A 57,671-nucleotide genomic window follows, 5' to 3' on the forward strand; every position below is an offset into this window, starting at 1 on the left:
AGGGCGACCCGCAAGGGAAGGCTTGAAAAACGGGCCCGTTAACCCATCCGTGTTTTTCAAAGCGGCTGCAAAGAAAGGGACATTAATCCGCAATTCCTAGCCTTGATTTAATCTTTTTTTTGCGCGAACTTGCCGGACATGCCTTAAACGGGTTCTTGTCAACGGGTTAACCTCGATAAATATTTTTAGATTATTTTCCCGAAGCCACGCCCGGGGTTTTCCCACAGCCGGGGAACGCCCTGCACGGGCAAAAGGTTACGGATTGGCCGGACCGGGCCATGCCTCCCGGGTATTTTTTCGCAACAGGCTGACAGGATGCGCCTTGTGGCCTCCGCAAGGGGAATGCCCCTGGGAGCGGAACGGTGGAAAAAAGAAATTTGGATACTGAAAGATCGCTGTTTTAATTTTCGGAAATTAGAAGAGCCCCTATTTGCTTTGTGACTCTATCTTCTACATTCACCTTGTTTTTTAAATATTCTTCAACAGATCTTCTCCAGGCTTTTACCGTGTTCTTGGATTCTATATAATAATCGAAGGCTTCATTGGCAATATCCTCGGTATGTACGCCAAAACACCGGAACACATTCCGAAAATCTTTTACTGAAATATTAGTATGCTTGTACTGATCGTATATTAAATCGATGAAGTCAATTAGCTCTCCTTCGCTATAGGAATGCCCCAACTTATCTTTTAAATAGGCGGTTGTTGAATTTAATGCAGGTTTTTCCGGATTTTGACGCTGACGATTTTCCTCCAAATGAATTAGTAATTGCAGTATTAAACTTAAATTTTCGCATGCATATGAATCCAGCACTATTTCATTTGTGGAAGTGATGCTGAATTTTATTCCTGCCCATTTCAGTTTTATGCTATTAACAAATGTCGCCTTATACTTTGTAGTTATTTTAATTGGAACGAACAAAGCGGGGAAAAGCGATTTCCAATATTTTTGAAATTTCAACTCTGTTTTTAGTTCTGAAACTTTTAAAGTAACCGGATAAACTAATTCAATACGCTCAATTGCTCGGACATCACCCAGAAATTGCTTTAAATATGTCTGGCATTCGTTTGGTGAAGCGCCTAACATATTTAAAAGATGATGAACCTCGATTTTAATTGAATGAACAGGTTTTTCCATAGGCCACCAATCATTAACAGCAGTTATGAATTTTCTTTGATTCGTTTAAATAGCTCCGACGCAAAAACAAAATCGTTTAATTGCTCTTCCTTGGCTACCAGAATATCATCTTTATTTCCCTCCCAAAGTTTCTGGCCTTGATATATATAGATTATTTTTTCGCCAATAGCCATCACGGAATTCATATCGTGTGTATTTACGATGGTTGTAATGCCATACTCTTTGGTGATTTCATAAATAAGTTCGTCAATAACAATAGCAGTCTTGGGATCCAGTCCCGAGTTGGGTTCGTCACAAAACAGGTATTTGGGATTTAAGGCTATGGCTCTGGCTATGGCCACACGCTTTTGCATTCCCCCGCTAATTTCAGATGGATAAAGATGGTTCACATTTTCGAGATTCACTCTATTTAAGCAGAAATTTACTCTGTCCAGCTTTTCTTCCGGGGAATCATTGGAAAACATATCCAACGGGAACTGCACATTTTCTTCCACAGTTAAAGAATCGAAGAGTGCTGAACCCTGAAAAAGCATCCCAATTTTTTTTCGAATTGACTTTTGTTCGCTTAGCGACATTTGGGAAAATACCTCGTCGCCATAAATAATCTGGCCCGAATCAATTTGATGCAGTCCGACAATTGATTTTAGCAATACTGTTTTTCCGTGACCACTCTGTCCGATAATCAGATTTGTCTGCCCTGCTTCGAACCTGGCCGAAATATCGAACAGTACCTGTTTTCCATTAAAGGCTTTATTTACATTCTTAACTTCTATCATGCCAATAGCAATTGTGTTAATAAAAGGTTGAATAATAAGATCTGGATACTACTAACAACAACAGCCCTTGTACTGGCTACCCCAACTTCAAGAGAACCGCCCTCGACATGATACCCTTGATAGGCAGAGATCGATGAAATTAAAAAAGCAAAAACAACTGATTTGATCATCGCATACACTACATGAAACGGAACAAAATCGAGCCTTGCTCCATAAATAAAATCTGCTGAAATAATTTCACCTGACAAAACGCCAGATAGCCATCCGCCTATGATTCCGACCCCCATACTAATGATGGTGATAAAGGGTATCATAATTACCATCCCTATTATTTTGGGAAGCACCAAATGACAGGAAGAATTAATGCCCATGATTTCAATGGCATCAATTTGCTCGGTTACCCGCATACTGCCAATCTCCGATGCTATATTGGAACCCACCTTTCCGGCTAGTATAAGACCCACAATGGTAGATGAGAATTCCAATACCACCGATTGTCGAGCAGCATAACCTATGGTATATTTAGGAATAAAAGCCGAATCTAAATTATAAGCCGTTTGCAGTGTAATTACAGCGCCCATAAATACAGAAATAATGGACACAATGCCCAGCGAGTTAACGCCCAAACTTTCCGCCTCTTTTATTGTCTGTTTCAGAAAAATACCAATTTTTTCGGGTCTGGCGAATACTCTTTTTAAAAATACGATATACCTTCCGAAATGAAATAGAAATCCCATATATTTTGATTTGCGATAAAAATACTAACTTAATTCAGGGTAAAAAAATTTTTAATTCTAAACCACAATGGTTTTTATTGTGGCGCTTTTTAGGTATTTTCACCAACATAATATAAATGCTATTGAAATATTAATAATAATATACGATGACTAACAACACCTACTGTGTAATTATGGCAGGCGGGATCGGCAGCCGTTTTTGGCCGATCAGCAGAGAGGAAACCCCTAAACAATTTCTTGACATTCTTGGAACCGGGAAAACCCTGATTCAGCAAACTTTTGACAGGTTTACCCCGATTTGTCCGGCAGAAAACTTTTTGGTGGTTACCAGTATTGAATATAAGAAAATTGTGCTTGAACAGCTGCCTGAACTCACGCCTGACCAAGTACTCACGGAACCTTACCGGAGAAACACTGCTCCTTGTATTGCCTACGCCAACGCATGGATAAAAAAACGCAACCCGGAAGCTTCTATCGTAGTGACTCCAGCCGATCATCTTATTCTAAAACCGGAAGAGTTTGTAAGGGTTATTTCAAAAGGCGTAGACTTTGTTCAGAATTTTGATGCACTGCTAACATTGGGCATTAAGCCTCACCGACCAGAAACCGGTTACGGATATATTCAAGTTAGTGATGATTCGCCTAGTGAACTTGGTGTTATTGAGCCCGTGAAGACTTTTACGGAAAAACCAAACTTGGAGTTGGCCAAAGTGTTTTTTGAAAGTGGGGAATTTTTCTGGAACTCGGGCATTTTTATTTGGACATTGAAAGCAATTGAGGTTGCTTTCAACACACATTTACCTGATGTAAAAATATTGTTTGATAGTATAGAGGACAAAATAGGCACTCAACATCAAGAGGAAGCCATTAAAGATATTTACCACGATTGCGATAACATTTCTATTGACTACGGTATTATGGAAAAAGCGAGCAATGTATTTGTACTTACAGCGGATTTCGGATGGAGTGATTTAGGTACATGGTCGTCGCTATATGAGCACTCGGCTAAAGATGACAACCTAAATGCGATAAACACGGGTAAAGTGCTTGCTTACAACTCTAAAAACTGCGTAGTAAACCTACCTGCCCATAAGATGGCAGTTATTCAAGGATTAGACAATTATATTATTGCCGAGTCACACGATTGCCTTTTGATATGCCCAAAATCAAACGAACAACAGATACGTCAGTTTTCGGCGGATATCATTGCCGAATACGGGCAAGAAAAAAAATAATCCCAGTAATATCAAAATATTATTAAACAAAAAAAGGAGTGCAATAGCACTCCTTTTTTATATGGTTCATTTTTTTGTTCTTCTTCATCCAAATTATTTACAACAAATATTACTTTTTGCTACCCTTCCGCGCCACATCCAATTATAATCCTTTACAATTGGGTCACACTAAACCGGGCATCGCCTGCGGCAACCGGGCGATTAACCCACATGAACATTCGTTATAAATCAATATATGAACATTGTAGGCTTTAAAACTCCCACAAGTCGTGTTCGAAATTGAAGATATCCATCTTAATTCTTTCCGATTCCAACATGGCTTCCATGCCAACCGCATACTGGTCGATTGTTCGGTTATTGTACACGTTTGACTCGCGAACAATGTAACTACCGAAATACCTTTTCATAAAAATATCGTCAAAAGTTCTGCGTTGGGCATCATTTTTTGTATTAAACACCTCGTTTCGAGCAAACAAATCTCTCGCTTGCGGGAAATAAATCCAGAACGTTTGTTTTTTGGCTATTTGCTCTTCCCCTCCACCGGAACTTTTTGAATACTCACGGATCGGACAAAGCCCAATGATACGAACATCCAACCTGGAATAATTTCTGTCGAAGAACCATACCTCTTTAACCAATATTTGTTTTACTTCTTCAGGTCTTAATTCACCAGCCACTACTTTTTCAACAAAGGTACCGTCATCCTGGCGTACTTCCATTGTATCACCTACAGCTCCCATTTCATACATTACCTGGTCTAGTGTCATTTCAACTTTAAACTCATCTTCATATTTAGTTGAGTATGCTGATAATCCCTCATACTGTATGCCGTGCATCAATAACTGAATTAAACTAAACCTGTTGTCCATGGTATTGATTGGATAGTACAGCGGCAAGTTAATTTTTTCTCTTAAATCCACAATCCTCCACACTTTTTTGGCCCACATTACATCGGCTTCTCTCACATGTGGATAAGGAATTGGTTTACGGTTTTGAACATGCTCCGGTGGATATATTCCATCCAGCACATTTTGGGCTTTCACAGCAGAATTACCTACCAAGGCCACCAACATAATTAATAAGAAGAACAACTTTTTCATTATCGTATTTTTATTTTATCTAACTCGTATCCGAATATTTTTTTAATCTAACACAAATGTTATTGTACCTAAATCGCGCGTTCCACTGGGCCCTTTGGCACGTATGCCTTCGATTGACACCTTAGAACCCCTGGCCATTCCCTTTATTAGTTCTAATTGCTGCGGAGTGAACTTGCTACTCTTAGAGGGTTCGTCCACAATATAACCACCTTTCAATACAGAAACGGTAAATCGTGTGACCTTATACTCCAATTCAAAATCGAAATCTTTCATTTCGGCAAAAACACCTGACTGAGCAAGCAATACGTTCTTGCGTATTTTACCACTTGATTTTCCCGCAACTTCCGGAACCGGGTCTGGCACCCTTTTTATCCTGAATTCCTGTTTGCCAATGAATTTTGTTTTCCCTTCAATTTCTGCACTTACACTAACCACAGACTCTTTACCGGCGGTACCCGGTTTCGGTTTCACAATATAATTGGTCCCATCACCTCGGCGTGTCACATTAGTCATGGTTATTCTTAACGCATTACTGGCAACTCCTGGTACAGAAATGGCTACCGGGTTATCCACTCCCTCATAAAAAACGTTCATTTTTGTGGGGGATATGACCGCACTTGGTTTTACCACCTGAAATTCTCCTTTTACAGGGTAAGGTATTTCTGTTGAACCATCCGGTGAAGGCATTTTTATAAAACCGGACCACTCATGCTCACCAACCGGTTTTTTAAGTTCAAGTATTCCTTTTCCTTTTTTGATATTACCCAGCTTATTACCGTTAATTTCAATCTTAGGAACAATGGTGGGGTCATATGCTGCCATGAAAAGCTCGGCCCTGTAGGTCTCGCCTTCCAGAATAGTTGTTTTGAAAGGTTTAACTACTTGCATCAATTGGTCAAACTTGTATGAATCTTTATCAATATCACTCATTAAATTTGCCACCATATCGGCTTCCGCATTTCTAATATCCCCTTGTATTTTACTTAGCATGGCCATAGAGGCTGCCAAAGGCACGTGCTCAAACTTGGTGGATTCCCAAGGTTTTTTTACGTCTTCTTCTTTTACATCTTCCGTATTAAAAACTTCTTTGTAGGCTTGGATATAAGTGGTATCCTTTTCGTCATTTTCGTCAAGCATACCCAGCAACAGATCCTTAAATTCACCCATTCTTTTTTTAAGCTCTTTACTCTTGGCACCTGCCTTCTCCACAATCATAACCTGAGCCGCAATGTCCTGGTTATCGATTCCGGTGTAATTCTCCGGTGTCGCTTCCGGGCCTGACACTTTTTGTGCCAAAATAACCTTAAGGCCCTGAATATGATTTACCAACGAATCGGAAGCTCCCTGTATTTCCCGTGCTTTATCCCATTCATCCTGCGCTTTGACTGGATTATTACTCCACGCTGACTCAAATTGGTTATAAAGCGCTTCGTTTTTACGCTCTACTGTTTCTCTTGTTTGGTTAAAACCTTCGTCCAGCGAAACAAATGCTAACAGTAACTCTCCAGACACGTTCAATGCGAGCATTGCTGTCAAAAAGAGGTACATCATACCTATCATTTTCTGCCGGGGGGTTTCGGGACAATTTCCGCCACTCATACTTTATTCTTCTAAAGATTAATATAAAAAGTAAATTAACGGCCTCCAACATTCATGGCACTCAACATATTTCCGTAGATCGTATTTAACTCCCCAACGGTTTTATTTAAGTTAGCCACCTGGTCCCTATAATTTTTAGCGCCCTCAACAGACTGCTTTAAATACTCGCTTATTTCGCCCAATCCGCTGTTCACATTATCGGTAGCTTCAACTTGGGCTTTAGATCCTTTTAACTGCATCTCATAAATTGAATTAATCGAAGCCAGGTTTCCGTTTAATGCCGATAACTGATCGTTATATTTTTTGTTGTTATCAGCGATTCCCCCCATTTCCTGTTCAATGCTATTTGACATCTTAGCATAGGTATCGATCAACTGCTTACCTGAATTTGACATGTCATTGGCTACTTTATTACCGGCTTCGGAAATGGCACTTGCAGTAGCACTATACGATTGTGTTAATGCTTTTGTTGACTCTTCGATGGCCTTTGCTGTTTTATCTTGTACGTTCCCGAACTTACCCACCGACTCTGATGCATTTTGTATATTTTGCAAGTAGCTTTGTGTTGCCAATGATGCATCACTTAAATCGGCTAGCTGAGATGAGGTAGAACTTAACTTTTTAATACCCTCCGATAGTTCTGTGACCGTCTTTTCATCAATGTTTCCTGTTTGGATAAGTGCCTGAAGCTCTCCCCCTCCACCACTTCCACCTTTGCCATGGTGAGTTGCATTAGGTTCAAGACCTACCAACTCGGGATATACCAGGCTCCAGTCCGGCATTTCATGAGGAGGTTCAAAAGCTGATAGCGAAAAAATTATAATCTCAGTACCCATACCAACCAGCAACATAAGCTCTGCTCCCGGGTAGTGCATTATTTTAAACAAAGCTCCTGCCAGAACGATTGCAGCACCAAAACCGTATACCTTGGCCATGATCTTTTTGTACGCCGGGCTTTCAACAAATTCGGTAATAGTCATAATTCAATTGTGTTAATCTGTTATTTTACTCAATAGTTTAAGGACATTTGTTTTCATCTTATATACTTAGTCCCCAATATAATCTCTAACGCAACGGAACCCGATAAACGATTTTGCCGAATCCTGGTATTCGTACGTCCTGGTACCGCACTGTAGGAAATAACCTACATCCTTCCATGATCCACCACGAATCACTTTTCTTTTCATTACGTGCGGATCGTCCGGTAAGGCGTTGTACTTGTAAGTTGGGTTAAAATCGTGAGTGAAACTATAAGCTGACTCATCAAAAGCGCTTGAGGTCCACTCTGCCACATTACCTGACATGTCGTATAAACCAAAATCGTTTGGCGCATACGAAGCAACCGCCATAGCTGTGTTACCACCATCATCGGCATAACGACCTCTTAAAGGTTTAAAGTTAGCCAGAAAACATCCTTTATCGTTACGCGTATACATTCCACCCCAAGGATACATTTGATTTTCCAATCCACCTCTTGAAGCGTATTCCCACTCCGTTTCTGTTGGAAGTCTGTATTCCATTACTTCCGGTTCTCCCTTACTCACAAGATAATTGTTCATAAAACGAGATCTCCAAATAGTAAATGCTGTAGCTTGTTGGTGCGTTATACCTACAACTGGATATTCAAAGAAACCAACATGCCAGAAATACTTCTCGGTCCAGGGTTCGTTGAATGAATAGGTAAAGTCGGCTATCCAACATAATGTATCCGGATAAACATTCACATTATCTTTCATTATAAACGCAGAACGGTCCCTAATATTTTCCTCTTCGCCAAGCTGATTATAAACCGAGCCTTCATATTGCTTTGTTTCAAAGTTATAACGGTTGGTTTTTTTTGCGGCCTGTTGCATATCCACCCACTCGTACTCGTAGATTAATTTTCTTGAATCGATTTCCTTTCTACGGAAGAATCTTTCGTTTTCAGGCAAGAACATCTCGTCAAGAATCTCGGCATACTCTTCGTTATCCCACTCAATAGGTTCGTCCCAGTTTAAGAAAGGCGGGTCTATTTCGTTTCCGTACTCATCCTCCGCAATCACAAACTCATCGAACTGATCCCCCAAAAGCATTCTTGCTATCGAATCCCTGACCCAATTGATATACTGACGGTATTCGGTATTGGTAATTTCAGTTTCGTCCATCCAGAAAGAACGGATAGACACGGTTTTTGACTGCGCTGTTAACGACCAGGCAGCATCCTGATCGTTCGGGCCCATGTTAAAACTTCCCTGCGGAATAAATAACATTCCATACGGGTCCGGTTCATAAAAGGTACCCTTTTGAGCTACTCCGGTAAGTTCGCCTCCTCCGGAGTTACTGCATCCGCTTAAGATAGCGACTATAACGACACTAAGAGCTAGTACTTTCTTCATAATATTTAAGACTATCGGTATTTTAAATTTTTATTTGCCTACTATAAATATCTAACGCTTTTATAGCGTTTTGTTCGTTTGTCAAAATCAATATCCAAATTATATCCCACCATCAGCTCATGCGTTCCTCCGTAGCCCGTTGAAGCTATGGCCGATGTAGTTATGTCATAACTGTAACCAAACCTTACTCCGTTTTTCATTTCAATCCCCGCTAACAATACAATTGCATCTTGAAAACGATAGGTGATTCCTCCCCAATATCTTCTTTTATATCTCACCAATGTGTTTACATCTACCTGAAAACTTTTGCCATCCGTTTTGTAAAAAAGTGAAGGCAGCAATTCATACGATGTATCCTCAATTTTATGGTTATACCCTCCTAAGAGGTAAAATGTTCCAGTTGTTTTAAAATTAAATTCTTCCTTAAAGTTGGCTTCCGGGCTATTAAGGTGTGATAATGAGGCTCCCAGATAATATTTATTTTCTTTATAATATACGCCAATTCCCATATCAAAAGCCGAACCGCTAACATCTGCGGCCGGAACATTAGGATCACTCGGGTTATAGTAGTCACCTTCAATAGCATCCAGTGTCCACAACGCTTTTAGACTTTGATTTAACAAACCAAAATTTAAGCCGACCGACAATGTTCCTTTATCCAATTCAAACTTTAAGGCATAATTCAAATTCATGGTCAGGTTGGTGAAATTTCCGATTTCATCGTTGATGAAATTTAAACCTATCCCGGAATTTAAATTAAAAAACTTGACCGGCATGTCACCGCTAAAAACCGTTGTTTTTATGGCTAGGTTTCCGGTCCACTGATTCCTGTTTAATGCTATCAGATTCATACTTTCGCTAGTTCCTGCAAATCCCGGGTTAACGGCCAGTTTATTAAACATATTCTGGCTAAACTGCGGATCATATTGCGCATGAACATTTTTTGCAATTGCACAAAATATAACAAAAATCAGAATTCTCCTAAACATTTATTCCAGTTATAAAAAACTCAAAGAACTCCTGTTTTCACCGCCTCCTATATCTTACTATAAAACTGAAGTTTACCTTTTAAACCCCATGCATTTTGCGATTAAAAACCGAGTTCGTATACTTTATTTCAATTATAAAGGTTTCGTTTTTATGCGTTAATCATGTTATTTTTTTGTATAGCCAACTTATTGCTAAATATCATTTTGAAAGAATCTCCACCATTTATCGGGCAATTCTCCATTCTTAGCCAAAAGGTATTCTTTTTCATCGCAAGCCAACATTTTAACCCCGTTCTTCCATGGCACTTCAATCCACCATCGGTTATTAACTCTGTTTGAATAGAAACGTATGTCTATGTCAAAATCTTGTAAATGAACCACAGAAATTTTACACCCGCCTACTCCTTCCATAGTCAAACCGCTCATATTCTGCGATATACCGTCTAATAAATGCCAAATTATTTCTGCACAAAGCATGGCTCCTTTGCCCGATTTGTCCAATTTTGGGTTATATTCCTGAAGGCAAAACACCTTTAAGCTGTCTCCAACACCAGCATACCATGCCAATCGACAAGCATCATACCCCGTAAGGCCGTTGACGTTTATATTTGAAAAGTACGGCATATATTCTTTTTGTATAGCCCCAACATCAAAGCTAACCAAATCAGCATCCCTCAATAATGGCTCCGCCGCAGCCATATTTTCATTCCTGATATCCCTAAGGCGTGTACATTCCCAATGTAGATCTGCTAGCTTCGCGTCCTGACTTTCACCTATCAGATATTTTTGTCCGCCAATCAGGTTTAACTCGTAAATATTTTCATTATAGTCTTTGGCCAGTTTTGTCAGAAAAGTTTGGCCGCTAAAGTCGGAACCTGTTATATTAAAATCTAACCTGGCATCAATAATAGAAATGGCCAGCTCCTTTTGATGCGCAACTATACCTTTCACCAAAGGCAAAACATAATCCTGACCTCCTCCTACAGTCACCACTACAATGCCTAACGAAGAAAGTATTTCAAGCACTTCGCAAATGGCAAAGTACCGGTCGTTTATCGTTTTTCCTTTTATATTGCCCAGATCAATTATCCGCAACGATTTTGGAATACTCCTTAATCCTACCAGATTACCCCGAATTACGCTGCCGGCATCTTCACCTCCCTTGTTCCCGGAAGGCCTTTTCCCGTCTTGAATCCCTATTATGGCAACTTCGAAATTTAAAAGCACTTCCTCGCAATAATCCCCGACAACACCATATTTAATTTGATGTTTCAGACTATCTTCTTCGGGCATATATATATTATGTGCCTGTGGTTCAGGAATTGGGTCAAAAAAATCGCTCAGCTGCACTTCTATGTTTTTTCCGAATTATTTTTTAGTTGTTTTTTTGGTCGTAGTCTTTTTAGCAGCTGTCTTTTTTGCAGCTGTTTTTGTTGTTGTCTTCTTGGCCGCAGCTTTTTTGGCAGGTTTCTTACCGCCATCTTTTATCAGCTTTTGGCAATCGTCAAACGTTAGTTTTTGAGGATCGGTGTTCTTTGGAATTTTATAGTTCTTTTTTTGGTAAGATATGTATGGTCCCCATCGGCCGTTCAATATCTGTATTTCCGGATCTTCGTCGAAACTCTTGATAAACTTCTCTCTATCTGCTTTTCTTTTTTCCTCAATAAGAGTAATGGCTCGATCCAATTCTATTTCCAAAGGATCGTCTATCCCCTTTTTAAGGGAAACAAATTTGCCGTCGTGACGTACATACGGACCAAACCGACCAATTCCGACCACCACTTTTTTATCCTCGTAAAGTCCTAAATCGCGCGGGAGATCAAATAGTTTAAGCGCCTCTTCCAAGGTTATCGTTTCCAAATGCTGCCCTCTTTGCAAAGATGCAAACTTTGGCTTTTCCACATCTTCGTCTTCACTGCTCTCGCCCAATTGCGCCATTGGACCATATCGCCCAATTTTCACGATAACCGGTTTACCCGTTTTAGGATCTTCACCCAGCTGGCGTTCCCCTGTATTTCGTTCAGATGTTTCCAAGGTTTCTTCAACCTGCCGATGGAAACTTTTGTAGAATTCGTCGATAGATTCGTTCCACACTATTTTACCCAGGGAAATCTCGTCGAATTCCATCTCCACCTTTGCGGTAAAGTCGTAGCTTACGATATTCGGGAAATACTTCATCAAGAAATCGTTCACCACCATTCCCACATCCGTAGGAAACAATTTATTTCTTTCGGCACCCGTAATTTCTGTCTTTTGCTCGGAAACCACCTCGTTATTTTTTAAAGCCAGGTATTGGTAAGGCCGTTCTTTACCCTCTCGCTCCTCTTTAACAACGTATCCCCTATTTTGTACCGTAGAAATAGTTGGCGCATAAGTGGAAGGACGACCGATGCCGAGATCTTCCAGTTTTTTCACCAAGGAAGCTTCCGAGTAGCGAGCCGGCTTCTGGCTCCACCTTTCGCGAGCCTCAATGACCTCATAAGCCAACGCATCACCTACTTTCATTGGCGGCAACAGGCCCGAATCTTCATCTCCTTCATTTTCCCCCTCATTTTCCGTTGACTGCATGTACACCTTTAAGAAACCATCGAATTTGATGACCTCCCCGGTAGCCACAAAATGTTCAGCTACACCATCCGCCTTAATTTGAACCGTTGTTTTCTCCAACTGGGCATCACTCATCTGCGAAGCAATGGTGCGTTTCCAAATAAGCTCATACAACTTTTGCTCTTGTTGAGAACCCGAAACCGTTGGCTTGTCCAGGTAAGTAGGACGGATAGCTTCGTGAGCCTCTTGCGCCCCCTTACTCTTGGTTTGATATTTTCTGATTTTTAGGTACTCCTCACCCATTACTCCTGTAATTTGGTCACTCGCCATTTTAAGTGCTGTATCAGCCAAATTCACGGAGTCGGTACGCATGTAGGTTATCTTCCCCGCTTCGTACAACTTTTGAGCCACCGACATGGTATGCCCTACCGAGAATCCAAGTTTCCTGCTCGCTTCCTGTTGTAATGTTGATGTAGTAAACGGAGCAGCCGGCGTTTTCTTTAGCGGCTTTTTGGTAATATCGGACACTTTAAAGTGAGCCTTGTTACATTTATTGAGGAATGCCTCAGTTTCTTCAAACGTGGCAAAACGCTTCGACAGGTCTGCTTTCATCTCCGAAACTTTTCCGTCAGCGTCGGTTACGATAAACACGGCTGTAACGCGATATGACGATTCCGGCTTAAAGGCAAATATTTCCCTTTCGCGCTCAACAATCAATCGCACCGTTACGGATTGCACGCGACCAGCAGACAAGGAAGGCTTTACTTTTTTCCAAAGAACCGGAGAAAGTTCAAACCCCACTAACCTGTCCAACACCCTTCGTGCTTGCTGGGCATTTACCAGGTTAATATTTATGTCTCTGGGATTTTCAACTGCATTTAAAATGGCAGATTTTGTTATCTCATGAAAAACAATTCTTTTAGTATTTTCAGGTGTTAAGCCCAATTCATCATACAGATGCCATGCAATAGCTTCCCCTTCTCGGTCCTCATCCGAGGCGAGCCAAACTGTTTTAACATCCTTCGCCAACTTCTTCAACTCTTTGACCACCTCTTTTTTATCATCCGAAACTACATAGGTGGGTAAGTAGTTATTGGCTATATCGATACCGAAATCCTTTTTAGCCAAGTCGCGAATATGCCCGTAGCTTGACTTCACAAGGAAATTCTTGCCCAAAAATTTTTCAATGGTTTTTGCTTTGGCAGGAGACTCGACAATCACCAAGTTCTCTTCACTAATACTACTTTTTTTTGCCATCTACTATAATATATTAACGCTCAATTATATCTACACATCACTCTAAACAAGGCAATTAGCAATAACACATTAAAGCATGGGATTTAATCCATGCCCGCCATACCGTTGTTAAAGGCGTCAAATTTAAAAAATTATCCTTACAATACTAAAATAGGTTCCCTTTATAAAGTAATATTAATGTTTAACATAGAAACAAGAAATCTACTCTTGATCATAACTTTCGACAACTATTCTGCGTTTATGAATATTAAAATGGCATTAAAAATGCAGGTATTACTAAAATTGCTAATTTTACCGCAAATTTTCAACAAACAACAATTATGCGCACTAACAACAAAGGAATCAAAAGACTGCTTAAATGGTTTTGGGGAAGCATATTGGCAGGCTTACTTTTAATATTTCTTTTATTTTTTTTAATAGCTCTGGGCTATTTAGGCGTAATGCCTTCGTTTGAAGAATTGGAGAATCCCAAAAACAGTCTGGCCACCGAGATCATTTCGGAGGACCATAAAGTATTGGGTAACTTTGCCATAGAAAACAGGACCTTTGTCGATTTCGAAGAACTTTCGCCATATATTGTCAACGCTCTTATTGCCACCGAGGATTTACGTTTTTACGATCACTCCGGGGTTGACCCGAGAGGGTTGGCAAGGGTTGCTGTTAGAACCGTTATTATGGGCGACAAAGGATCAGGTGGTGGCAGTACTATCACGCAACAGTTGGCGAAACTTCTGTTTCATGAACCCGCAAAAAATATTTGGGAACGAGGATTACAAAAACTAAACGAATGGGTTATTGCGGTAAAACTGGAACGCAGTTACACCAAGAACGAGATATTAACCATGTACCTCAACAAGGTAGGTTACATATATGATGCCTATGGAATTCAGTCGGCTGCCCAAACTTTTTTCGGTGCCACAACGGATTCCATTAGAATTGAAGAGGCCGCAGTACTGGTCGGAATGCTTAAAAACCCTGCCCTTTTCAACCCCATCAGAAGAAAAGATACCACAGAATTTAGACGCAATGTGGTTTTAGATCAGATGCGCAAGGCGCAGTTTATCAGCGAAGTGGAATACGATTCACTGAGGAACATTCCGCTAACCTTAAAATTCAGAAGACGAGACCATAAGGAGGGTGTCGCCCCGTATTTTCGCGAATACATCCGTTTAACCTTAAACGCCCACAAACCGGAAAGGGCAAATTATCCATCGTATTTAAACAATAAATTTATTGCCGATAGTATTGAGTGGGAAAACAATCCGATGTACGGCTTTACCAACAAGAACTTAAAACCTGACGGAACAAAATATAATATTTACAGAGATGGTTTAAAAATTTACACTACCGTAAATTATAAAATGCAAACCTATGCCGAGAATGCTTTAAAAGACCATCTGGCCAACAATCTGCAAAAAGCTTTCTTCCAGGAGAAGAAAGGAAGGTCCAGGGCTCCCTTTACCCATGAAATTACTGATGAGCAATACGAAAGCATCATCAACAAGGCTATCCGAAATTCGGAAAGGTACCGGATTATGAGAAAAGCAGGCATTAAAAGAGATTCGATTATGAAAGCTTTTAAAACACCTGTTGACATGCAGATATTCACCTGGGAAGGCGAAAAAGATACGGTATTGACCCCACTGGATTCAATAATACATATCAAACACTATTTGCGTGCCAGCCTTTTCTCCATCGATCCGCGTAACGGTCATGTGAAAGCTTATGTTGGCGGCCCCAACTTTAAATATTTCATGTACGACATGGCCACCAAAGGTAAACGCCAGGTGGGTTCAACCATTAAACCTCTTGTGTATACCCTGGCCATGCAGGAAGGGCACACCCCCTGCGACCTGGTACCGAATATACCTCAAACCTTTGTTTTACCTGATGGAAAAACCTGGACTCCCCGCGATGGAGGTAAGCGTCGAAAAGGAGAGATGGTTACCTTAAAATGGGGCTTGGCCAATTCAAACAACAATATATCGGCCTGGGTAATGAAGCAATACAATCCGGAGGCAGTTAGGGACATGATTCATGAATTGGGAATACTAAGCCCTATGGACGCAGTACCTTCGCTCTGCCTGGGAATTCCAGACTTCTCGTTAAACGAGATGGTGAGTGCCTACAGCACGTTTGCCAACAAAGGTGTACGCATTGAACCGATGATGATTTCGAGAATCGTAGATCGATACGGCAACGTCATTGGGCAATTTACACCTAAAAAGAAAGAAGTAATCAGCGAGCATACGGCATTTTTGATGCTTAACCTGTTACAGGGAGTTGTCAACGGTGGTACCGGCACAAGACTGCGTTACACCTACGAGTTTACGGGACAAATTGCCGGAAAAACAGGTACCACACAAAACCATTCCGACGGTTGGTTTATCGGAGTTACCCCAAATCTTGCCACCGGAATTTGGGTGGGTGGCGAAGACAGGGATATTCACTTTGACGGTATCAGACTGGGACAGGGAGCCAACATGGCTCTGCCTATCTGGGCATTGTATATGAAACAGGTATACGCCGACGAATCATTGAACATAACCGAGGAAGATGTTTTTGAGGAGCCTATGAACTTTAACCTGGTATTGGATTGTGACGAAGACAATAAACCTTTGACGGAAGAAGAAGAGGAGGAAGAAACGTATACCAATGGCGACGAGTCGGAATTCTTTTAACCCGGATTATGGATTGGAGGTTCGTCATGAGCATTGCAAGTACCATAAAACAAGGCATTACTAAAACGAGGCATAACTTGTCCCAATTACTTTTGGGAGTATTGTTCTGGTGAGTTGAAGTGATGCAACGAAGTGTCTTGTTTTAAAGTATTTTCAATGTGTAATAGAATTTCTAATGTATATGGCGGGTTTAATGTTGGAGTGATAATGGATAATGAACCGTGCGACGTCGGCAGGGAAACATGATATATAGGATATAACCGAGGGTTTTGTTTTGAAAGAATGCCCTCGGGTTATGCAAACAACAACTTAAAAGCTTCTTCCAACTTGCTTACTTGCGTTACCTGAATATCGTATTTTTCAATATCCAATCCCTTGGTAAATTTCGGTATGATGATTTGTTCAAAACCAAGCTTGGAGGCCTCACCTATTCGTTGCTCTATTCGTGTTACGGGACGAATCTCACCGGAAAGGCCCACTTCGCCAGCCATGCAAATATTGGGAGAAACCGGAATATCAATATTGGACGAAAGTATGGCAGATACTACCGCCAAGTCGATGGATGGATCATTCACTTTTATTCCTCCGGCAATATTTAGGAAGACATCTTTTACAGCCAATTTAAAGCCCGCTCTTTTTTCCAAAACAGCCAATAACATATTTAATCTTCGCAAGTCGAAACCAGTAGCAGAACGTTGTGGCGTTCCGTAGGCTGCGGTGCTCACCAAGGCCTGTGTTTCAATTAAGAATGGCCGCATCCCTTCTATGGCGGCAGAAATAGCCACGCCACTCAGATTATCGTGATGATGAGACAATAACAATTCGGAAGGGTTGGTTACTTCACGAAGCCCATTCCCCAGCATTTCAAAAATTCCGATCTCAGCGGTTGAACCGAAGCGGTTTTTAATCGACCTTAAAATTCGGTACATATGGTTACGGTCACCTTCAAATTGAAGTACCACATCCACCATATGTTCCAATACTTTTGGCCCCGCCAGATTCCCTTCTTTGTTGATATGCCCTATTAAAACTACGGGCAAATTTGTTTCCTTGGCCACCCTCAATATGGATCCGGTACATTCCCGTATTTGAGAAACACTTCCCGGTAATGACTCCATACTCCCACTGCTTAGTGTTTGAATGGAATCCACAACCAATAAATCCGGGTCCACATTTTTAATATGACCGAGTATCTTTTCCATCGAAGTTTCGCTAACCACCAAACAGTTCTCACTTCCCTGATGGATTCTATCCGCCCTTAACTTAATTTGCTGCGGACTTTCCTCCCCGGAAACATAAAGCACCTTTTTAGAACCAATTCGCAATGCCATCTGCAAAACCAAGGTTGATTTTCCAATACCCGGTTCTCCTCCTACCAATATCAACGACCCCGGCACCATACCGCCACCAAGCACTCTATCCAACTCCATATTTGAAGTGTTTATCCTTGGCAAGTCCGAAATAGGAACGTCTTTTATTAGTTCTGGCTTAGTGGCAACGGTCTCAAAGAAATTTTGTGTTGAAGCTGTTTTGGCATTGGATTTAACCACAACCTCTTCCACATAGGTGTTCCATTGCCCACATGCGTTACACTTACCTACCCATTTAGGCGATTCCGTTCCACAGTTTTGGCAGACAAATACAGATTTAGTTTTGGCCATGTAAATCAAACTTTTAGATTATAAATAATAGATCAGAAGATATTCGGGAATCGGCATTCCAGAAAGCAATTGACACTGTGTACGTCCATAAGAAATGTTGACGTATTTTTTTCTTCGATCCCCATTCCTCCGCATACATCCGGTTTCTTCTTCTGTTCAGGCAAAAAGGGAAGAACCTGTACTACTGCAAACTGATTCCGGCAACGGCTTACCGCTCCTTTTTTTCCTGGGCGATCTTGTCGATAATATCGGTAGTTGAGAACCCATCCACAAAGGTGATGGTTTCAACCGATCCTCCTCTGCCAGTGACTATATCGTACCCCACAATATCTTCCACTTTGTAATCGGCTCCTTTCACCAACACATCGGGCTGAACTGTTTTTATTAATTCGTAAGGCGTGTCTTCATCAAAAAACACAATTAAATCAATAAACTCGAACGCCGCAAGTACTATGGCCCTACTTTCCTGATCAACAATAGGGCGCGTTGGACCTTTGATCCTGCTCACCGAGCTATCGGTATTCAAACCTAACAATAACCGGTTTCCCTTTTCTGCCGCTTTAGCCAAATATTCTACATGGCCGCGATGCACGATATCGAAACAACCATTCGTAAACACCACTTTTTCGCTGTCCAACTGCCATTGGCGAACTATTTCGGCAGCCTTACCTGCATCTACAATTTTTGACTTAAATGAAACTTCTGACATACTTTTGTGAATCAGGGGTTGAAAATATGATGATTTCTCTTTTGCCCACAGATCCTGACGTAACAATCAGAATATTACAGCAAAGATGTTAAAGGTTTTCTTTTGGAAACCAATATTCTGCGTTAATTTTTTTAATCTGTGCCAAACAAAGGGAGTAATTACATTGTATTAACTTTCTATGGTTAGGTGATATTTTAGGGACTTCCTATAAATAGCAAACCCCGGAAGCACCGGGGTTTATCTGAAACAATCTTTTACACCAGCATGTTTGTTTCTGTGTGCGGAAATACAAACTTAGGTTTAAATCCTTTGGCTTCGTCGAGCTCCATCATGGCATAGGTAATAATAATGATCACATCACCTACCGCCACTTTTCTGGCCGCGGCTCCGTTCAAGCAAATCACACCAGAACCTCTCTCTCCTTTAATAACATAGGTTTCCAAACGTTCACCATTGTTATTGTTTACTACCTGTACTTTTTCGTTTTCAATTATGTTGGCTTCGTCCATCAAATCTTCATCAATGGTAATACTTCCCACGTAATTAAGGTTAGCCTCAGTAACGGAAACATTATGTAGCTTAGACTTTACAACTTCAACGTACATCCTGAAAATTTTTGTAAATCAAATTATCAATCAATCTTACTTTATCTGCAAATACGGCAATACAACCTACAATATACTCACTTTCGTTCCAATCATCAACAGGTTGTAATGTATTTCCATCTACAATATTAAAATACTCCAATTTCAATATTGCAGAGTTGTTTATCTTATCGACCACAAAATTAATAACTTCTTTTATATTTTTTGTGCTCATTTGTTCTTTTGATTCAAATAATGTTTTGGAAATCAATACCGATTCCTTGCGTTGTTCAAGATTTAACCTCACATTACGGGAGCTCATCGCCAATCCATCCTTTTCACGAACTATTTTTCCAGGAATTATATCGACAGGGTAATTTAACATTTTGGTCATGGCTTTTATAACGGCCAACTGTTGAAAATCCTTCTGGCCAAAAAAAGCTTTGTGCGGCTGCACCAAATCAAAAAAGCGACTTACTACCTGTGCTACACCATTAAAGTGACCAGGGCGACACGCTCCCTCCATCACCTTATCCAACGTCCCAAAATCAAACACCCTGTTATCCTCTTCGGGATATACCTCCTCAACGGTAGGATGATAAAGAATATCGCAACCCGTACCACTTAATAACGCTATATCGTTGTCAATAGTTCTGGGATAATTCAATAAATCATCGGGATTGTTAAATTGGTTTGGATTCACAAAAACACTGACGACAACAACATCGGTACATTCCCCTGCCATTTTAACCAAACTTAAATGACCCTGATGCAAGGCGCCCATGGTAGGCACAAACCCAATCTTTTTCCCGGAAGATTTATGTTTCTCAATTAATCTTTTAAGTTCCTCAGACTTAGCAACAATATCCATATCAATTTTTCAAAAAACGCCGCAAAGTAAATAATAAATTCTTAACTATAAAAGCATAAAACCCACAACTTGATCTAACAACCAATTCCAGACACCATTCAATTAATAAATCTTCTTGTTTTCAGCTGACATACAGCACTTACAACATATGAATTGTTGACAATAAAATTCCATGTCTTTGTTTGAGAACTTTATTTTTGTTAATTTTGCAGCCTGTTACAATTTTCATAAAGCAATTATCACCAACAAATAAGATGGAAAAAACAAAGGTTTTATTTATTTCCCAAGAAATCACACCCTATCTTCCCGAATCAGAAATGTCCAAAATAGGCCGCTATTTACCGCAAGGCATACAGGAAAAAGGAAAAGAAATCAGAACATTTATGCCTCGTTTTGGCTGTATCAATGAGCGGAGGAACCAGCTACATGAGGTAATCCGTTTATCAGGGATGAATTTAATCATTGATGACACGGACCATCCTTTGATTATTAAGGTAGCTTCCATTCAAGCTGCACGCATGCAGGTATATTTTATTGATAACGAAGATTATTTCCACCGAAAGGCCACTTTGGTCAGCAAAGACGGCAAGGAGTTTGAGGATAACGATGAAAGGGCTATCTTTTTTGCCCGAGGTGTTTTAGAGACTACAAAAAAGTTGCGTTGGGCTCCGGATATTATTCATTGTCATGGTTGGTTTACCGGACTGGTTCCTCTATACATTAAAAAGGCCATGAATGAAGATCCGCACTTTGCCAACTCAAAATTGGTTTACAGCATCTATAACGACGGATTTACAAGCACTTTTCCTGACACATTCCCTGGAAAGTTTTTACTTGAAGGAATAGAAAATGATGATTTTTCAGGATTAACTCCATTTGATTTCGAAAACCTCAGTAAATTAGCCATCAATTTCAGCGACGGCATTATACAAGGTAACCCCGAAGCAAATCAGAATATCATAGACTATGCAAAGGCCTCTGGAAAACCGTTCCTTGAATTCCATAATGAGGAAACATATGTGGATGCCTATGACAAGTTTTATGATGATTTGATGGACAATTAACCTGGAAAATTCTTAGAATTTTTCACCTTTGGCTGACGTTTTATGAAATGTTGTTTTGTAAGCCAGCGTATACAAATCACGAGAGTTGTTTTTTAATCAAGGATATCCCTGATAAGGGTGAAATAATCTTATAAAAATCAGGGTTAACCCTGGCACAACCTCAGGTTGTTGTCATTCATTTGAACAAAACGGGTAATCCTTTAAAATTAAAGAAGTGCAGACACAAAATATTTTTCAATTGCGAGTGCTTCAGACACTCACATTTGCCGTTGCGGTTCTATTTTTGTCATCGTGTAACGATGACCCGGCAGAAATTGCGGCCAATCTCTTTGGGGACAACTTGATTGATACGGAATTTTCGGTATCTTCCGGCACCGAATTAACCGCTAGCAATTTTATCCTTAACGTTGAATCGCAGAACCCAGTCCAAAGCTTTATTATCGGGGAATACTCCGATTCCATATATGGACAAACCGCAGCAGGCTTTCTGGCGCAATTCGCTAATGTTACCTCCGGTTTTACCGAAGAGGCCTCTTACGATTCTACTCAGCTAAAAATTGCATATACCAGAAACAAATGGCTCGGAGATCCATATTCTAAAAATAAAATTACCATTTACGAACTCACCAGTAAGGTCCCTTCCCAAAACCTTGTGAGCACTCAATTTAACCCAAGCGGATTATTTGACGAAGCAAACCCAATAGGTGCGCTTGAGTTTATGTACGAATTAACAGATGCAGAGAGAGATAGCCTACTGACAGAAGAAGAGAGGGAATCCACATTAGAAGATGACGAAAAGCTGGATCTGGCCTGGTCCAAAATAAATAATACACGTACCTTAACCATTGACATCGATGACGCAATTGGAGCAAAGATATTCAATGCCGGCGAAGATGTCATTACCGACGACGAAAGTCTGGAACAAGTTATTAAAGGCATATATGTTAGATCTGAATCTGTTGATGGTAACAGGGGAAACCTGGGTTTTGCAAACAGCACCTCATTATACGTTCATGGCTCTTATACCTATATTCCGGATAGTAACCAAATGGATGTAATAGACACTGCCATCGTTACTAAGTCTTTCGGTTTTGGTCAGGAGAACAAAAAAATACAATTTTACAACAATGACTACACGGAGTCGGTAATAGACTTTAACAGTGCAAACGTAGATAAAATGTACTTGCAAGGCTTAGGAGGCACTATGGCTAAGGTAAATATTAGTGATGAATTTATTGAAAAATGGCGCAGTATTCTTCCCGATCCCGACGAGGAGATAGATGAAAATGATCCCATAACCAGCCTTGCATCGGTAGAGCTCTCCTTTTACATTGACATAGATACAACCATTACAGACTATAACGACAACCTACCACAGACCATTTATTTATACATCAAAAATAGCGAAGGCGAGTTTGAAAGCCCGGTTTTTAATTTAAATGCAAGTATCGAATCGGCTGCATTCTCAAATGCCGTGTTTAGCGAAACAGAAGAAGGCGCTTATAAATATACATTTACTCTTGAAAGTGGATTTTTTGAGACCTTAATTGATGATACGCCCAAATACCCTATTAACGGAGAAAGAAATTACAAAGAACTATACCTAAGTGTTGCTGATGTTATTTCTGATAACGTACACTACACATTTGACAGGGTTGCCCTTCACGGCATGTCAATTACACCAAGTGAGCAAGATGTTACCATTCAACCATCAAACATTACAATAAAGTATGTTGAGATTGAATAATAAACCCAAAATCGTTATTACGCTTCATCTAAATGCCAATCCGATGATCCAAATCTAAGCAATCTAATATTTTCTATACCGATAGCATCGGTAAGGCTGAAGCCTTTTGATATAAAGGAATTTTTAAAATTCCTAATGATAGGACTCGGGTAAATATTTCTTAAAATAAACATTAGCTGCTATCCGAATTATTGGATGGCAGTTTTTTTTATGCGATTACCTAAAATTCGTAATGGATTCCCCGGAAAATTAAATGCATCGTTTGCAGATTCTACTAAGTGCATCATCTTCATTATTCAAATATCCCCCCAAATAGCGATAAAACCTTTACACCGGATAATACACCAAGTAAACTTTATATTGGCTGTGGATATATGGGTTTACCCGAACGGAGATGACAATTCCATGTTTTCACTTTTTCGGTGATACAATACGCCACTAATTTTCTTATTTTAGCCCCGTAACAACAACTGATACTAAAGCCATGTCGTACAGAAACCTAACAAAAGATGAAACCAAAGCACTTGAAAGCCAGAACTGCATAGCCATTGATGGCTGGGATAAGGTACAGGTAACAACGGACTTCGTTTGCACTAACATAAAAAATGTCACTTTCTCAGGCAAAAATTACCTGGGTGCGTTTTATGATAAAATTCCACTGCCATCCAAAACATATGACTTTAGCGGTATATACAACGCTCGTTTACACAATTGCACCATTAAAAACAGATGTTACATTAAAAATATTGGAACTGCCATTTCCAATTACATTATCCAGGAGGATTGTATCATCCAGCATGTAGGTACATTGATGGCTGAAGGAGAATCCTCTTTTGGAAATGGAACTGAAGTTAATCCGGTAAACGAAGCCGGGGGAAGAGAAGTTATCATTTATGATGAGCTTTCCGCTCACACAGCATACCTAATGGCATTTTATCGCCATAAACCAAAATTAATAGAAAACCTGGAAAAAACTATTTTAAGCAAGGTCCAAAGCATAACCTCAAAAACAGGATACATAGGCAAAAACACCGCTATACTAAATTGTGGGATGCTTAAAAACATTAAAACAGGATCCGATGCTATTCTGGAGGGTGTTCCATATTTAAGCAATGGCTCCATCAACAGCACATCCGATGCTCCAACTTATATTGGGACAGGAGTAAATGCTGCCGATTTTATTGTCTCATCGGGATCCACCGTTAGCGACAACGCATATCTAAGGCACTGTTTTGTTGGACAAGGCTGTGAGATTGCCAATTCGTATACTGCAGAAAATTCTTTGTTCTTTGCCAACAGCCAATGTTTGCAGGGTGAAGCCTGCAGCATATTTGCGGGGCCTTTCACGGTAACACACCATAAATCAACCCTGCTGATTGCCGGATACTATTCTTTTTTTAACGCCGGCAGCGGAACAAACCAGAGCAACCACATGTACAAATTGGGTCCGGTTCATCAAGGTATCATTGAAAGAGGCGGGAAAACAGGCAGTGACTCGTACGTTATGTGGCCAGCCCAAATCGGGGCCTTCACCATGATATTAGGACGCCATTACAGCAATCCTGACATTTCCTCCCTTCCCTTTTCTTATTTGATTGAAAATGACGGGAAGAGCATTCTAATGCCCGCCCAAAACATTTTTAACGTTGGGGTTACGCGCGACGCTCAAAAATGGCCCAAGAGGGATAAACGAAAAGGTAAAAACCCGCTGGATTATGTTATTAGCGAGGCCTTAAACCCACATACAATCAACAAGATATTAGATGGCATTGAGATACTCAAGCAACTTCAGCAAAAAGCATCGCCTCAGGGTAAAAACCTGATGTACAAAAACACACAGCTTTCTTTAATCTCTATAATTCGGGGAATTAAATTGTACGAGCAAGCGTTGGTCAAATATGTAGGAGATGAATTGATTTATGCCATAAAAAGAGCGAATTTTGATAGTATTAAAAAGTCATTTGTTTATCCCGAAAACAACCAATGGGTCGATTTGGCGGGGTTACTTTGTAAAACATCTATTCTTGATGTGTTTATAGAAGAAATGGAGACCAACAAACCAAACACCGGAGATTGGAATACGTTTTACAACAAACAATTCAATGCATACAACAAGCTTAAACAAGCACACGCATTCAACGTTTTAAAACAGTATTTCAATATCGATATAGTTTCTTGCACAAACGAAGAAATATCGAACTTTGTTAAAAACTGGATGGATAATAACACAAAGGTGAAGAACTCCATTCTAATGGATGCGAAAAAAGAGTTTAACACAAAAAGCAAGATAGGATTTGGAATTGATGGCGATATTGAATCCAGAGATATTGATTTCAGTCTGGTCAGGGGAAAGGTGGAAGACAATTCCTTTGTGAAGGGATTAGAATTAGAATACGACAATATAAACAAAGAAGCAGAGTTATTAATTAATCAACTCACTAAATAAGAGTACGTGTTAAAAGCCTTTGCTTTGTCACATTACATAACGAAACAAAACAACCAAATAATATGTGTGGAATAGTTGCCTACGTAGGTGATAAAGTAGCCTACCCAATTTTAATAAAAGGATTACAACGATTAGAATACAGAGGATATGATTCAGCAGGTGTAGCTTTGGTCAACGCAGGCACGCACACCTACAAATGCTTAGGGAAAGTAAAAGACCTTGAGAATCATGCTAAAGGAAAACACTTATCCGGAACTATTGGGATAGGACATACACGTTGGGCTACACACGGAGAACCCAATGATATAAACGCCCACCCGCATACTTCCATGAACGGAAAATTCACCTTGGTTCACAACGGGATTATTGAAAACTACGCTCACTTAAAAAAGGAATTGATTGCCAGGGGATATGAATTCCAGAGCGAGACGGACACCGAGGTATTGGTGAACCTGATAGAAAATATTTATCAGGAACAAAAGGTAAACGCAGAAATCGCAGTAAGATTAGCGCTTTCTAAGGTAATTGGAGCCTACGGACTGGTAATATCCTGTGAAGATGAAAAAGACCAATTAATTGCAGCTCGTAAAGGTAGCCCTTTGGTAATTGGCGTTGGCGATAAGGAATATTTCCTGGCATCAGATGCCTCCCCTATTGTTGAATATACTGATCAGGTTATTTACATGAATGATGAAGATGTTGCCATTATAACCAAAGACGATTTAGTATTAAAAAACATTCAGAACGATGCTCAAAAGCCTAAAATACAAAAAGTAGAGCTAACCATCGACGAAATCGACAAAGGTGATTACGAGCATTATATGCTGAAAGAAATTCATGAACAACCTTCATCCATCGGAGATACTTTCAGAGGTAGAATCTCCATTGATAAAACCAAAATATTCCTAGGTGGCATCATCGATGTAATGCCTAAACTTACACAGGCCAAAAGAATAATCATTGTAGCTTGCGGAACTTCCTGGCACGCAGCCATGGTTGGGGAGTACCTATTTGAAGAATACGCCCGCATTCCCGTCGAAGTGGAATATGCTTCGGAATTTAGATATAGAAATCCGGTGATTAATGCCGATGATGTTTTAATCGCTATTTCGCAAAGCGGTGAAACTGCTGATACACTGGCGGCAATTAAAATGGCCAAGGAACATGGCGCTACCATACTGGGCATATGCAATGTAGTGGGATCATCCATTCCTCGCGAGACGGATGCCGGAGTATATACGCACGCAGGACCTGAAATTGGGGTTGCTTCCACAAAGGCATTTACTTCACAAGTTACTGTTTTAACCATGATGGCCTTTATGTTAGGAAGAAAACGAGGTTCTCTTTACGATGAATTATACAAGCAGCTGATTCATGAATTAACACTCGTTCCTGAAAAAATAAAGATCATTTTAAAGTCGGAACAATATATCAAAAGCATTGCCGAATTATACAAAGACGCCACCAACTCGCTTTATTTAGGCAGAGGGTTTTTATTCCCTGTGGCTTTGGAAGGTGCACTTAAACTCAAGGAAATATCTTACATCCATGCAGAGGGATACCCTGCTGCCGAAATGAAACACGGTCCCATTGCACTCATCGACGAAAACATGCCGGTATTTGTGTTGGCCACCAAGGATAAATCGTACGAAAAAATTGTAAGCAACATCCAAGAGGTAAAAGCACGTAACGGTAAGGTGATAGCCATTGTAACCGAGGGGGATGAAACCATTAAAAAACTGGCAGACCACGTTATCGAGGTGCCTGATTCGCACGAGGCTGTTGCACCACTTTTAACCGTGGTTCCATTGCAAATAGTATCGTACCATATCGCGGTGATGAGAGGTTGTAACGTTGACCAACCCAGGAACCTGGCCAAGTCGGTAACCGTTGAATAGACTAACAATAAAAAATCCTGTGCTTTTGCACAGGATTCACAAGATAAAAATGGTTTAGCAGTTTTTATCTTTCTTCGTATTGTTTCTGATAATACTTTTCATAGGTGCCATCTGTAATATTTGTCATCCACTCTTCGTTGGCCAAATACCAGTCAATGGTTCTTTCTATTCCCTCTTCGAACTGAAGCGATGGTTCCCAACCCAATTCATTCATTAACTTGGACGAATCGATGGCGTAACGCATATCGTGACCTGCTCTATCCTTTACATAGGTTATTAAGCCAGCACACGTTCCTGCCGGTCGATCCAATTTACGATCCAGCACTTCACACATCTTTCGGATCAAATCTATATTGGTCCACTCATTGATACCCCCGATATTATACGTCTCCCCGTTTTTTCCTTTATGATAAATCATATCAATGGCACGAGCGTGATCAATCACAAAAAGCCAATCCCTGACATTTTCCCCTTTACCATAAATAGGAATCGGTCTCATGTTTTTTATATTGTTGATGGCCAGTGGAATTAATTTTTCGGGAAACTGATTCGGCCCATAATTATTTGAACAATTTGAAATCACAACCGGCATTCCATAGGTATGGTGATAAGCACGCACCAAATGGTCGCTGCTTGCCTTTGATGAAGAATAAGGGCTGCGGGGGTCGTAAGCTGTAGTTTCGGTAAACAGTCCGGTTTCTCCCAACGAACCATACACTTCATCAGTGGAAATATGATAAAACAGTTTTCCTTCGTAATTATCTTTCCAAATATTTTTAGCCGCATTTAGTAAGTTTACCGTACCTAAAATATTGGTCTTAATAAAAGAAAGTGGATCGGAAATCGAACGGTCTACATGGGACTCAGCCGCTAAATGTATAACACCATCAAAATGGTGCTCCGCAAACAGATTGTTCATTAATTCCTCCGACACGACGTCCCCTTTGACAAAAGTATAGTTCGGCTCGTTTTCAATATCTTTCAAGTTCTCCAGGTTACCCGCATAAGTTAAAGCATCCAAATTAAAAATATGGTACTGCGGATATTGCTGAACAAACAAACGTACCACATGCGAGCCAATAAATCCGGCCCCTCCGGTAATTAGAATTTTCTTCATAGAACAATGGTATCTTTAAAATTTATAGCGTCGAATTCATTTATTCTGCAATATATCACTTCGACGGATAAAAAAAAAGGTTGTTCCCAGCGAACAACCTTCCTATTTGACGAAAACTTTGTTAAGCTCGCCTAACAAGCTATATTTTATATCCTTCTCTTAATTAATGCCTCTCACATTTTTTTCCCATTTCCAAGCCGAAGCCAAGGTTTCCTCCAGGGTTTTTTCCGATTTCCAGCCCAGTTCGCTGTTACCGTAGGAAGTATCCGCCCAAATTTTTTCAATATCACCGGCTCTCCTGCCAACCACTTTATATTTTAAGTCAACGCCGTTTACTTTAATAAATGCTTTGACCAATTGCATGACAGAATATCCTTCGCCGGTTCCTACGTTGAAAAATTCGTAGTTGGCTTTCTTTTTACCTTCAATTAATCTGTTGATGGCTACAACATGTGCCTTCGACAAATCAACCACATTGATGTAATCCCTCACCGCAGTTCCATCAGGTGTATCATAATCATCTCCAAATACACTTAATTCCTCCCGAAGGCCTGCAGCTGTTTGTGTGATAAATGGTACCAAATTATTGGGAACACCCACCGGAAACTCTCCAATCAAACCTGATTCATGTGCACCTATCGGATTAAAATAACGTAAAGCAATGCAGTTGACATCCTCATTGACCTTACAGAAATCGCGCATTATATCCTCACAAATTGCCTTTGTGTTTCCGTATGGGGATTCTGCTTCTTTACGTGGTGTTGCTTCGGTAACAGGCAATACATCAGGCTGACCGTAAACGGTACAAGAAGAAGAAAACACCAAATGCGCAATGCCATATTTTTTCATCCCTGCCAACAAATTCATTAACGAATTTAGGTTGTTACGGTAATATTCCAAAGGTTTCTGAACCGATTCGCCCACTGCTTTAAAAGCGGCAAAATGAATAATCGCTTCAATATTACGGTACTTTCGAAAGAACTCATCTGTCAAAACACTATCCGACAAATCGAATTGCTCAAAAGCAGGTCGAACACCTGTAATTTTTTCGATGTTATCCAATACCTCAATCTGAGAATTAGACAAGTCATCAACGACAACTACCTCAAATCCAGAATTCTGTAATTCCACCACAGTGTGTGAACCAATATAACCGGTTCCGCCTGTAACCAATATTTGCTTACCCATATCCTTTATTAAATAATTATAACTTCTATCGTTTGAGTTCGTAAAAATAACAAATAAACCGTCAAATCAAACATTTATTTTTATCAAATTATTGTTAAAAGCCTGTACTTAAATTATTTAAACTAGTGGGTACTTGTCGGTTTTTTCTAATTCTCAACAAGTTATTAACAGATGTTCATAACAGGACTGTACATCCATGCTTTTTTTTATTATTTTTGCATTATGCTTCATCTAGAAAAACATATCAACGACTTACTTTATTTATACGATTGTGTAATAGTTCCTGGACTGGGTGGTTTTGTTGCAAACAAACAGAATGCAGAGCTAAATGAAAAAACCGGAGTGTTCAGTCCTCCTTGCCGAAAAATAGGTTTTAACAAAAGCCTGTCACATAACGACGGTTTATTAATAAAACACATTGCCAATGCCGAGGGAATCAGCTACGAAGAATGCTACAACAAATTGACTAAGCATATCAGCATTCTTAAATTTCAACTAGGAAAAGGTGAGAGCATTGAAATTGGTTCCGCAGGTGAACTTAAAAACGATGCTATGGGCAATACCCTATTTATTCCTTCACAGGAAGAATCGTTTTCGACAGATTCATTTGGTTTAACTACCTTCCATTTTAACACCTTAGCCCAACTCAAGGAGCAAAAAGAGCCAACACGAAGATTGGTTCGAAGGACACTCAATGCGAAAAGCACCCGTCAAATAGCGGCCAGTGCTGCATTAATAATAGGTTTTTTACTGGTTACGCCAGACTTTGGAAACCAAACGCAACAAAGTAACTTCACCGGCATGTTCCCCAAAATGGAACAAACAACCATTGTTAAAAATGTTGAAGTAGCAGAAAAACGGGAAGTTACCAATGAAGAAATCACTAATCCTATTGAAGCTGAACCTGTGACTATAGCAGAAACTGTACCAGTAACAGTAAAGAACAGATATTTTATTATTGCAGGCAGTTTTAAAGTTGAACAACCGGCCCGGGTATTCCTGGGTAAATTGAAACATAAGGGCATTCAAAATGCAGAGATCATATCTTCCAATGGTCGGTTTCGAGTTTCTTTGGAAGGATTCATGGATAAGCAAACCGCGATTGACGCTTTAAATAACTATCGGGAGACCAATGGGTATAGATCTGCCTGGCTCCTGTCGCAGAAGTAATTCTTTACAAAAAAAAGCTATCCAATAATTGGGCAGCTTTTTTTTATTTTCAGAAATCCTGATTTGAGCTCAATTCAACGGACGCTGAGTGCAAATAGGTATTTCCCGCTCCTATCTTTTTATCGCCACTTTTTAAGGTGGCAACTCAAACAACGTAAACAATGTCTTTAGTTGAAATTATGCTCCGCTTTTTAAGGCGGAGTAATAGCATTAAAATTACTTTATGAGGCCTTCCGCTATCATATATTCGGCAATTTGAACTGCATTTAAGGCGGCTCCCTTCTTAATCTGGTCGCTTACGCACCAAAACGCGATTCCTTTAGGATTAGACAGGTCATTTCGTATCCTTCCCACAAAAACATCATCCTCCCCTGCCAGGTTAAACGGCATCGGATATTCATTTTCGGCAGGATTATCAATCACTGTAATTCCTTTCGTTTTTTCGCATTCGGCACGAAACTCCTCAGGAGTAACAGGTCTTTCTGTTTCTGCCCATATGGCTTCGGAATGCGCTCTCATCACAGGTACACGAACGGTTGTAGCACTCACCTCAACATCCGAATGCATAATTTTTTTCGTTTCATTATACATCTTCATCTCCTCTTTGGTGTACCCGTTGTCGGTGAACACATCGATATGAGGAATCACGTTGAACAACAGCTGATGTGCAAATTTTTCTACCGTCAGTTCTTTGTTCCCGGCAAACTCTTTCACCTGCTTTTCCAGCTCGGCCATTCCCGTTGCTCCTGCGCCACTGGCCGATTGATAGGAAGAAATATGAACCCTTTTTATATGCGAAATATTCTCCAATGCCTTTAAAGCAACCACCATTTGAATGGTTGTGCAATTAGGGTTGGCAATAATATTGCGAGGAGTATTCTTACAATCTTCGGCATTGACTTCCGGTACCACCAATGGTACATCCTCCTCCATACGAAAAGCACTGGAATTATCGATCATGATCGCACCGTGCTTGGTTATGGTTTCGGCATATTCTTTTGAAATACCACCTCCCGCTGAGGTTAGCGCAATATCGATATCTTTGAAATCATCATTGTGTTTTAATTCCTTAACCGTAATTTCTTTACCCTTAAAAGTGTACACTTTTCCTGCACTTCGTGCCGAACCAAATAAAACCAATTCACTTAAAGGAAAATCACGTTCCTCCAAAACCTTTAGGAACTCCTGCCCTACTGCGCCACTCGCACCAACGACTGCTACTTTCATTGAACTTTGTTTAAGAATTAATAAATATTTTACGCGTTAATAAAACAATTTAACTAAATTGTTGGTGATGATGATTTATCTCATGCAAAAATATTTAAATTCCTCCAAACCATGCACCATGAAGCATATTTTTTTTCTTTTCTTCCTGATATCTTCTGCCGTTTCTGCCCAATTGTTGGAAACCTGGAGCGACAGTGATTTTACCACACCTCCTACTTGGCAGGGGGATATGCCTAAATTCACGATTAATACAACAGAACAAAAGCTTAAACTCAGCGCAGAGGCTGTAAGTTCACAAGCATATCTATCTACACCTTGCACTGCCATCAACAACGCGACATGGGAATTTTCCGTGCAGATGGATTTTAATCCTTCCAGCTCAAATTATGCCATCATTTATCTTACTTCGAACCAGGCCGGCTTTAGCAACAATATGGAAGGGTACTATGTAATGGTTGGTAACACGCAAGACGAGGTATCGTTATACAAGCAATCATCGGAGCGTATCACAAAAATAATTGATGGTACCGACAAAATATTGGATAGCTCTCCCTCTTCAGTTTCCGTGCGTGTTTTACGCGACGATTTGGGCAACTGGCAGTTATATACCAAACAAGGATCGGCCAATTACATTCTTGAAGGAGAGGTTTTTGACAATGATTTGGTGAGCTCTTCCTACTTTGGCATCTATTGCAAATACACTTCAACGCGAAGCGACAAATTTAGTTTTGGGCCAATCACTGTATCGGGAACCGGATTTATCGACACAGAAAAACCCAGGGTCATTTCGCATCAATTAATTGCAGGTAAGCAATTTGTCATTCAACTTAATAAAAACCCGAATCCTGCTTCCGTCTCTGAAAATGACTTTGAGATTGTTCCCAATTCCTTACAACCTAAATCTATTTCTGTTGATAACAGCATGATAACCCTTAATTTTAACGATTATCTGGTAGATACAGATGCAGGCCAACTCATTGTTAAAGACATTGAAGATGAGTCAGGGAATTTAATGAACGACACCGCCTTAAATTATAGTTTCGAGAGGATTAAGGTGTTAACGTCAAAAGTTACTGATGAATTTCAGCTACAACTGGCGTATAACAAAACGGTGGATGCAACTGTGATTGACACCAACCCTATTTCCAGTGCGCTTAACTTTGGAAACCCAACCTTGGTGAATGATTCCGCACTCCTGTTTAAAAGCGACAATCCAATGGCGGTGGACCAAACCTATCGTATATCCGTTTCTGGCATTTTGGCGGAATCAGGAGACATCATGAAAGACACGATCATTGACATCACTTATCGCAAACCGGGAAGGTACGATATTATTTTTACGGAGATAATGCCAGATCCAACCCCAAACATTGGACTTTACGATTCGGAATACATCGAAATCCATAACCGAAGGGACTATCCTATCAACCTGGAAGGCATGTGGTTAACGATTAATGGCAAGAAATCGGTTTTGCCCAACCACGAACTCCCTCCGGACAGTTACGCGCTTATCATCAACCAAAACGAATTGGAAAACTGGCCGAACGATTTACCTTTAATTGGAATAAAGAGTCTGCCTGCGCTAAATAACAATTCAGGAACTCTGGTTTTATATTACGCCAACAATCTGGTTAGCGATGTACTTCAGTATCCACTGATGATGGAAGAAGGCGGATTTAAAACAGAGGGAGGGTGGCCCCTGGAACGCATTGACAATGAGAATCAACAACCCGAATTCAATTGGTCATATTCGACCCATTTAGACGGGGGTACTCCTGGTTTAGATAATTCGGTTATAAACTTTAACCCGGATATTACTGCTCCTTACCTTAAATATATTTCCTATATCAACCCAAGCACTTTTGCGTTTGTCTTTAGCGAAACTTTAAAAGGACTTGACAATTTTACCCCTTCAGGCATTCAAATTGAGGGAGCTGCCATCTCGGATATCGCATATGATTCCATATTTTTGAAAAGCTTTCAAATATATTTTTCCAATGAATTACAGTTACAACAGACCTTTACGGTTAATTTCGTTTCTTCCTTATCCGATTTTGCGGATAATAATTTGTCCAGCAACCATTCTTTAAGAATAGGCATACCCGAAGCATTGGACAGTTTCGATATCGTCATTAACGAGGTGCTGTTTGACCCGGCTCCCGATGGAATAGACTTTGTGGAGCTTTATAACCGTTCTGATAAGATTCTCAACCGCAGCGATATTTACCTTTCGTCGTTAACGGATCTAGTTGCGGATGAACTGGAACAAGTGGACGATAAAAACCAACTTTTATTCCCCAGCGATTATTTGGTTGTAACCGAAGATAGCTTTGTTTTGTCGCAATTCCATCCATCCGCTATTTCCGAATTTATCAATCAATCCCACCTCCCTTCCTTAAACGATGACGAAGGAAATATTGCAATTACCAAAAACACAGGCGAAATTTTCGATTACTTTGAATACACTGACGATATGCACTTTGCGCTACTTAGAGACAAAGAAGGTGTTTCATTGGAAAGGATCAATCCGCATGCAACCACCAACAGTCCACATAACTGGCACTCAGCCTCAGAGCAAAGCGGGTATTCAACTCCCACACTTCAAAATTCACAATATGCTGAAAACCCCTTAAGAAGCAACACTAAATGGCTAAGTATCGACAAGGAAGAATTTAGTCCCAACGCCGATGGCACCAGCGACAATTTGCATATAAATTACAGTTTGGACAAAGCTGGCTGGACAGGGACGGTTGCGGTTTACAACCGATACGGCCATGTCATAAAAACAATAGCTCATAATGAACTTTTAGGATTGAAAGGCTTTTTTACCTGGGACGGCACCACCGACAATCTTGAGAAAGCGCCAATAGGCATCTATATTGTTTATGGCGATATTTTTTCGTCAACTGGAAAAACAAAGAAGGAAAAAATTACTGTCGTTTTAACCGCTGGAGCGAAAAGGGAATAACTTTTCCAAAGTATAGAAGTTTGGAAAAGGTTAATCATTTCTACAAAGAAGCTACCAGTTCTTTAATCACCAAAGTCATCGTAGGTTCAGCTTTGGCCGCTACCTCTTGCACTTCTTCGTGTGAAACCTCCACTATTTCGCCTGGCACGCCCGAATCGGTGACAATGGAAACACCAAAGCAGGTCATATCCATGTGGCGCGCAACAATTACTTCAGGTACGGTTGACATTCCAACCACATCGGCACCTAAAATCCGAAACATCTTATATTCCGCAGGCGTTTCAAATGTTGGCCCCGGGGTACCCGCATAAACACCTCTTTTAAGGTTTATCTTGTTTTTGTTGGCAATATCAAATGCTTTTGCGACAAGCTCTTTGGCGTAACACTGGCTCATATCTGGAAACCGAGGCCCCAATTCATCAAAGTTCTTGCCCATTAACGGATTGTCGCCAAACATATTAATGTGGTCATCTATAATCATCACATCACCTACCACAAAATCGGGATTTAACCCTCCACTGGCATTACTCACCAACAGCGTTTCAATACCCATCAGCTTCATCACTCTAACAGGAAATGTTACCTCTTTCATAGTATAACCTTCGTAATAGTGGAAACGACCTTGCATGGCCATAACCTCTTTTCCGCCTATTGTTCCGAAGATTAACCTACCATGATGCCCTTCGACCGTAGAAATCGGGAAGTTTGGAATATCATCGTAGTCCAAAGTGTTTTTTATATCAATTTCTCCCACCAATCCACCTAAACCCGTACCCAGAATGATACCAATTTTAGCCTCTGTTTTGGATTGCTCCAATATAAAATCAGCGGTTTCTTTTATTTTGCTTAACATAGGTGATGATTTTATCTTTAAATTCTTCTTGCTTATTGTTTAAGATCTTTATTTTTATTGGAATAAAATACAAATACTTGGCCAATAATGAGGTCTCCGGCAACACCTGACGAAACCTGACCGCATCTTTTTCTGTTGTTAAAACCAACTTGTTTTCGTTCTGTATCTTACTAAATTGAAGTTCCATTTTTTCAATATCACTCAGATTAAACTGATGATGATCAGGAAACCTCATACAACACACATCGCTGCTTATTGCTTTCATATAATTTTCGAAAGGAATTGGGTTGGCAATTCCACTTACTGAAAGCACTGATGTATCATTTAAACGATCTAAATATATTTCAGTTTGCCCCTCGAAAACGGGTTTTACTTTTTGATATCCAACCGTTGAGAAATAAACCTTCTGATTGCTTGAAGCATTAATTTTTTTTAGAAAATAGCTTTGCTGGGCTCCTGTCAAATTTTCCGGACATTTGCTGAACAGGATAATGTCAGCTCTCTTTTTTCCATTCATCGGCTCACGCAAATCTCCTGCAGGCAGCATCAAATCGCACCAAATAGGTCGGTTAAAATCAATAATCAATATATTTAATCCCGGTTTTACATACCGGTGTTGATAGGCATCATCTAGGACAATCGCATCAGGTGGACTGTCCATATCCAACAATTTTTTAATCCCGATGGCCCTTTTTTCAGCTACCGTTACCTTTACATCGGCAAATTTATCCAGGATTTGTTTAGGTTCGTCGCCAATTTCCGCAGCCGTTGAAGAAGCAGATGCCATTACTACACCTTTGGTTTCCCTTTTATATCCCCTGCTCACAAAAGCAATTTTATAATCTTCTTTTAATATCCCGATGACAAACTCGGTAACCGGAGTTTTTCCTGTACCGCCAACCGTAATATTACCCACTGAAACAACTGGCAACGGAAAACTTTCCGATTTCAATATATTTATGTTAAACATTAGATTGCGGACACGAATAACCAATCCGTATAACAACGCTATAGGAAACAGCAACATCCGTATGTATTTTATCAATTTCATGTCCGAAAAAAAAGGCCGTCTTTTCTAGACCAGCCTTTCTATTTTGCAAAGATATACAAACTTTAATTCAGCTCCAATTCATAAGGCAATCTTGCTTGTACAGGATGTATTTCTTTCATTTGATTCAAATGCTCAATCTGCTCATAATCCACCCCAAGAAATGACTCCGCTATAAACGCTTTCGCTTCGCTTCTCATATCCCTAAGGATTTCTTCAATTGGAGATAACATTTCGGGCATTTCTTTAATCCTAGCCCTTTCAAGTCCAGCTTTTTCTTTGGCAATATCGATAGCAGTTTGCAAGCCTCCCATTACATCCACCAGGTTTCTGTCCATGGCATTTTCACCGCTCCAAACCCTACCTTGTCCTATTTTGTCAATCGCCTCTTTGCTCACACTTCTACCTTCGGCACATCTCCCGATAAATACATCATAAAATCGCTCAACATACCCTTGGAACAATGCTTTTTCATCTTTGGTAAAAGGTCGGGTGATAGACGGCACATCCGCGTATTTATTGGTTTTAACGCCATCAAAAGTGAATCCCCACCTATTGGCAACAGGTTTTACATTTGGCATCATGCCAAATACACCTATGGAACCGGTTAGCGTAGCCGGGTTAGCCACAATAGTATCGGCCACACAGGCAATATAATAACCCCCCGACGCAGCCAAGTCGCCCATGGAAACAATCACAGGTTTTACTTCCTTACAAAGCTTTACCTCTCTCCAGATAATATCGGAACCTGCCCCGGAACCTCCCGGTGAATTAACTCTAAGCACTACAGCCTTGACTGACTCGTCCCTTCTGGCGTCCCTAATCGTCTTGCTCAGTTTCTCCGATTTAATTCCCTGATCACTTGTTCCATCAATCTCACCTTCTGCATAAATTACCGCAATCTTATCCTTCACTAATCCTTTGGTCTCACTTGGAACATAAACCGACTTATAGTCGGAAAACTTCACCTGCTCAATATCATCTTCCTGTTCAGTATTCGTAAGCTCCTTAAGTTCCGCAATCACCTCATCCTTGTATTTAAGGCCATCTATTATATTGCCTGTAACAAAAACATCGTTGCTGGAGAACATCCCGCCATTATCAGCCAAAGCATTAATGTCCTCCGGGGAAACACCTCTGGTTTCCGAAATTCCATCGACAATAAAATTCCATATTGAATTAACATAGGTAATGGTTTGCTCCTTGGCAGGATCGCTCATATGGTCCAACATAAATGGTTCCACGGCAGATTTAAACTTACCATGTTTAAATATCTGCATTTCTACACCGAGTTTCTCCAATGCTCCTTTAAAAAATGTACGCTCCGAGCTCAAACCTTTAAACTCCATCATTCCATGAGGCGGCAAATAAACCTTTGACGCAGCCGAAGCCAGATAATATCCTTTTTGCGAATACATAGGTGCAAAGGCATAAATAAATTTACCCGAATCTTTAAAAGCGATCAGCTCATCCCTAATCTCGCTCAAAGTGGCATATCCTGTATTCGGATTACCGCATTGCAAATAAATGCCAACTATATTCTTGTCGCGCTGTGCTTTTTTAATATTCTTAAGCACGGCGTTTAATCCTATCTGAGATTGGGAAAAGGGGGAGTCTCCCAGTAAATTGGCGAAGGGGTCATCCACACTTCTATCTTTTATAACCTTATCCAGGTCGATGGTCAATAAAGTCCCTTCTTTTATTTTAGTTTCTTTTTCTCCCGAAGACGCAATAGAGGCTATGACTCCAATAAATATCAGAACAATAAAAATCGCTGTTACTATTGAACCTATAACGGTAAGAAGTAACGATTTGAAAAATTTTGCCATAATTTGAGTTATTTTTGTGAACTATAGTAAAACAAATATATTAAAACAAATGTTATCAATACGATTTTACTCGGTAACATTTTCAACGAACTTGATTTATGCACAAGGCCATATTGCTTATTGGAGGAAACGAGGGTGACAGGCTTGGGATTATTCAAGAAGCCAGAAACTTAATCCGAGATAAGATTGGAACTATCGTTAAGGCTTCTTCTAATTACGAAAGTGAACCCTGGGGCTTTAAACACCATCAGAATTTTATTAACCAAGTAATAGAAGTGTTTACGCCACTTTCTCCGAACGAAGTGTTATTTCAAGGACAAGTTATTGAAAAGCAACTAGGTAGAAGGACCAAAACACAAGTTGGTTACGAGGCCAGAACCATGGATATTGACATCTTGTTCTATGATGATTTAATCATAGAATCATTGGAACTGGCGATTCCTCACCCAAAACTACAGGATCGAATGTTTACGGTGTTGCCACTTATCGAAGAATGGGGAAATCACATTCATCCGGTATTGAATAAGCCATTGAAACAATTACTGGAAGAATGTGATGATGATGGTTGGGTGAAAAAACTGGAATAGCCTTTACAACTTGCTACCAAATGCCAAATCACCCGCATCTCCCAAACCAGGGATTATATATTTTTTGTCGTTTAATTCCTTGTCTACCGCCCCAATCCACAAGGAAATGTTATCTGAAGCCATATTATTTCTAACATATTCCACACCTTCTTCACTGGCAATGATTGAAGCAATATGAATATGTTTTGGCGTGCCCTTTGTTAAAATTGCTTTATACGCCAATTCCATCGAAGCACCACTTGCCAACATCGGGTCGGTAACAATAACTATCTTATCGTCTAACGAAGGCGATGAAATATATTCGATATGAATATCAAAATCACCTTTTTCGTTATACTTTCTATAAGCCGAAACAAAGCAACTTTCTGCACTATCGAAATAATTAAGCACGCCCTGGTGCAATGGCAAACCAGCCCTTAAAATAGTGGCTATCACAACATTCTCGTCGTGAACAAACTCGTGTGATGTGCCGAGCGGGGTCTGGATATCAATGCTCCTGTAGTTGAGCTCCTTACTAATTTCATAAGCCAGAATCTCGCCCATACGCTCAATGTTTCTGCGGAATCTTAGGGGGTCGGTTTGAATTTCCTTGTCTCGGATTTCGGCAATAAATTGGTTAAACAAAGAATTTTGCTTGTTGAAAACGTGCGTATTCATTCTTCCTGATTTAAATATTCAACGGGTAAATAAAATAATGTATATATTTGAGTGTCGGCAAATATAAAAAAACCATGTGTTATAACGAGGTTAAAGAGATAGAACTTCCGAAAATTAAAGATTTAAGAGGGAATTTGACGTTTCTGGAACAGAACCATCACATTCCTTTTAAAATCAAAAGAGTGTATTGGATTTACGATGTTCCCGGTGGCGAGGATCGAGGAGGTCATGCATACAAAAACACATCGGAATTTATTATTCCCCTTTCTGGAGGATTTACCGTTGAAACAAGCCGGGGCGAGAAAAACAAAAACTATATATTAAGCCAAACCAACAAAGGATTATTTATCCCACCAATGACCTGGAGAAAATTCAGCAACTTTATTTCAAATAGTGTATGCCTTGTGATTAGTGATACTGATTTTAATGATTGTCAATATATCAGAGACTTTATGCAATACATTAGGATTTACAATACCCTTTAATTATGGCCAGTATCGATGATTGCAAAATAATAGAATTAAATAAAGTGGGATCTGACAAAGGGTCGTTAGCTTATACCGAGTCGGAACATTCAACACCCTTCGACATTAAAAGGGTTTATTATACCTATGATATTCCAACCGCCGCAGAAAGAGGAGGCCATGCGCATAAAGAGCAGCATGAACTTGTGTTTGCGGCAAGTGGAAGCTTTGAGGTGGTGCTTGATGACGGAAAGAAAAAGAAAACCGTATTCCTGAACAACCCCGGAAAAGGTTTACATATTATCCCTGGAATTTGGAGAGAATTGAAGTCGTTCAGTACTGCAAGCGTTGTGCTGGTAATGGCCTCCGATGTATTCCTTGACAGTGATTATATTAAGGATTATAAATTGTTTGTAAATGACTGAAGTAGTTAAATATCATTCAGGGCTAAAAGAGGCATGGGATGGGTTCGTGGAACACGCAGACAATTTTTCCTTTCTTTTTTGCCGGGATTATATGGAATACCATAGTGATCGGTTCTCTGATATGTCGCTAATGCTATATAATAAGGGATTGCTTAAAGCATTATTGCCCGGCAACATAAAAGATGACCATTTTTATAGCCATCAGGGGTTAACTTTTGGGGGCATTGTGCACCATTCGCATTTTACCTTAGAAGAAGCACGGTTACTTCTTAATAAAATTGTTTCTTATTTAAGAAACGAGAATGTGAAAAATTTTACAATTAAAATGCAACCATTTTTTTATGCTTCTTCACACACACAAATACAACAATATTTATTTGAATCACTCAAATATGAAAAACATTCTCAGCATATAGGAGCTTTTATCAATTGCAACAACCATAGTTTCCCAAAATCATCGGTAGAAAAAAGAAAGCTCAGGCTAGATAATTTCTATGTGCAAGAAGATGTATCAATAGAGGAATATTGGAAGGTTCTTGAAGAAAACCTTGCCGATCAGCACAAGTCAAAGCCCGTTCATACTTTAGCTGAAATTCAACTACTGCAAAATAAATTTCCAAAAAACATAAAGGTATTTGCCATAAAAAACAAATTTACCCATAAAATAGATGCAGGCATACTCGTATTTGATCACGGTGAGATTGTAAAAATGCAATATATAGCCACTTCTTCTGATGGACGTAAAAACAGGGCTACGCATGCTCTTTATTTTTTGTTTATATCTCACTTCAAAAAGAGTAAGAAATATATTGATATGGGCACATGTATGACAGGAGATGAAATAAACACCAGTTTGTTATATTTAAAGCAAAGATATGGGGCTGATGTATACTCTGTTAATTATTACAATCTAAACACCAATAAGCCTTAAACCATACACAAGACTTTTTTTAACACCTCCATTAAAAGGATCAATGGTAACATAGAAAAAAGTACTTTCTAAAACAATAGAAATAACCATGAGATACATATAAAAAAAGCATTTAAATTTATACTCAAAATCACCCAACCCTTATCCATAAAAACATGAAAACGTTACTGATATTAAAAAAAAACAATTATCTACCATTAGGTTTAATAATCATTACCGGGCTCTTATTAAGGGTAATAATCATATTTGCTTATTCAATACCAGTTTTTTATCCTGACAGCTACTCGTATAGAGAGTTAGCATCATATATTGCCAAAGGAAAATTACTTACCTATCCCGGATGGCGCACACCAGGTTATCCCCTTTTATTATTTATAACATTTGGGAAATACTATATTGTTGAGGTAATTCTACAAATCCTCCTTAGTATTGCATCTACTTATTTTATTTATGTCCCCCCAATATTGGTTTTTTTTTATGGCTTTTAATATCAACCGCAAACATTGGAATAAAGACATAGCAAAGGTTTTACTCATCCTCATTTTGCCTTTCTCCGCATATTTTGGATGGTGCAGTCTAAACTATCACAGCAACAACTGGTTTACCATAACTACTTTTTCTGGAATAAACCTATCTCAAACTGCAGCAAAGTTCTTTCATAAAGCCCCCGAAGAACATAAAGTTATCCGCGATATCTACCAAAAGCACATCAATATGGAGAGCAATCCCAGAACTAGAAGAAACAACAAAATTGTCTCGAATTGAACTGTCCCGCAAATTACATAAGATCAGCAAAGATTTAATCGTCATGCATCCCAAAGAATACCTTTCCCAGGTTGCACTCTCTTGGCTATCCTTTTGGAACAACAGTGACTTTCCTATAAACAATCAATATGCAAAAAATCAGCTGATAATGAACATTAGCAAACCAATCATGAAGATGCAAGCTTTAACTATAATACTAACTTTACTAAACATTTTTCTAATCCCATTAATTGCATTTTCTTTATTTTCAAATATAAAACACAAAAAGTTGTTCAACTTCAACACCATCCTTGTTGCCATTATTATCGTCGGCTCCATTTTACAGGCAATGGACACGTATGGAGGCAGTTCAAGGTTTGCCTTCCCGTTTATTCCATTGATATTGATTTTTTTGGCCAGCTCAATTAAGAACAGAAAACTTAACTCCTGAATTATTTCTAATGATTAACTCATTGACTTCGATACGCTTTTTATTTGCCTTTATGGTGTTTTTATCTCACCTAAGCTTTTTAAGAACAGAAGAGAATACTTTTTCTAGTTGGTTATTTGACAATATATTTAAAGAGGGGGCATTGGGTGTAAGTTTTTTCTTTGTACTTAGCGGCTTCATTTTATCTTACCGATATCAGAATAGGTTTACCAACGGTTTACAATCAAGATCCTTTTTTTATATCGGAAGGATCTCCCGCATCTATCCTTTACATATATTCACTTTTATCATCTCCCTGCCATTCGTTTTCCGTACATACGAAGGAAAAATTCTAAATCTTCTTGCTAAAGGATTTTTTAACCTTTCGCTAACTCAAAGTTTCATCCCAAAAAAAAGCGTATATTTCTCGTTCAACATGCCCTCCTGGAGTTTATCCGACGAAATGTTTTTTTACTTCCTTTTCCCGCTTCTTTCTTTACGGATTAAACCAAACAACTTAAAACTAAATACATACATAGCTGTGTCTCTAACAATTTTGATACTAATCTTACTTACACTTGTTCCTTCAAATCTGCACCACCAATTCTTTTATATTAATCCGATAATAAGACTTTATGATTTTGTTATGGGAATATTCCTTTTTGGGTTTTACAATCGGCTTAAACAAACTAAACTTAAATTTGGAACCCTTTTTGAACTTTTATCAATAATATCTTTTTGCATTCTATTTGCTTTGCATAACAACACCCCCACCCTAGTGGTTAACTCAATTTATTATATGGTTCCAATATGCTTGATAATATTAAGCACATCACTAGAACAGGGCAAAGTATCTCAATTACTGCAATGCAAATTATTTGTGATTTTAGGAGAAATAAGCTTTGCCTTTTACATGATTCACCAATTAGTCATAAGATATTATCTTATTGCATTCCCTATGCCTCTATTGAATCATTTTTTAGATGTACTCCTATTACTATTTGTCTCAATAATTTTAAGCTACCTTACTTACAAACATATTGAATTGAAATCTAAAAATTTGATTCGAAAATATTATAGTAAGCAAAAAACAGAACCATGTAATTGATTACAATTTGTTCTCCTCTATTGTAAGCTCTATATTAAAATACTTTTCAGTTTCATAGATCACGTCATCAATAACACTCAAATCACGAACCTGGATGTTGTACACCGAAATAATACTGCTTACCACATCGTCATGACTTATCGATTCACCGGGCTTCTTTATTGGATAATCATTTAAAATATTAAAAAAACTATTCGATTGAATAGAAACAGATTTAAATACACCGCATTCTTTAGATCTTAGAATAAATTGAAAAACTCTTTTATCAATCTTATATTTTGGAATAACAACCTTGTTCCCTACTGCAATATCAAAAGCATACCTGATCAAATTCAAATTACAAACCCTACTAATTACTTTGGGAATATAGTTACCCCCGAACCTTGGAGCAAGTTCAATAAAATACACCTTCTCTTCCTTGTCAATTCTAATTTCAATATTGATTCCCCCATTTGCATAGCCTACTAGTTTTAAAAACCTGCGTAGGTCATCTTCAATTTTTCGCAACAAGTAATCTGGAGCAAAGGATGGAAAAGTAGTCGCAACCGGAGCGAAATGCAAATGTCCTTCTCCAAAATACTGATCACCCAAACAACAAAACTTTAGTTCCCCATTTTGAACTAAAGCATCCCCATGAATTTGTTTAAACCCAGTATCTATAAACTCTTCCACAATAACCTTTTTCTCAATAGAAAACCTTAATGCAGATCCGATTTTATTTTTAAGTTCCTGAATATTCTTTACGACATGCACCCCCTTACTTCCAGACCTATCGATAGGTTTTACAATTAAAGGAAATCGAAGGTTTTCCAAATTAATTTCCTCAAAACCCACAACTACCTGAAATGAAGGAACAAGAAAATCATTCTCCTTTAAAAAAGCTCTAAACCTACTCTTATTTGCCATGATTACAACCGAATCCAGAACGTTACCGACAAGGTTCATTTTTTCGGCAATATATGAGGCTGAGATCGCTCCAATATCTGTACTATATGCTGCAACAGCATCAATGTTATTATCTTTTGCAAAGCGCAATAATCCTTCATGATCCAGCAAACTAATATTTACAAACTTATCAGAAAATTGATGACCTACATTATACGGATTATTATCGCATGTAATTACTTGATAACCATTCCTCTTTGCTTCTTTTATCAAATCAACATGATCAAATAGGGCTGGCAACACTAATATACTCTTACATTTCTTTTGCATTTGATTATTAAAATCTTAAAAGTACTATTAAATATATGACGAATAAATAAATTGTCGATCTCATTTCAATAATTAAATTTGACTAATATATTTAGACTTGTAATTGAAACAATAAGAATGAAGGTATTATTATTGGGCGAATTCAGCGGTATGCATCAAAATTTAGCCATTGGCTTGCGTAAATTTGGTGTAGATGTTACGGTAGCTTCTGATGGCGATGGATGGAAAAACTACCCGCGAGATATAGATTTATCTCGCGACATAAAAAGAAATAGCTTTTTATATTTGCTTAAGCTTTTACGAAACATCCCGAACTTATCAGGTTATGATGTAGTTCAATTAAACTGCCCAAAACCTTTTAATGCGACTGCGACATTTAATCGCATTGCGTTTAACTTTTTAAAACAACTCAACAAAAATATTTTTTTGGGAGCCCACGGCATGGACACCCGTTATATTTCCTTTGCACTTGATGGTAAATTAAAATACTCCGTATTTCAAATACCGTCGATCCAGAATGACCCACATATTAAGGAATTAAGAAATTTAATTAAATACAAATCAGAACTTAAGCTCAACGATAAAATAGCATCTCAAAGCAAAGGGATTATTGCTTCTTCAATAGGATATTATTTATCCTATACGGATTATTTTTCTTCAAAAACAACTTACATTCCATTATCCATAGATACTACAAAATATACTTACACTAGTACTATTGGCGATAATCCACAGAAAATTAAATTCTTTTTAGGCATGATGGAAGGACGAATTGTAAGGAAAGGAACGGATATAATCCACAAAGTATTATTAGAATTAAAAAGAAGATATCCGAACGATGTTGAACTAACAATTGTTAAATCCGTACCTTTTAACGAATATCAAAATTTATTAAATAGTTCCCACGTGCTGTGTGATCAAATGTATGCTTATGGGATTGGATTAAACGGATTAATTGCACAAGCTAAAGGGCTTATTGTTTGTGGAGGAGCTGACGAAGAAATGTACAAGGCATTAGGGGAACAAAACAACAAACCAATAGTAAACATAAACGTTTCAGAAGATGAAATGCTCAAATCTTTTGAATTTTTAATAAAAAACAAGGATAAGCTAAAAGAGATATCTATAAAAAACAGAGCTTTTGTTGTAAAACATCATGATTCTAAAACCGTTGCAAACAGGTATATTGAATTCTGGAAAGAGAAAATAGAAACCACAAATTAGGTTATGAGTACACTTAAAACCAAAATAAATAACCTGCTATTTTTATATAAAAACAGCCAGCTAATAAAAGTATCTTCTAAAAACGCAACACAGGTAATCGTTCGACTTTTAATGGGACTTTTAAATATTAAAATAACATCCTTACTTGTTGGAGCGTCGGGCATGGCATTATTAAGCCAATTTTATAACGTAATACAATTCTCGACAAATATTGCAAATGGAGGAATTATGCATGGAGTAACCAAACTAACCGCACAATTTGAACACTCATATAACAAAAGAAAACTTGTTGTTCATAACGCCCTTTTAATAACACTAGTTTTTACATTAATTCCTTCTTGTACCCTACTATTGTTCTCGGAGAAAATAGCCATTTCATTTCTATACGACATTAAATACAGTGGAGTATTAAGAGCCTCCGGCATCCTAATTTTTTCAATGGCGTTAAACAACCTTTTACTAGCATACACAAACGGAATACAGGATTATAAAAGATATATTCATTTAAATATCGCAGCTTCGATAATTTCAACCATCATAACTTTACCTGCCATTTATTTTTATGGCGTCAACGGAGGATTATGGGCTCAATATATCGCCGCATTAACAATTACATTAATAACTATAATAAAAATCCATGATTACTTACCTTCAATACATAAATTAATCTTTTCTAAAACAATCAGTACACGCTTAATAAAATTTGGGCTTATGTTACTTGTTGCATCTAGCACAACCCCGTTAGTAAGTATTTCTATAAGAAACGTTATAGTTGAGAACTGCTCTCTAGACCAAGCTGGATGGTGGGATGGCATAAACAAGATATCAAGCACCTATATATCGTTGATAATATCTATGTTAAGCTTGTACTTCCTACCTAAGATATCTAAAACAATGAGCACAAAAGAGCTTAACTCAGAGATCAAACAATCATTGTTAGTCACCATTCCATTTGTTGCCTTGGGTAGCTTTCTTATTTACTTTTTTCGTGATTTAATAATCTCACTTCTTTTTACAGAACAATTTCGGAATATGAGATATTTGTTCATATTCCAATGTATAGGGGATGTTGTTAGAATTTTCAATTGGTTTTTTGCAATCACTGTTATGATGAGAGAGCAAACCAAGGAGTATATAATAGTAGAACTTACAATGGCTTTAATTATTATCGGCAGCGCATATCTTGTCATACCCAAAATGGGAATTATTGGAAGCACCGTCATCTATACAATAAACACATTTATATATTCTATATTTGTAATAACCATTTACAAAAGAATGATAAGAAAAAGTCGTAAAACATAATTAACACTTAATGGACAAAAAGATTAAAGTATGTTTGGTCGCTACATGTCTGGACAATGGCGGTGCTGAAAAGTCAATTGCCGTGCTTTCTGAGTTGTTATATAACAAGGGGTATGATGTACACATCATTACCCTTATAAATAGGATTGTATTTAATTATTCTGGTAAATTAATAAATCTCGGTTTACAAAAAGATGAAAACGACAGCATATTTGGAAAAATAAAGCGCTTTTGTTTCTTTAGGAATTATCTTGAAGAAAATGAATTTGATTTTATTATAGACAACAGATCACATCAACACTCTTTCCGAGAATTATTCTATTTACTTTTTATTTACCGTAACAATAGAATTATTTATATCGTGCGCAGTAACAATCTTGATTTTTATTTCCCTCCAAACAAATGGATCTCAGAACTAATGGTTAAGAAATCCGAAATTATAATTTGCGTGTCCAAAGCAATAGAAACGATTATTCAAAACACCTTTAACATTAGCCGTACCAAAACAATTTACAACACCTCAACCACCTCAACAATACCACCTCTTGTTAATAATCTATCAAAAACTAATTATATCCTCTATCTCGGTCAACTTAACGACGAAATAAAAAACATTAGCTTGCTTATAGATTCCTATAACCACTCAATATTGAGAAAAAAAGTAAAACTTGAGTTATTTGGCAAAGGGCCAGACAAACAAATGCTACAAGACAAAATTGATAAATTAGGCATTTCTGATTTCGTAAGAATAAATCCTTTCACTATTGATATCGTAGATAAAATAATTCATGCAAAATTTTTGGTATTAACAAGTCGATTTGAAGGTTTCCCTAGGGTTTTGGTGGAAGCCCTTCGATTAGGAACACCCGTAGTTTCCGTTGACTGTCAAACGGGTCCCAGCGAAATCGTAAAAAATGAAGAAAACGGCCTGTTAATCGAAAATCACAACTACCATGCTCTGGCTGCAGCGATGACCAGAATGTATGAGGACGAAGAACTTTATAATAAGTGTAAGAAAAATGCCGCATGTAGCGTTTCTCACCTCCATCCTGATTCCATAGCTCACGAATGGGATACTTTACTAAAACAACTACTTTAATATGAAAAATAATATCCCCTTAGTATTTTGTTTCGACGACAATTATTTACTTCCAGCTTTAATTAGCATATATTCTTTGCTCAAAAATTCCAATGGAGGAAAAAACTTGCATATATATATTCTGCACAATAAAAAAAACTTAAGCCAACACAGTATAGATCAGATATTATTATTAAAAAGCCACTTTGGTAATTGTAATTTTTATTTTATCGACCTCGGAAATTCATTCATAGATCATCATACAACTGACCTTTCGATTGAAACTTACTTTCGACTTGCAATACCTGATTATTTACACAATTATGACAAAGTGATTTATTGTGATTCAGACACTATCTTCATAAATGATATTTCCGAACTATACCAAACAAACATCAACAACTACTCACTTGCTGCCGTAAAAGAAAGCCTTACCGAAATCAATCCCAATTACAAATATTTTCTAAAGAAAAACCGCTTTGACCCCGATAAATACTTCAATGCCGGTTTATTGATTTTCAACAACAAAAAAATAAATCACCACAAAATATTTTCAGATCAAATTAAAACCTTTAGCCATAAAAAGTTTAGATATGCAGATCAGGACATTCTTAACACCATATTTAAAGATGATGTCTATTATTTAGATGCAAGTTACAATTACACCTCAAACCACCTTAAACAAGACAATCTTAACTTTCCTAAAATCATCCATTACATCTATAATAAACCTTGGAAAGAGCCTTGTGCATTTTCGGATATATGGTGGTCGTACTATAGAACATCTCCGTTTTACGACGAACAATACTATCTAACCCAAACTTCAATAATATACGAAGACATAAAAAAACATTTATCAGTTGGCAATAAACTTAAAAATATAGGTGCCTACCACTTAATTATTAAAATTAAAGGTGCATTGCAAAGGATAAGATAAGTTTTCTAAATCTCTCCCTCATCGGCAAAGCTATAATATCCGTTATCGGTGACTATTACATGGTCAAGAATTGGGATTTCCATAACCTTTCCTGCCTCAACCAGCTTTTTAGTGTTTGATACGTCGTGGGAGCTAGGCCTGAGATTGCCCGATGGATGATTATGACATAATATGATAGATGATGCTAGCTGATCGATAGCGCCTTTCATAATCAGTTTTGAATCGATTACGGTTCCGGAAATACCCCCTTGGCTAATTTTTTGGGTAGAGAGAACTTTGTTTGCACGATTCAGAAGCACAACCCAAAACTCTTCGTGAGGCAAATCTGCCAAAATGGGGTGCATTAAATCATAAATATCGCGACTAGCCGTTATTTTACACTTCTCTTTTGCTTCACTTAGCTTTCGGCGCCTGCCGAGTTCCATGGCAGCCACAATGGAAATTGCCTTCGCTTCTCCAATCCCACTATAGCCCCGCTTAAGTTTGTCGATGGTTAGCTTTCCTAACTCATTCAAATTATTGTTTACATCGTTTAAAATCCGTTTGGAGACATCAACGGCCGACTCATTTCTATTGCCCGACCCAATTAATATGGCGATTAATTCTGCGTTGGACAAACTGGATATTCCTTTGGAAAGTAACTTTTCTCTGGGCCTATCTTCTACTGCCCAATTTTTGATACTTAGTTTTTGGTAAGTCATGGTCATCGATTATACTTTTATAAAACCAACTGAAACCTTATAACCAGTGCAAATTAAAACATTTGCTCTGGCCAGTCCCGTTTAGCTAAAAGATAATAAATATCTTGTTGCGAACAAACCATGGGATACAAAAAAACCTTCATGAAAAAGCATGAAGGTTCTTTCGAGTACTCCGTAGGGGAATCGAACCCCTGTTACCAGGATGAAAACCTGGCGTCCTAACCCCTAGACGAACGGAGCAAACTAAGCTTTTATTAAAGCTTATTAATATGCTTGGCTAACTTAGATTTTAAGTTAGACGCCTTATTCTTATGAATAATGTTTCTTTTGGCCAATTTATCAAGCATTCCTGCAACTTTTGGAAACATTTCCGAAGCAGCTTCTTTTTCACCTGTATCACGCAACTTTTTTACAGCATTACGAGCTGTTTTTGCAAAATACTTATTGTGCACTCTTTTTTTCTCTGCTTGACGAATTCTTTTTAACGCCGACTTATGATTTGCCATCTTATATAACCTAAAATTATCGAATCTTCAAAATGTACTCCGTAGGGGAATCGAACCCCTGTTACCAGGATGAAAACCTGGCGTCCTAACCCCTAGACGAACGGAGCATCAAAGCATTTGAACGTCTCTTTGTTTCCAAATGCGGATGCAAAGATATATCAAAATGCATTCACTCCAAATATTTTTTAAAAAAAAATAAAAATATTTTCCTACTCCATTAAAACACAACAAGCTGCATGCCTACAAACGCCTAATTAAAACGCAATATTATTATCTGAAAGAAAAAAGATGACAGTTATTTTGTATTATAAACGTAAACTTCTTTACATTTGCAGCTACATATTTTAAGGATAGTGGATGGATTTGACTGATTGCAACCACTCTAAAAAAGTGCTAAAACGCATAATTCCTTTCCTTTTTTTAGCTATCCAAACATTTTATTTAAAAATAAATTATAAATATAATGGGATATTTATTTACATCAGAGTCTGTTTCCGAAGGCCATCCTGATAAAGTAGCAGATCAAATTTCAGATGCATTGTTAGATGAATTCTTACGTCAGGATTCTGAATCGAAGGTAGCTGCGGAAACATTGGTTACCACAGGATTGGTAGTTTTAAGCGGCGAAGTTAAAACCACAGGTTACGTACCAGCCCAAAACATTGCCCGCCAGGTCATTGACCGGATCGGATATACCAAGTCGGAATATATGTTCGATTCCGGTTCTTGCGGCGTAATATCGGCCATTCACGAGCAGAGCGAGGACATCAACCGTGGTGTTGAAAGAGCAGAGGAGGAAAACCAGGGAGCGGGAGACCAGGGAATGATGTTTGGCTATGCCTGTAAGGAAACCGAAGAATACATGCCGTTTCCATTACAGCTCTCTCATCAATTATTAATTGAACTGGCTGCCATACGCAGGGAAGGAAAAGAAATGACTTACTTACGTCCCGATTCCAAGTCGCAAGTAACCATGGAATACGGCGACGACAACAAGCCTGTGCGGGTTCATACGATTGTCATCTCTACCCAACACGATGACTTTGATGAAGAAACGGCCATGCTTGCAAAGATCAAACAGGATGTCAAGAACATATTGATCCCAAGGGTGAAAAAGTCTCTTAACATTGACGCACAAAATATAATAAACGACAATTTTATATTACACGTTAACCCAACCGGCAAATTCGTAATCGGAGGACCTCATGGAGATACCGGGTTAACAGGACGTAAAATTATTGTAGATACTTATGGGGGAAAAGGCGCACATGGCGGCGGTGCTTTCTCGGGAAAAGACAGCTCCAAAGTGGATAGGTCTGCTGCTTATGCCACTCGTCATATTGCGAAAAACATGGTAGCTGCCGGCATTTCGGAAGAGGTTTTAGTTCAGGTAGCTTATGCTATTGGTGTTGCAGAGCCGGTAGGATTGTACATCAACACCTACGGATCTTCAAACGTTGATTTAACAGACGGTGAAATCGCCAAAAAAATCAATGCTATCTTTGATATGCGCCCAGCGGCCATCGTAAAAAGATTTGGACTTAAAAACCCCATATTCGAACCAACTGCAGCATATGGTCACGTAGGCAGAAAACCATATACCCAAACCGTGACCGTAAAACACAATGGTTCGGACATTGAGAAAGAGGTTGAATTCTTCACATGGGAAAAACTTGATTATGTAGATAAGATTAAAGAATCTTTCGGCATTTAATAGTAGATTAAACACTAAATATATACTGGCTATTCGATGATTCGGATAGCCTTTCTTTTTTTATGTTTTAACCCGGATTATGTATTGGAGGTTCGTTATGAGCACTGCAAGTACAATAAAACAAGGCATTACTGAAACGAGGCATCACTTGTCCCGATTACTTTAGGGAGCATCGTTCCGGTGAGTTGAAGTGATGCAACGAAGTGTCTTGTTTTAAAGTAATTTCAATGTGCAATAGAATTTCTAATGCAAATTGCGGGTTTAAATTAAAAATAATTTCTAACGACAGCAGGCTTTTTACGTATCCGGGAAGTCCCGACTAAGAAATTCTTATAATTCAGTTTTGCTGAAATATTCAGATTTTATTAGTCGAATTACTTATCAGGTATTTTCTAATGACAACTTTGGGATTATTTTTTTTTGTTTCCCCAGGGTATCTGATAACCCAGCACATACGAAAAACCCAGGTTAAAGTCATTAGATCCGTTACCAAAACCCGGTACGGTATACGCCTCAAGGATTTCACTGTTTCCAGAACTTATTTTCGCCTTTATACGAATCATCCAGCTCATATAAAAGTTATTGAACACCTCGCTTCGCAACCCAAACACTGCCTCAACCCAGTGCGTATTTAAAGTATAGGGGGAAATAGAAGAAGTGTAATCCCCCCAATAGTCTTCGTCGATGGTTAAAGAACCAGCTTCATGCTCTTGCAAGGCATATCCATACCTCAATCCAATCAGAATATTGTCATTATTACCCTTTTCATCAACAACAAAAATATCGTAATCGATACCTGCCCGAACAAAAAAACCGGTGGACTCATAGGTATACGACTTATCATCAAACGAAACAGTTTCCGAACCCAAAGTACCTGCAAAGAAAGTACGCTTACCCAAATTTGATCTGACACCCGCCTCCAATGCAAATCTATCTTCATCGAACACAGGAATAAGAAACCTTGAGATATCAATTCCCAATTCGGTTCCCTTCTTCTTATCGGGATAAGGGATCTTCTCTTTCTTCTTTAGGGGAGTTCCTTCCTTACCTTCTATATTTTGTCGCTCGCGCTCACTTCCGGACTGTGTATAATCTTGCCCGAAAGCAGTCCACGATAGGGCAAAAAGCAATAAACTAGTACAGATATATCTTAACATTCTCTAAATTTTCGTTGTAAATAACCTCATCGTAATCAATTGCTACTGAATCAATAAAAGAAACATCAGAGAATAAAACGGTATCCAGATAAAAAGAAAAAACAAAGCCGCACTCTCCCGAAACAAAGTTTAATTCTTTCTGGTGTACAAACGAAACCGTGTCCTTTAATTCATTTATTTCGATGATAAACCGGGAGGTATCTTTATGCATATTTAAAGGTAAATACACATCGCTTACCGTAACCGTATCATAGGGAATACTATCCACACCAATGCTGTATATTACAACATCGCTCACCGAAGAATCCGTATCTGTGGATTGGTATGAAGAATAAAACCCGGCTTGTACGGATTGCTGGTTCGATAAACAGAAGTCGCTACTTTCATCTTCACAAGCATATATTAAAATTATAAATATCAGCGCAAACGCATGAACAAATACCTTCATTTAATATCATATTAATTAAATTGCGAATGCAATATTAGTAAAAATAGAGGCAAACGGACAACCCTTACGCAATAATCCTTCCAAACAAGCTACCCGAATCAATTAAAATAAAATGTTACCTTATATAAGAGCTGACCATTAATATCATTAAATAAAAATAATAGATAATTTCCACGAAGCAAACAGACGTGCTTCCGCAATCCTCCTTTCAAAATTGGTTGGATAAGCAAACGGGCTACGGAAATATTACCTGGCAGGCTTTTTTATTTCCAGCATTACTTCAAAAATTCCTTCTCGTACACCTCCAAGTTGTATCGCTGCACTTTTGGACAAGTCAATAATACGCCCATTAACAAAAGGACCTCTATCGTTTATTTTAACCACTACCGTCTTTTTATTGCTGATATTGGTGACTTTGACAAGGGTACCAAATGGTAACGTTTTGTGAGCTCCCGTTTTTAAATGATGTCTGTACAATTCACCGCTTGCGGTTTTGCGGCCTTCGAACTCATCGGCGTAATACGATGCTTTTCCTTTTTGCTGGGCAGAAAGCAACAATCCACTAGAGATAATTACGAACAGTACTATTAAGCGTTTCATAAAAGCAGATAAATGTCGGTATTAATTAATGCTTGGCTATTTAATTAGATACTTTTTCTCTATTGATTGAGTTTTGTGATCGATAATTCGCTCAGAACCATTTTGGTGCTTATAATACGTGTAGCTTGGAACAACATTGTTTGTTTTAACGTAGATGTTATGTGCACTTTCATCCTTATGGTCCATAACATACCGAAGACTGCGATAGGTTGAGAATGTCTTCGTTCTTTGCACCAGGTTAAGTAGTTCATAACGATTTTCTTCAGCTTTAACAATACTGTTATATAATATCTGGAATCTGTAAAAGAAATATTCCCGCCCGTCAAATTTAAATGCATACTCCCTTATTTCCTTTGGTTCATATGTTTTAAAACGTGAGGCACCTTGTTCGCAAAAGGCAACTTGCATGTAACAGGTCTCTAAATTTATTTGATTTAAAGAAAACCCTCCCACTCTTGGATTGGTCGCACTTACTTTTACTTTTCCATAAACCGTATCATTGCTTTCCGTTACAATATAACCAGGGAGTTTCCTGGAAAAAATATTATTGCTAAACGCAAATAGCAGCAACATAAAAAGCAGTCTGGCCAATTGAATTGATCCTATATTCATTATAATTTTGTTTGAGACGCCGCCAAAGATACAAAATCAAAATTTACAAGATGATATTTATTTTCACCCTAACGAAGCTGCATTATCCCAAGATTGTATTTGACTTTGTCAAAATGTTAATTCAATGCGGCTCATGCCTGTTTTTACTTTAAAACAGTGTATTCTTTTGCGTATTGGATTTGAAGTTGGAGTTTAGCGGTGGTACCTGTGTGGCCATCAAATCACGCCCGTTACCTTCTTTAATCAACTGGCTCAACTCATTGGCTGAACAATTGTCTCTCAACCAGATTCGCTCGTCTTTTTTACGCAAGATCACCGGTGTGCGCGATTCTTTCCGCTTAGGGTTGTTATGTATTTCTTTTACCAAACCCTCCGCTTTCGTCGTAACTATGCTTACAGTTTCCCACACCACACCTTCAACTGTTTTACATCTATCCCACAAACCCGCCAACACCATTGGCGATTTATCCGCATACTCCAAAAGATAGGGGTACGCCTTCCCTTTACTATGATGATAATCGTAGAAACCATCTATCATAATTAAGCATCGCTGAAATTGCGCTGCCTTCCTAAAAGAAGGTTTTTCAAAAATCGTTTCTCCCCGTGCATTTAAAGTTTTATTTTGTATTTGAGTAGCTTGCTGCTCATCTTTCACCCAAAACGGAACCAAGCCCCAATAGAACAATTCTGGCGTTAATGGATTTACATTTCTGAACACAAGCAAGGGAGGATGGGCAAACCCCGATGATGCTTCCTGAGCCTCCATGTTGAGTGTAAGATCATTCAGATCCCTTTCGATCCGATCAATTTCTTCCGGGCTATCTCCTCTTCGCTTAGCATATTTAAGCTTTTTCTGGGTGATATATTTAACTGTAAAACACATTGGAAATTTGATTAATCACGCATAAGTTAAGATTTATTAAGGGCATATGATCATTAAAACAACACTTTTTTTTAATTTTGTGCCATGATTTATATTGTACTGCTTATTATTGTGGCGTTGATTTTTGCCTGGTTTGCCTCTCGAACCAAGCCAGGGGAGGTGGTTGAACAACAGAAAGAGGTTCCTGAAGATTGTTGCGGTGCCCATGAGGTTTGCGAATCGGACAGTTTATTAAGTTCCAGCGATAAAATCGAATACTACGACGATGAGGAATTGGATCGCTTTAAAGAAAGGGCGGCAAATCAATATTCCGATAACGAAATTGAAGAGTTTCGTGACATCCTGTATACTCTAAAAGAACGTGAAGTGGCCAACTGGATGAAAAGCATGCAACTGCGCAGAATCGAATTACCCAATATCATCAGAGAAGAGGCTTTAATGATTGTTGAAGAAAGAAGAGCCAGTTCAATTTCACAGTAACACCCCTACTTTATTTTTAATTACATTTGGGCTAGTATTAATTTAAAACCTGCTCAAATGAAGAGTTTTTTATTTTCAACGGCTTTATGCCTATTTGTTTTTCTTGCCACAAATGCACAAGAATCTTCACTCCTTTGGAGAATTTCCGGAAACGGACTAAGTGAGCCATCCTATATTTACGGAACCATTCATTTAATTTGTCCGCAAGATTACTCGATGAAGAGCAAGGTTAAAGCCTGCTTTGCCGAGACACAACAAGTATACCTGGAAGTTGACTTTGACGATCCGCAAATGATGCAAAAAATGATGAGTATGTCCATGCTTACAAACGGGGAAACTGCCAGGGACTATCTTACGGATGAGGAATATGCTTACCTCGACGACAAATTTAAAAATACAATTGGAACAGGAATGGCACAGCTTCAGGTTATGAAACCACTTATACTGCTATCTATGAGCTATATCTCTATTCTTCAATGCCAACCAGTTTCATTTGAGACTGTTTTTGTAGAAATGGCAAAAGAAGAGGATAAGGAGGTATTGGGCTTAGAATCCCTTGAACAGCAAATGAGCTTTTTTAACGAAATACCGTTGACCGAGCAGTTTAAGATGGTTTCCGACATCGTAAAACAAGAAGATAAAGCCAGGGAT

Annotated in this window: 49 protein-coding genes and 2 tRNA genes (1 of these 51 running past the window's edge); 20 read left to right on the top strand and 31 right to left on the bottom strand. The window is 38.7% G+C overall.

The genetic code is table 11. The features are described from left to right. Positions 1-400 precede the first annotated feature (400 nt). From ACRD64_RS18245 to ACRD64_RS18255, 3 genes are read right to left on the bottom strand one after another with little or no spacing between them, the layout of a single operon-like run. Positions 401-1,138 carry a hypothetical protein gene (locus tag ACRD64_RS18245; protein WP_430934899.1) on the bottom strand — a complete coding sequence of 246 codons (738 nt, stop codon included), beginning with the start codon at positions 1,136-1,138 and terminating at the stop codon, positions 401-403. Between the two features lie 23 nt (positions 1,139-1,161). After that, positions 1,162-1,914 (bottom strand): ABC transporter ATP-binding protein, encoded by a 753-nt coding sequence (locus tag ACRD64_RS18250; protein ID WP_430934900.1) that lies wholly within the window; start codon positions 1,912-1,914, stop codon positions 1,162-1,164. Further along, positions 1,911-2,651, bottom strand: a complete 741-nt coding sequence (locus ACRD64_RS18255) for an MlaE family ABC transporter permease (protein WP_430934901.1) — start codon at positions 2,649-2,651, stop codon at positions 1,911-1,913. Before ACRD64_RS18255 ends, ACRD64_RS18250 begins: the two co-directional genes overlap by 4 nt. Before the next feature lie 146 nt (positions 2,652-2,797). On the opposite strand from ACRD64_RS18255, the gene ACRD64_RS18260 reads away from it, so the two are divergent. Further along, the gene (locus ACRD64_RS18260; protein WP_430934902.1) at positions 2,798-3,886 is read left to right on the top strand and encodes a mannose-1-phosphate guanylyltransferase; all 1,089 of its coding nucleotides are present in this window, start codon (positions 2,798-2,800) and stop codon (positions 3,884-3,886) included. 251 nt (positions 3,887-4,137) lie between these two features. Here ACRD64_RS18260 and gldN read toward each other — a convergent pair whose 3' ends face one another. The 7 genes from gldN to topA form a co-directional block, all read right to left on the bottom strand. After that, positions 4,138-4,986, bottom strand: coding sequence for a gliding motility protein GldN (gldN, locus tag ACRD64_RS18265; protein ID WP_430934903.1), 849 nt, complete (start codon positions 4,984-4,986; stop codon positions 4,138-4,140). Between the two features lie 42 nt (positions 4,987-5,028). After that, positions 5,029-6,585 (bottom strand): gliding motility protein GldM, encoded by a 1,557-nt coding sequence (gene gldM / locus ACRD64_RS18270; protein ID WP_430934904.1) that lies wholly within the window; start codon positions 6,583-6,585, stop codon positions 5,029-5,031. A gap of 35 nt (positions 6,586-6,620) precedes the next feature. Then, complete coding sequence (gldL, locus tag ACRD64_RS18275; protein ID WP_430934905.1) at positions 6,621-7,565, bottom strand: gliding motility protein GldL; 945 nt, start codon at positions 7,563-7,565, stop codon at positions 6,621-6,623. 66 nt (positions 7,566-7,631) lie between these two features. Next, a complete protein-coding gene (locus ACRD64_RS18280) occupies positions 7,632-8,960 on the bottom strand; it encodes an SUMF1/EgtB/PvdO family nonheme iron enzyme (protein WP_430934906.1) in 1,329 nt (442 codons plus the stop codon). 41 nt (positions 8,961-9,001) lie between these two features. Further along, entirely contained in the window at positions 9,002-9,949 is a 948-nt protein-coding gene (locus tag ACRD64_RS18285) for a PorP/SprF family type IX secretion system membrane protein (protein WP_430934907.1), read from the bottom strand. Between the two features lie 192 nt (positions 9,950-10,141). Next, positions 10,142-11,299, bottom strand: a complete 1,158-nt coding sequence (locus ACRD64_RS18290; RefSeq protein WP_430934908.1) for an arginase family protein — start codon at positions 11,297-11,299, stop codon at positions 10,142-10,144. An 18-nt stretch (positions 11,300-11,317) separates the two neighbouring features. Next, entirely contained in the window at positions 11,318-13,753 is a 2,436-nt protein-coding gene (gene topA, locus ACRD64_RS18295; protein ID WP_430934909.1) for a type I DNA topoisomerase, read from the bottom strand. Between the two features lie 320 nt (positions 13,754-14,073). Here topA and ACRD64_RS18300 point away from each other — a divergent pair, with 320 nt between their 5' ends. Continuing rightward, the gene (locus ACRD64_RS18300) at positions 14,074-16,434 is read left to right on the top strand and encodes a transglycosylase domain-containing protein (protein WP_430934910.1); all 2,361 of its coding nucleotides are present in this window, start codon (positions 14,074-14,076) and stop codon (positions 16,432-16,434) included. Positions 16,435-16,727: 293 nt separating this feature from the next. On the opposite strand, the gene radA is transcribed toward ACRD64_RS18300, so the two are convergent. The 4 genes from radA to panC form a co-directional block, all read right to left on the bottom strand. Beyond that, positions 16,728-18,095 carry a DNA repair protein RadA gene (gene radA / locus ACRD64_RS18305; RefSeq protein WP_430934911.1) on the bottom strand — a complete coding sequence of 456 codons (1,368 nt, stop codon included), beginning with the start codon at positions 18,093-18,095 and terminating at the stop codon, positions 16,728-16,730. A 208-nt stretch (positions 18,096-18,303) separates the two neighbouring features. Continuing rightward, entirely contained in the window at positions 18,304-18,804 is a 501-nt protein-coding gene (rfaE2, locus tag ACRD64_RS18310) for a D-glycero-beta-D-manno-heptose 1-phosphate adenylyltransferase (RefSeq protein WP_430934912.1), read from the bottom strand. Between the two features lie 254 nt (positions 18,805-19,058). Further along, the gene (gene panD, locus ACRD64_RS18315; RefSeq protein ID WP_430934913.1) at positions 19,059-19,409 is read right to left on the bottom strand and encodes an aspartate 1-decarboxylase; all 351 of its coding nucleotides are present in this window, start codon (positions 19,407-19,409) and stop codon (positions 19,059-19,061) included. Beyond that, on the bottom strand, positions 19,399-20,259 hold the full coding sequence (gene panC / locus ACRD64_RS18320; protein ID WP_430934914.1) for a pantoate--beta-alanine ligase: 861 nt from the start codon (positions 20,257-20,259) through the stop codon (positions 19,399-19,401). The genes panD and panC overlap by 11 nt, the downstream gene beginning before the upstream one ends. 254 nt (positions 20,260-20,513) lie before the next feature. Here panC and ACRD64_RS18325 point away from each other — a divergent pair, with 254 nt between their 5' ends. From ACRD64_RS18325 to glmS, 4 genes are all read left to right on the top strand, one after another. Beyond that, positions 20,514-21,323 (top strand): glycogen/starch synthase, encoded by an 810-nt coding sequence (locus ACRD64_RS18325; RefSeq protein ID WP_430934915.1) that lies wholly within the window; start codon positions 20,514-20,516, stop codon positions 21,321-21,323. Positions 21,324-21,537: 214 nt separating this feature from the next. Further along, positions 21,538-23,070 (top strand): DUF4270 family protein, encoded by a 1,533-nt coding sequence (locus ACRD64_RS18330; protein WP_430934916.1) that lies wholly within the window; start codon positions 21,538-21,540, stop codon positions 23,068-23,070. A 484-nt stretch (positions 23,071-23,554) separates the two neighbouring features. Continuing rightward, positions 23,555-25,516: a DUF4954 family protein gene (locus ACRD64_RS18335; RefSeq protein ID WP_430934917.1), complete on the top strand. Its 1,962-nt coding sequence runs from the start codon at positions 23,555-23,557 to the stop codon at positions 25,514-25,516. 62 nt (positions 25,517-25,578) lie between these two features. Further along, positions 25,579-27,414: a glutamine--fructose-6-phosphate transaminase (isomerizing) gene (gene glmS, locus ACRD64_RS18340; protein ID WP_430934918.1), complete on the top strand. Its 1,836-nt coding sequence runs from the start codon at positions 25,579-25,581 to the stop codon at positions 27,412-27,414. Positions 27,415-27,478: 64 nt separating this feature from the next. Here the strand turns inward: glmS and rfbB are convergent, their stop codons facing one another. Continuing rightward, positions 27,479-28,531 carry a dTDP-glucose 4,6-dehydratase gene (gene rfbB / locus ACRD64_RS18345; RefSeq protein ID WP_430934919.1) on the bottom strand — a complete coding sequence of 351 codons (1,053 nt, stop codon included), beginning with the start codon at positions 28,529-28,531 and terminating at the stop codon, positions 27,479-27,481. 159 nt (positions 28,532-28,690) lie between these two features. After that, a complete protein-coding gene (gene galE / locus ACRD64_RS18350) occupies positions 28,691-29,719 on the bottom strand; it encodes a UDP-glucose 4-epimerase GalE (protein ID WP_430934920.1) in 1,029 nt (342 codons plus the stop codon). Positions 29,720-29,941: 222 nt separating this feature from the next. Between galE and ACRD64_RS18355 the strand changes: the two genes are divergently transcribed. After that, entirely contained in the window at positions 29,942-30,889 is a 948-nt protein-coding gene (locus ACRD64_RS18355; RefSeq protein ID WP_430934921.1) for an SPOR domain-containing protein, read from the top strand. A 216-nt stretch (positions 30,890-31,105) separates the two neighbouring features. On the opposite strand, the gene ACRD64_RS18360 is transcribed toward ACRD64_RS18355, so the two are convergent. Continuing rightward, the gene (locus tag ACRD64_RS18360) at positions 31,106-32,116 is read right to left on the bottom strand and encodes an aspartate-semialdehyde dehydrogenase (RefSeq protein ID WP_430934922.1); all 1,011 of its coding nucleotides are present in this window, start codon (positions 32,114-32,116) and stop codon (positions 31,106-31,108) included. A 118-nt stretch (positions 32,117-32,234) separates the two neighbouring features. Here ACRD64_RS18360 and ACRD64_RS18365 point away from each other — a divergent pair, with 118 nt between their 5' ends. Further along, positions 32,235-35,084: a gliding motility-associated C-terminal domain-containing protein gene (locus ACRD64_RS18365; RefSeq protein ID WP_430934923.1), complete on the top strand. Its 2,850-nt coding sequence runs from the start codon at positions 32,235-32,237 to the stop codon at positions 35,082-35,084. Between the two features lie 40 nt (positions 35,085-35,124). Here the strand turns inward: ACRD64_RS18365 and ACRD64_RS18370 are convergent, their stop codons facing one another. The 3 genes from ACRD64_RS18370 to sppA form a co-directional block, all read right to left on the bottom strand. After that, positions 35,125-35,937: a purine-nucleoside phosphorylase gene (locus tag ACRD64_RS18370; RefSeq protein WP_430934924.1), complete on the bottom strand. Its 813-nt coding sequence runs from the start codon at positions 35,935-35,937 to the stop codon at positions 35,125-35,127. After that, complete coding sequence (gene lpxK, locus ACRD64_RS18375) at positions 35,909-36,964, bottom strand: tetraacyldisaccharide 4'-kinase (protein WP_430934925.1); 1,056 nt, start codon at positions 36,962-36,964, stop codon at positions 35,909-35,911. Before lpxK ends, ACRD64_RS18370 begins: the two co-directional genes overlap by 29 nt. Before the next feature lie 86 nt (positions 36,965-37,050). Further along, a complete protein-coding gene (gene sppA / locus ACRD64_RS18380; RefSeq protein WP_430934926.1) occupies positions 37,051-38,814 on the bottom strand; it encodes a signal peptide peptidase SppA in 1,764 nt (587 codons plus the stop codon). Positions 38,815-38,912: 98 nt separating this feature from the next. Here sppA and folK point away from each other — a divergent pair, with 98 nt between their 5' ends. Further along, positions 38,913-39,401: a 2-amino-4-hydroxy-6-hydroxymethyldihydropteridine diphosphokinase gene (gene folK / locus ACRD64_RS18385; protein WP_430934927.1), complete on the top strand. Its 489-nt coding sequence runs from the start codon at positions 38,913-38,915 to the stop codon at positions 39,399-39,401. 3 nt (positions 39,402-39,404) lie between these two features. Here folK and upp read toward each other — a convergent pair whose 3' ends face one another. After that, the gene (gene upp, locus ACRD64_RS18390; protein WP_430934928.1) at positions 39,405-40,058 is read right to left on the bottom strand and encodes a uracil phosphoribosyltransferase; all 654 of its coding nucleotides are present in this window, start codon (positions 40,056-40,058) and stop codon (positions 39,405-39,407) included. Between the two features lie 74 nt (positions 40,059-40,132). On the opposite strand from upp, the gene ACRD64_RS18395 reads away from it, so the two are divergent. The 4 genes from ACRD64_RS18395 (at position 40,133) to ACRD64_RS18410 (ending at position 44,160) form a co-directional block, all read left to right on the top strand. After that, positions 40,133-40,543 carry a sugar 3,4-ketoisomerase gene (locus ACRD64_RS18395; RefSeq protein ID WP_430934929.1) on the top strand — a complete coding sequence of 137 codons (411 nt, stop codon included), beginning with the start codon at positions 40,133-40,135 and terminating at the stop codon, positions 40,541-40,543. Positions 40,544-40,545: 2 nt separating this feature from the next. Continuing rightward, a complete protein-coding gene (locus tag ACRD64_RS18400; RefSeq protein ID WP_430934930.1) occupies positions 40,546-40,947 on the top strand; it encodes a sugar 3,4-ketoisomerase in 402 nt (133 codons plus the stop codon). After that, on the top strand, positions 40,940-41,878 hold the full coding sequence (locus ACRD64_RS18405) for a hypothetical protein (RefSeq protein ID WP_430934931.1): 939 nt from the start codon (positions 40,940-40,942) through the stop codon (positions 41,876-41,878). Before ACRD64_RS18400 ends, ACRD64_RS18405 begins: the two co-directional genes overlap by 8 nt. A 1,205-nt stretch (positions 41,879-43,083) precedes the next feature. Then, complete coding sequence (locus tag ACRD64_RS18410; RefSeq protein ID WP_430934932.1) at positions 43,084-44,160, top strand: acyltransferase family protein; 1,077 nt, start codon at positions 43,084-43,086, stop codon at positions 44,158-44,160. Here the strand turns inward: ACRD64_RS18410 and ACRD64_RS18415 are convergent, their stop codons facing one another. Beyond that, a complete protein-coding gene (locus ACRD64_RS18415) occupies positions 44,161-45,375 on the bottom strand; it encodes an ATP-grasp domain-containing protein (protein ID WP_430934933.1) in 1,215 nt (404 codons plus the stop codon). It abuts the gene before it with no gap. A 117-nt stretch (positions 45,376-45,492) separates the two neighbouring features. Between ACRD64_RS18415 and ACRD64_RS18420 the strand changes: the two genes are divergently transcribed. From ACRD64_RS18420 to ACRD64_RS18435, 4 genes are read left to right on the top strand one after another with little or no spacing between them, the layout of a single operon-like run. Further along, a complete protein-coding gene (locus ACRD64_RS18420; RefSeq protein ID WP_430934934.1) occupies positions 45,493-46,599 on the top strand; it encodes a glycosyltransferase in 1,107 nt (368 codons plus the stop codon). A 3-nt stretch (positions 46,600-46,602) separates the two neighbouring features. Further along, on the top strand, positions 46,603-47,904 hold the full coding sequence (locus ACRD64_RS18425; protein WP_430934935.1) for an O-antigen translocase: 1,302 nt from the start codon (positions 46,603-46,605) through the stop codon (positions 47,902-47,904). Positions 47,905-47,914: 10 nt separating this feature from the next. Next, the gene (locus ACRD64_RS18430; RefSeq protein WP_430934936.1) at positions 47,915-49,003 is read left to right on the top strand and encodes a glycosyltransferase; all 1,089 of its coding nucleotides are present in this window, start codon (positions 47,915-47,917) and stop codon (positions 49,001-49,003) included. 1 nt (position 49,004) lies between these two features. Beyond that, complete coding sequence (locus ACRD64_RS18435; protein WP_430934937.1) at positions 49,005-49,919, top strand: glycosyltransferase family 8 protein; 915 nt, start codon at positions 49,005-49,007, stop codon at positions 49,917-49,919. A 5-nt stretch (positions 49,920-49,924) separates the two neighbouring features. On the opposite strand, the gene radC is transcribed toward ACRD64_RS18435, so the two are convergent. From radC to ACRD64_RS18455, 4 genes are all read right to left on the bottom strand, one after another. After that, entirely contained in the window at positions 49,925-50,620 is a 696-nt protein-coding gene (radC, locus tag ACRD64_RS18440; protein ID WP_430934938.1) for a RadC family protein, read from the bottom strand. 168 nt (positions 50,621-50,788) lie between these two features. After that, positions 50,789-50,860: transfer RNA gene (locus ACRD64_RS18445), tRNA-Glu, on the bottom strand. A 14-nt stretch (positions 50,861-50,874) separates the two neighbouring features. After that, entirely contained in the window at positions 50,875-51,126 is a 252-nt protein-coding gene (rpsT, locus tag ACRD64_RS18450) for a 30S ribosomal protein S20 (RefSeq protein ID WP_430934939.1), read from the bottom strand. 35 nt (positions 51,127-51,161) lie between these two features. Then, positions 51,162-51,233, bottom strand: a tRNA-Glu gene (locus ACRD64_RS18455). A gap of 356 nt (positions 51,234-51,589) precedes the next feature. Between ACRD64_RS18455 and metK the strand changes: the two genes are divergently transcribed. Then, positions 51,590-52,840 carry a methionine adenosyltransferase gene (metK, locus tag ACRD64_RS18460; RefSeq protein ID WP_430934940.1) on the top strand — a complete coding sequence of 417 codons (1,251 nt, stop codon included), beginning with the start codon at positions 51,590-51,592 and terminating at the stop codon, positions 52,838-52,840. 410 nt (positions 52,841-53,250) lie between these two features. Here metK and ACRD64_RS18465 read toward each other — a convergent pair whose 3' ends face one another. The 5 genes from ACRD64_RS18465 to ACRD64_RS18485 form a co-directional block, all read right to left on the bottom strand. Next, entirely contained in the window at positions 53,251-53,997 is a 747-nt protein-coding gene (locus tag ACRD64_RS18465; RefSeq protein ID WP_430934941.1) for a DUF6048 family protein, read from the bottom strand. Beyond that, entirely contained in the window at positions 53,975-54,445 is a 471-nt protein-coding gene (locus ACRD64_RS18470) for a DUF6452 family protein (protein WP_430934942.1), read from the bottom strand. Before ACRD64_RS18470 ends, ACRD64_RS18465 begins: the two co-directional genes overlap by 23 nt. Before the next feature lie 246 nt (positions 54,446-54,691). Beyond that, entirely contained in the window at positions 54,692-55,045 is a 354-nt protein-coding gene (locus ACRD64_RS18475; RefSeq protein ID WP_430934943.1) for a septal ring lytic transglycosylase RlpA family protein, read from the bottom strand. 36 nt (positions 55,046-55,081) lie between these two features. After that, a complete protein-coding gene (locus ACRD64_RS18480) occupies positions 55,082-55,657 on the bottom strand; it encodes a hypothetical protein (protein ID WP_430934944.1) in 576 nt (191 codons plus the stop codon). A 148-nt stretch (positions 55,658-55,805) separates the two neighbouring features. Next, positions 55,806-56,540 (bottom strand): SOS response-associated peptidase, encoded by a 735-nt coding sequence (locus tag ACRD64_RS18485; RefSeq protein WP_430934945.1) that lies wholly within the window; start codon positions 56,538-56,540, stop codon positions 55,806-55,808. 84 nt (positions 56,541-56,624) lie between these two features. Between ACRD64_RS18485 and ACRD64_RS18490 the strand changes: the two genes are divergently transcribed. Next, positions 56,625-57,020, top strand: a complete 396-nt coding sequence (locus ACRD64_RS18490; protein ID WP_430934946.1) for a hypothetical protein — start codon at positions 56,625-56,627, stop codon at positions 57,018-57,020. Between the two features lie 57 nt (positions 57,021-57,077). Beyond that, on the top strand, positions 57,078-57,671 hold the 5' portion of the coding sequence (locus ACRD64_RS18495; RefSeq protein WP_430934947.1) for a TraB/GumN family protein. The gene runs 261 nt beyond the window's last position; the window shows 594 of its 855 coding nt (coding positions 1-594); the start codon lies at positions 57,078-57,080; the stop codon falls past the right edge of the window.

The organism is Saccharicrinis sp. 156, from assembly GCF_050589685.1.
Lineage (GTDB): Bacteria > Bacteroidota > Bacteroidia > Bacteroidales > Marinilabiliaceae > Saccharicrinis.

What these genes read in the sequence shown, in the direction of transcription:
- ACRD64_RS18245 (WP_430934899.1), bottom strand. Translation starts at nt 1,138, where the DNA reads ATGGAAAAACCTGTTCATTCAATTAAAATCGAGGTTCATCATCTTTTA.
- ACRD64_RS18250 (WP_430934900.1), bottom strand. Translation starts at nt 1,914, where the DNA reads ATGATAGAAGTTAAGAATGTAAATAAAGCCTTTAATGGAAAACAGGTA.
- ACRD64_RS18255 (WP_430934901.1), bottom strand. Translation starts at nt 2,651, where the DNA reads ATGGGATTTCTATTTCATTTCGGAAGGTATATCGTATTTTTAAAAAGA.
- ACRD64_RS18260 (WP_430934902.1), top strand. Translation starts at nt 2,798, where the DNA reads ATGACTAACAACACCTACTGTGTAATTATGGCAGGCGGGATCGGCAGC.
- gldN (WP_430934903.1), bottom strand. Translation starts at nt 4,986, where the DNA reads ATGAAAAAGTTGTTCTTCTTATTAATTATGTTGGTGGCCTTGGTAGGT.
- gldM (WP_430934904.1), bottom strand. Translation starts at nt 6,585, where the DNA reads ATGAGTGGCGGAAATTGTCCCGAAACCCCCCGGCAGAAAATGATAGGT.
- gldL (WP_430934905.1), bottom strand. Translation starts at nt 7,565, where the DNA reads ATGACTATTACCGAATTTGTTGAAAGCCCGGCGTACAAAAAGATCATG.
- ACRD64_RS18280 (WP_430934906.1), bottom strand. Translation starts at nt 8,960, where the DNA reads ATGAAGAAAGTACTAGCTCTTAGTGTCGTTATAGTCGCTATCTTAAGC.
- ACRD64_RS18285 (WP_430934907.1), bottom strand. Translation starts at nt 9,949, where the DNA reads ATGTTTAGGAGAATTCTGATTTTTGTTATATTTTGTGCAATTGCAAAA.
- topA (WP_430934909.1), bottom strand. Translation starts at nt 13,753, where the DNA reads ATGGCAAAAAAAAGTAGTATTAGTGAAGAGAACTTGGTGATTGTCGAG.
- ACRD64_RS18300 (WP_430934910.1), top strand. Translation starts at nt 14,074, where the DNA reads ATGCGCACTAACAACAAAGGAATCAAAAGACTGCTTAAATGGTTTTGG.
- radA (WP_430934911.1), bottom strand. Translation starts at nt 18,095, where the DNA reads ATGGCCAAAACTAAATCTGTATTTGTCTGCCAAAACTGTGGAACGGAA.
- rfaE2 (WP_430934912.1), bottom strand. Translation starts at nt 18,804, where the DNA reads ATGTCAGAAGTTTCATTTAAGTCAAAAATTGTAGATGCAGGTAAGGCT.
- panD (WP_430934913.1), bottom strand. Translation starts at nt 19,409, where the DNA reads ATGTACGTTGAAGTTGTAAAGTCTAAGCTACATAATGTTTCCGTTACT.
- panC (WP_430934914.1), bottom strand. Translation starts at nt 20,259, where the DNA reads ATGGATATTGTTGCTAAGTCTGAGGAACTTAAAAGATTAATTGAGAAA.
- ACRD64_RS18325 (WP_430934915.1), top strand. Translation starts at nt 20,514, where the DNA reads ATGGAAAAAACAAAGGTTTTATTTATTTCCCAAGAAATCACACCCTAT.
- ACRD64_RS18335 (WP_430934917.1), top strand. Translation starts at nt 23,555, where the DNA reads ATGTCGTACAGAAACCTAACAAAAGATGAAACCAAAGCACTTGAAAGC.
- glmS (WP_430934918.1), top strand. Translation starts at nt 25,579, where the DNA reads ATGTGTGGAATAGTTGCCTACGTAGGTGATAAAGTAGCCTACCCAATT.
- rfbB (WP_430934919.1), bottom strand. Translation starts at nt 28,531, where the DNA reads ATGAAGAAAATTCTAATTACCGGAGGGGCCGGATTTATTGGCTCGCAT.
- galE (WP_430934920.1), bottom strand. Translation starts at nt 29,719, where the DNA reads ATGGGTAAGCAAATATTGGTTACAGGCGGAACCGGTTATATTGGTTCA.
- ACRD64_RS18355 (WP_430934921.1), top strand. Translation starts at nt 29,942, where the DNA reads ATGCTTCATCTAGAAAAACATATCAACGACTTACTTTATTTATACGAT.
- ACRD64_RS18360 (WP_430934922.1), bottom strand. Translation starts at nt 32,116, where the DNA reads ATGAAAGTAGCAGTCGTTGGTGCGAGTGGCGCAGTAGGGCAGGAGTTC.
- ACRD64_RS18365 (WP_430934923.1), top strand. Translation starts at nt 32,235, where the DNA reads ATGAAGCATATTTTTTTTCTTTTCTTCCTGATATCTTCTGCCGTTTCT.
- ACRD64_RS18370 (WP_430934924.1), bottom strand. Translation starts at nt 35,937, where the DNA reads ATGTTAAGCAAAATAAAAGAAACCGCTGATTTTATATTGGAGCAATCC.
- lpxK (WP_430934925.1), bottom strand. Translation starts at nt 36,964, where the DNA reads ATGTTGCTGTTTCCTATAGCGTTGTTATACGGATTGGTTATTCGTGTC.
- sppA (WP_430934926.1), bottom strand. Translation starts at nt 38,814, where the DNA reads ATGGCAAAATTTTTCAAATCGTTACTTCTTACCGTTATAGGTTCAATA.
- folK (WP_430934927.1), top strand. Translation starts at nt 38,913, where the DNA reads ATGCACAAGGCCATATTGCTTATTGGAGGAAACGAGGGTGACAGGCTT.
- upp (WP_430934928.1), bottom strand. Translation starts at nt 40,058, where the DNA reads ATGAATACGCACGTTTTCAACAAGCAAAATTCTTTGTTTAACCAATTT.
- ACRD64_RS18395 (WP_430934929.1), top strand. Translation starts at nt 40,133, where the DNA reads ATGTGTTATAACGAGGTTAAAGAGATAGAACTTCCGAAAATTAAAGAT.
- ACRD64_RS18400 (WP_430934930.1), top strand. Translation starts at nt 40,546, where the DNA reads ATGGCCAGTATCGATGATTGCAAAATAATAGAATTAAATAAAGTGGGA.
- ACRD64_RS18405 (WP_430934931.1), top strand. Translation starts at nt 40,940, where the DNA reads ATGACTGAAGTAGTTAAATATCATTCAGGGCTAAAAGAGGCATGGGAT.
- ACRD64_RS18410 (WP_430934932.1), top strand. Translation starts at nt 43,084, where the DNA reads ATGATTAACTCATTGACTTCGATACGCTTTTTATTTGCCTTTATGGTG.
- ACRD64_RS18415 (WP_430934933.1), bottom strand. Translation starts at nt 45,375, where the DNA reads ATGCAAAAGAAATGTAAGAGTATATTAGTGTTGCCAGCCCTATTTGAT.
- ACRD64_RS18420 (WP_430934934.1), top strand. Translation starts at nt 45,493, where the DNA reads ATGAAGGTATTATTATTGGGCGAATTCAGCGGTATGCATCAAAATTTA.
- ACRD64_RS18425 (WP_430934935.1), top strand. Translation starts at nt 46,603, where the DNA reads ATGAGTACACTTAAAACCAAAATAAATAACCTGCTATTTTTATATAAA.
- ACRD64_RS18430 (WP_430934936.1), top strand. Translation starts at nt 47,915, where the DNA reads ATGGACAAAAAGATTAAAGTATGTTTGGTCGCTACATGTCTGGACAAT.
- ACRD64_RS18435 (WP_430934937.1), top strand. Translation starts at nt 49,005, where the DNA reads ATGAAAAATAATATCCCCTTAGTATTTTGTTTCGACGACAATTATTTA.
- radC (WP_430934938.1), bottom strand. Translation starts at nt 50,620, where the DNA reads ATGACTTACCAAAAACTAAGTATCAAAAATTGGGCAGTAGAAGATAGG.
- rpsT (WP_430934939.1), bottom strand. Translation starts at nt 51,126, where the DNA reads ATGGCAAATCATAAGTCGGCGTTAAAAAGAATTCGTCAAGCAGAGAAA.
- metK (WP_430934940.1), top strand. Translation starts at nt 51,590, where the DNA reads ATGGGATATTTATTTACATCAGAGTCTGTTTCCGAAGGCCATCCTGAT.
- ACRD64_RS18465 (WP_430934941.1), bottom strand. Translation starts at nt 53,997, where the DNA reads ATGTTAAGATATATCTGTACTAGTTTATTGCTTTTTGCCCTATCGTGG.
- ACRD64_RS18470 (WP_430934942.1), bottom strand. Translation starts at nt 54,445, where the DNA reads ATGAAGGTATTTGTTCATGCGTTTGCGCTGATATTTATAATTTTAATA.
- ACRD64_RS18475 (WP_430934943.1), bottom strand. Translation starts at nt 55,045, where the DNA reads ATGAAACGCTTAATAGTACTGTTCGTAATTATCTCTAGTGGATTGTTG.
- ACRD64_RS18480 (WP_430934944.1), bottom strand. Translation starts at nt 55,657, where the DNA reads ATGAATATAGGATCAATTCAATTGGCCAGACTGCTTTTTATGTTGCTG.
- ACRD64_RS18485 (WP_430934945.1), bottom strand. Translation starts at nt 56,540, where the DNA reads ATGTGTTTTACAGTTAAATATATCACCCAGAAAAAGCTTAAATATGCT.
- ACRD64_RS18490 (WP_430934946.1), top strand. Translation starts at nt 56,625, where the DNA reads ATGATTTATATTGTACTGCTTATTATTGTGGCGTTGATTTTTGCCTGG.